At 60.6% G+C, this 44,105-nt stretch carries 50 protein-coding genes and 3 pseudogenes (1 of these 53 only partly in view); 44 read left to right on the top strand and 9 right to left on the bottom strand.

All coding sequences use genetic code 11. The annotated features are described in order from the left end of the window. The first annotated feature begins 18 nt into the window (after window positions 1–18). From J7024_RS15490 to J7024_RS15465, 6 genes and pseudogenes are all read left to right on the top strand, one after another. A complete protein-coding gene (locus J7024_RS15490) occupies window positions 19–762 on the top strand; it encodes an SDR family oxidoreductase (RefSeq protein ID WP_012218029.1) in 744 nt (247 codons plus the stop codon). A 60-nt stretch (window positions 763–822) separates the two neighbouring features. Beyond that, window positions 823–1,047 (top strand): metal-sensing transcriptional repressor, encoded by a 225-nt coding sequence (locus J7024_RS15485; protein ID WP_012218028.1) that lies wholly within the window; start codon window positions 823–825, stop codon window positions 1,045–1,047. A gap of 59 nt (window positions 1,048–1,106) precedes the next feature. After that, window positions 1,107–2,216 carry an S-(hydroxymethyl)glutathione dehydrogenase/class III alcohol dehydrogenase gene (locus J7024_RS15480; protein WP_003291553.1) on the top strand — a complete coding sequence of 370 codons (1,110 nt, stop codon included), beginning with the start codon at window positions 1,107–1,109 and terminating at the stop codon, window positions 2,214–2,216. A gap of 43 nt (window positions 2,217–2,259) precedes the next feature. Beyond that, window positions 2,260–2,658 (top strand): VOC family protein, encoded by a 399-nt coding sequence (locus tag J7024_RS15475; RefSeq protein ID WP_012218027.1) that lies wholly within the window; start codon window positions 2,260–2,262, stop codon window positions 2,656–2,658. Between the two features lie 185 nt (window positions 2,659–2,843). Continuing rightward, a complete protein-coding gene (locus J7024_RS15470; protein WP_012218026.1) occupies window positions 2,844–4,178 on the top strand; it encodes a DUF3422 family protein in 1,335 nt (444 codons plus the stop codon). 58 nt (window positions 4,179–4,236) lie between these two features. Further along, window positions 4,237–4,743, top strand: a pseudogene (locus J7024_RS15465) (excinuclease ABC subunit A); the annotation flags it as partial. Window positions 4,744–4,799: 56 nt separating this feature from the next. Here J7024_RS15465 and J7024_RS15460 read toward each other — a convergent pair. Beyond that, window positions 4,800–5,522 (bottom strand): IS6 family transposase, encoded by a 723-nt coding sequence (locus J7024_RS15460; RefSeq protein WP_012464922.1) that lies wholly within the window; start codon window positions 5,520–5,522, stop codon window positions 4,800–4,802. A gap of 151 nt (window positions 5,523–5,673) precedes the next feature. Here J7024_RS15460 and J7024_RS15455 point away from each other — a divergent pair, with 151 nt between their 5' ends. Both J7024_RS15455 and J7024_RS15450 read left to right on the top strand, forming a co-directional pair. Continuing rightward, window positions 5,674–6,456 carry a COG4705 family protein gene (locus tag J7024_RS15455; protein WP_060093214.1) on the top strand — a complete coding sequence of 261 codons (783 nt, stop codon included), beginning with the start codon at window positions 5,674–5,676 and terminating at the stop codon, window positions 6,454–6,456. Between the two features lie 34 nt (window positions 6,457–6,490). Then, entirely contained in the window at window positions 6,491–6,943 is a 453-nt protein-coding gene (locus J7024_RS15450) for a hypothetical protein (RefSeq protein ID WP_060093212.1), read from the top strand. 132 nt (window positions 6,944–7,075) lie between these two features. Here the strand turns inward: J7024_RS15450 and J7024_RS15445 are convergent, their stop codons facing one another. From J7024_RS15445 to J7024_RS15435, 3 genes and pseudogenes are all read right to left on the bottom strand, one after another. Beyond that, on the bottom strand, window positions 7,076–7,231 hold the full coding sequence (locus J7024_RS15445; protein ID WP_175901213.1) for a hypothetical protein: 156 nt from the start codon (window positions 7,229–7,231) through the stop codon (window positions 7,076–7,078). Window positions 7,232–7,256: 25 nt separating this feature from the next. Next, a pseudogene (locus tag J7024_RS15440) lies at window positions 7,257–8,087 on the bottom strand (MFS transporter); the annotation flags it as partial. Next, window positions 8,088–9,173 carry an IS630-like element ISBmu8 family transposase gene (locus J7024_RS15435; protein ID WP_007180368.1) on the bottom strand — a complete coding sequence of 362 codons (1,086 nt, stop codon included), beginning with the start codon at window positions 9,171–9,173 and terminating at the stop codon, window positions 8,088–8,090. A gap of 77 nt (window positions 9,174–9,250) precedes the next feature. Between J7024_RS15435 and J7024_RS15430 the strand changes: the two genes are divergently transcribed. The 16 genes and pseudogenes from J7024_RS15430 (at window position 9,251) to J7024_RS15355 (ending at window position 20,073) form a co-directional block, all read left to right on the top strand. Next, window positions 9,251–9,874, top strand: coding sequence for a LytR/AlgR family response regulator transcription factor (locus tag J7024_RS15430; RefSeq protein WP_327796264.1), 624 nt, complete (start codon window positions 9,251–9,253; stop codon window positions 9,872–9,874). 59 nt (window positions 9,875–9,933) lie between these two features. Then, window positions 9,934–10,308, top strand: coding sequence for a carboxymuconolactone decarboxylase family protein (locus J7024_RS15425; RefSeq protein WP_025496446.1), 375 nt, complete (start codon window positions 9,934–9,936; stop codon window positions 10,306–10,308). A gap of 53 nt (window positions 10,309–10,361) precedes the next feature. After that, window positions 10,362–10,619 (top strand): annotated as a pseudogene (locus J7024_RS15420) (IS256 family transposase); the annotation flags it as partial. A gap of 542 nt (window positions 10,620–11,161) precedes the next feature. After that, complete coding sequence (locus tag J7024_RS15415; protein ID WP_268838348.1) at window positions 11,162–12,292, top strand: IS701 family transposase; 1,131 nt, start codon at window positions 11,162–11,164, stop codon at window positions 12,290–12,292. 33 nt (window positions 12,293–12,325) lie between these two features. Further along, window positions 12,326–12,871, top strand: coding sequence for a hypothetical protein (locus J7024_RS15410; protein ID WP_025496508.1), 546 nt, complete (start codon window positions 12,326–12,328; stop codon window positions 12,869–12,871). 170 nt (window positions 12,872–13,041) lie between these two features. Next, window positions 13,042–13,293, top strand: a complete 252-nt coding sequence (locus J7024_RS15405) for a hypothetical protein (RefSeq protein WP_025496507.1) — start codon at window positions 13,042–13,044, stop codon at window positions 13,291–13,293. Between the two features lie 35 nt (window positions 13,294–13,328). Continuing rightward, window positions 13,329–13,547, top strand: coding sequence for a hypothetical protein (locus J7024_RS15400; protein ID WP_025496506.1), 219 nt, complete (start codon window positions 13,329–13,331; stop codon window positions 13,545–13,547). A 282-nt stretch (window positions 13,548–13,829) separates the two neighbouring features. Next, the gene (locus J7024_RS15395; protein WP_025496505.1) at window positions 13,830–14,060 is read left to right on the top strand and encodes an antitoxin; all 231 of its coding nucleotides are present in this window, start codon (window positions 13,830–13,832) and stop codon (window positions 14,058–14,060) included. 11 nt (window positions 14,061–14,071) lie between these two features. Further along, a complete protein-coding gene (vapC, locus tag J7024_RS15390) occupies window positions 14,072–14,461 on the top strand; it encodes a type II toxin-antitoxin system tRNA(fMet)-specific endonuclease VapC (protein ID WP_234745255.1) in 390 nt (129 codons plus the stop codon). 308 nt (window positions 14,462–14,769) lie between these two features. Then, window positions 14,770–15,111 (top strand): hypothetical protein, encoded by a 342-nt coding sequence (locus J7024_RS15385; RefSeq protein WP_025496503.1) that lies wholly within the window; start codon window positions 14,770–14,772, stop codon window positions 15,109–15,111. Window positions 15,112–15,137: 26 nt separating this feature from the next. Then, window positions 15,138–15,398 (top strand): hypothetical protein, encoded by a 261-nt coding sequence (locus tag J7024_RS15380; protein ID WP_025496502.1) that lies wholly within the window; start codon window positions 15,138–15,140, stop codon window positions 15,396–15,398. Between the two features lie 506 nt (window positions 15,399–15,904). Next, complete coding sequence (locus J7024_RS15375) at window positions 15,905–16,279, top strand: hypothetical protein (RefSeq protein ID WP_025496501.1); 375 nt, start codon at window positions 15,905–15,907, stop codon at window positions 16,277–16,279. Window positions 16,280–16,340: 61 nt separating this feature from the next. Next, on the top strand, window positions 16,341–17,030 hold the full coding sequence (locus J7024_RS15370) for a hypothetical protein (RefSeq protein ID WP_025496500.1): 690 nt from the start codon (window positions 16,341–16,343) through the stop codon (window positions 17,028–17,030). 172 nt (window positions 17,031–17,202) lie between these two features. Next, window positions 17,203–17,811 carry a hypothetical protein gene (locus J7024_RS15365; protein WP_025496499.1) on the top strand — a complete coding sequence of 203 codons (609 nt, stop codon included), beginning with the start codon at window positions 17,203–17,205 and terminating at the stop codon, window positions 17,809–17,811. Between the two features lie 400 nt (window positions 17,812–18,211). After that, the gene (locus J7024_RS15360; protein WP_025496497.1) at window positions 18,212–19,390 is read left to right on the top strand and encodes an SGNH/GDSL hydrolase family protein; all 1,179 of its coding nucleotides are present in this window, start codon (window positions 18,212–18,214) and stop codon (window positions 19,388–19,390) included. A gap of 113 nt (window positions 19,391–19,503) precedes the next feature. Then, window positions 19,504–20,073 carry a hypothetical protein gene (locus J7024_RS15355; protein WP_025496496.1) on the top strand — a complete coding sequence of 190 codons (570 nt, stop codon included), beginning with the start codon at window positions 19,504–19,506 and terminating at the stop codon, window positions 20,071–20,073. Window positions 20,074–20,112: 39 nt separating this feature from the next. On the opposite strand, the gene J7024_RS15350 is transcribed toward J7024_RS15355, so the two are convergent. Continuing rightward, window positions 20,113–21,336: a DUF1173 domain-containing protein gene (locus J7024_RS15350; RefSeq protein ID WP_234745254.1), complete on the bottom strand. Its 1,224-nt coding sequence runs from the start codon at window positions 21,334–21,336 to the stop codon at window positions 20,113–20,115. 63 nt (window positions 21,337–21,399) lie between these two features. Then, the gene (locus tag J7024_RS15345) at window positions 21,400–22,632 is read right to left on the bottom strand and encodes a zeta toxin family protein (RefSeq protein ID WP_234745253.1); all 1,233 of its coding nucleotides are present in this window, start codon (window positions 22,630–22,632) and stop codon (window positions 21,400–21,402) included. Between the two features lie 318 nt (window positions 22,633–22,950). Here J7024_RS15345 and J7024_RS15340 point away from each other — a divergent pair, with 318 nt between their 5' ends. The 20 genes from J7024_RS15340 to J7024_RS15245 all read left to right on the top strand — a co-directional run bounded on the left by J7024_RS15340 (window position 22,951) and on the right by J7024_RS15245 (window position 41,549). After that, complete coding sequence (locus tag J7024_RS15340) at window positions 22,951–23,235, top strand: DUF5658 family protein (protein WP_234745252.1); 285 nt, start codon at window positions 22,951–22,953, stop codon at window positions 23,233–23,235. Window positions 23,236–23,448: 213 nt separating this feature from the next. After that, window positions 23,449–24,279: a DsbC family protein gene (locus tag J7024_RS15335; RefSeq protein ID WP_025496790.1), complete on the top strand. Its 831-nt coding sequence runs from the start codon at window positions 23,449–23,451 to the stop codon at window positions 24,277–24,279. After that, window positions 24,276–24,554 (top strand): hypothetical protein, encoded by a 279-nt coding sequence (locus tag J7024_RS15330; RefSeq protein ID WP_025496791.1) that lies wholly within the window; start codon window positions 24,276–24,278, stop codon window positions 24,552–24,554. The genes J7024_RS15335 and J7024_RS15330 overlap by 4 nt, the downstream gene beginning before the upstream one ends. A gap of 14 nt (window positions 24,555–24,568) precedes the next feature. Further along, entirely contained in the window at window positions 24,569–25,087 is a 519-nt protein-coding gene (locus J7024_RS15325) for a lytic transglycosylase domain-containing protein (protein WP_049813620.1), read from the top strand. Then, the gene (locus J7024_RS15320) at window positions 25,084–25,752 is read left to right on the top strand and encodes a conjugal transfer protein (RefSeq protein ID WP_234745251.1); all 669 of its coding nucleotides are present in this window, start codon (window positions 25,084–25,086) and stop codon (window positions 25,750–25,752) included. The genes J7024_RS15325 and J7024_RS15320 overlap by 4 nt, the downstream gene beginning before the upstream one ends. Further along, on the top strand, window positions 25,749–26,777 hold the full coding sequence (locus tag J7024_RS15315; RefSeq protein WP_234745250.1) for a TraU family protein: 1,029 nt from the start codon (window positions 25,749–25,751) through the stop codon (window positions 26,775–26,777). The genes J7024_RS15320 and J7024_RS15315 overlap by 4 nt, the downstream gene beginning before the upstream one ends. An 11-nt stretch (window positions 26,778–26,788) precedes the next feature. Beyond that, the gene (locus J7024_RS15310; RefSeq protein ID WP_234745249.1) at window positions 26,789–27,289 is read left to right on the top strand and encodes a TrbC family F-type conjugative pilus assembly protein; all 501 of its coding nucleotides are present in this window, start codon (window positions 26,789–26,791) and stop codon (window positions 27,287–27,289) included. Between the two features lie 35 nt (window positions 27,290–27,324). Further along, window positions 27,325–27,801, top strand: a complete 477-nt coding sequence (locus J7024_RS15305; protein ID WP_234745248.1) for a hypothetical protein — start codon at window positions 27,325–27,327, stop codon at window positions 27,799–27,801. Further along, entirely contained in the window at window positions 27,791–28,168 is a 378-nt protein-coding gene (locus tag J7024_RS15300) for a hypothetical protein (RefSeq protein WP_234745247.1), read from the top strand. The genes J7024_RS15305 and J7024_RS15300 overlap by 11 nt, the downstream gene beginning before the upstream one ends. Window positions 28,169–28,191: 23 nt before the next feature. Then, window positions 28,192–28,791 carry a TraE/TraK family type IV conjugative transfer system protein gene (locus J7024_RS15295; protein ID WP_234745246.1) on the top strand — a complete coding sequence of 200 codons (600 nt, stop codon included), beginning with the start codon at window positions 28,192–28,194 and terminating at the stop codon, window positions 28,789–28,791. Next, complete coding sequence (locus J7024_RS15290; RefSeq protein WP_234745245.1) at window positions 28,791–29,765, top strand: TraK domain-containing protein; 975 nt, start codon at window positions 28,791–28,793, stop codon at window positions 29,763–29,765. Before J7024_RS15295 ends, J7024_RS15290 begins: the two co-directional genes overlap by 1 nt. Before the next feature lie 2 nt (window positions 29,766–29,767). Beyond that, entirely contained in the window at window positions 29,768–31,114 is a 1,347-nt protein-coding gene (locus J7024_RS15285; protein WP_234745244.1) for a TraB/VirB10 family protein, read from the top strand. Continuing rightward, window positions 31,114–31,833, top strand: a complete 720-nt coding sequence (locus J7024_RS15280; protein WP_234745243.1) for a TraV family lipoprotein — start codon at window positions 31,114–31,116, stop codon at window positions 31,831–31,833. The genes J7024_RS15285 and J7024_RS15280 overlap by 1 nt, the downstream gene beginning before the upstream one ends. Before the next feature lie 15 nt (window positions 31,834–31,848). Then, on the top strand, window positions 31,849–32,241 hold the full coding sequence (locus J7024_RS15275; RefSeq protein ID WP_234745242.1) for a hypothetical protein: 393 nt from the start codon (window positions 31,849–31,851) through the stop codon (window positions 32,239–32,241). Window positions 32,242–32,324: 83 nt separating this feature from the next. Then, window positions 32,325–34,904 carry a TraC family protein gene (locus J7024_RS15270; RefSeq protein WP_234745241.1) on the top strand — a complete coding sequence of 860 codons (2,580 nt, stop codon included), beginning with the start codon at window positions 32,325–32,327 and terminating at the stop codon, window positions 34,902–34,904. Next, window positions 34,901–35,326: a hypothetical protein gene (locus J7024_RS15265; RefSeq protein WP_234745240.1), complete on the top strand. Its 426-nt coding sequence runs from the start codon at window positions 34,901–34,903 to the stop codon at window positions 35,324–35,326. The genes J7024_RS15270 and J7024_RS15265 overlap by 4 nt, the downstream gene beginning before the upstream one ends. Next, on the top strand, window positions 35,323–35,847 hold the full coding sequence (locus J7024_RS15260; RefSeq protein WP_234745239.1) for a S26 family signal peptidase: 525 nt from the start codon (window positions 35,323–35,325) through the stop codon (window positions 35,845–35,847). Before J7024_RS15265 ends, J7024_RS15260 begins: the two co-directional genes overlap by 4 nt. An 8-nt stretch (window positions 35,848–35,855) precedes the next feature. Next, window positions 35,856–36,839, top strand: a complete 984-nt coding sequence (gene traF / locus J7024_RS15255; protein WP_025496360.1) for a conjugal transfer protein TraF — start codon at window positions 35,856–35,858, stop codon at window positions 36,837–36,839. A 10-nt stretch (window positions 36,840–36,849) separates the two neighbouring features. Further along, window positions 36,850–38,331 carry a conjugal transfer protein TraH gene (locus J7024_RS15250; protein WP_025496361.1) on the top strand — a complete coding sequence of 494 codons (1,482 nt, stop codon included), beginning with the start codon at window positions 36,850–36,852 and terminating at the stop codon, window positions 38,329–38,331. A 17-nt stretch (window positions 38,332–38,348) separates the two neighbouring features. Beyond that, on the top strand, window positions 38,349–41,549 hold the full coding sequence (locus J7024_RS15245) for a conjugal transfer protein TraG N-terminal domain-containing protein (RefSeq protein ID WP_025496362.1): 3,201 nt from the start codon (window positions 38,349–38,351) through the stop codon (window positions 41,547–41,549). Between the two features lie 372 nt (window positions 41,550–41,921). Here the strand turns inward: J7024_RS15245 and J7024_RS15240 are convergent, their stop codons facing one another. The 3 genes from J7024_RS15240 to J7024_RS15230 form a co-directional block, all read right to left on the bottom strand. Beyond that, window positions 41,922–42,443 carry a hypothetical protein gene (locus J7024_RS15240; protein WP_025496364.1) on the bottom strand — a complete coding sequence of 174 codons (522 nt, stop codon included), beginning with the start codon at window positions 42,441–42,443 and terminating at the stop codon, window positions 41,922–41,924. 328 nt (window positions 42,444–42,771) lie between these two features. After that, entirely contained in the window at window positions 42,772–43,401 is a 630-nt protein-coding gene (locus tag J7024_RS15235) for a hypothetical protein (protein WP_025496365.1), read from the bottom strand. After that, window positions 43,398–44,105 carry the final stretch of a GspE/PulE family protein gene (locus J7024_RS15230; protein ID WP_049813600.1) on the bottom strand. Its footprint extends 804 nt past the window's final position, so 708 of the gene's 1,512 nt are visible here — the last part of the coding sequence; its start codon lies beyond the right edge, outside the window; the stop codon is at window positions 43,398–43,400. The genes J7024_RS15235 and J7024_RS15230 overlap by 4 nt, the downstream gene beginning before the upstream one ends.

The raw sequence follows: 44,105 nt of genomic DNA, 5'->3' as shown, positions 1-44,105 counted from the left end.
CCCGATGAGGTTCTCAGCATGAGCAATAATATTTCTGGAAAAGTTGTCGTTATCACCGGTGCCAGCAGCGGCCTGGGTGAGGCTACTGCACGCCACCTTGCTGCGCTTGGCGCTCGCGTAGTGCTGGCTGCACGTCGCAAAGATAAACTCGACGCATTGGTGGCTGAGCTGACCAATGCAGGTGGTCAGGCAATCGCGTATCAGACCGATGTCACCTCTCAGGAAGAGGTCAAAACACTCATTCAAGGTGCCGTGGACACCTACGGTCGCATTGATGTACTGATCAACAATGCCGGACTGATGGCGATTGCACCGCTCAGCGATACTCGCACTGACGAGTGGGATCGCATGATCGATATCAACATCAAGGGTCTGCTGTACGGAGTCGCGGCTGCATTGCCAGTCTTCCAGAAACAAAACAGTGGTCACTTCATCAACATCGCATCGGTTGCAGGCCTGAAGGTGTTCAGCCCAGGTGGCACCGTGTACAGCGGCACCAAGTTTGCTGTGCGGGCTATCTCCGAAGGACTGCGTCACGAAGTCGGTGGCAGCATCCGCACCACGACTATCGAACCGGGCGCCGTGGATTCCGAACTGAAATTCGGCAGCACCCACCAACAGAGCCGCGATTTCGTGGTGGACTTCTACAAGCATGCAATTCCCGCCGAATCCGTCGCGCGAGCTATCGCCTTCGCAATTGAGCAGCCTGCTGACGTGGATATTAACGAGATCGTTCTGCGCCCAACCGTGCAGGAATTCTAATGAGTTGAGGGCCTGTCTCTTCGGCGTCAGGCCCCGCTTATCTGGAGTGAAAAGCGGTGAGTGCCACATGGCCCGGAAGAAAAGAAGCAAGCGCTCGATGCAGGTGCTGAATGCCCTGCAATTCTTCAGCAGCTTGCGGCTGTTCGTGGAGCTGTCAACGGATTGATGGCAACGGTTCTGGAGAGCTATCTAAGGGAAGAGTTTCCCAGTAGCGAAATCAGGAGCGATTCGCAGAACAAGTCCATTGACGAGACCATCTCCATCGTCCGCTCCTACCTGCGGTAGAGGCGCCAGGGTACCCTCGGTGAGGGAAAATTTAGTTAGCTAGTAAAGGAAGCGACATCATGAAATCACGTGCAGCAGTTGCCTTCGGGCCAGGAAAGCCACTGGAAATCGTCGAGATCGACGTCGAGCCGCCGCGCAAGGGCGAGGTGCTTGTCAGGATCACGAATACCGGCGTTTGCCATACCGACGCCTTCACCCTGTCGGGCGAGGACCCGGAAGGCGTGTTCCCGGCGGTGCTGGGCCATGAGGGCGCCGGCATCGTGGTCGAGGTCGGCGAGGGCGTGACCTCGGTCAAGCCGGGTGACCACGTGATCCCGCTGTACACCGCCGAGTGCGGTGAGTGCCTGTTCTGCAAGAGCGGCAAGACCAACCTGTGCGTGGCGGTGCGCGCCACCCAGGGCAAGGGCGTGATGCCCGATGGCACCACCCGCTTCAGCTACAACGGCCAGCCGATCTACCACTACATGGGCTGCTCGACCTTCAGCGAATACACGGTGGTGGCCGAAGTCTCGCTGGCCAAGATCAACCCGGACGCCAATCCCGAGCATGTCTGCCTGCTGGGTTGCGGTGTGACCACCGGCATCGGCGCTGTTCACAACACGGCCAAGGTTCAGCCGGGTGACTCTGTGGCCATCTTCGGCCTCGGCGGCATCGGGCTCGCTGCGATTCAGGGGGCACGCCAGGCCAAGGCAGGTCGCATCATCGCCATCGACACCAATCCTGCGAAGTTCGAGCTGGCTCGTACCTTCGGCGCGACCGAATGCCTCAACCCGAAGGACTTCGACAAGCCGATTCACGAGGTTCTCATCGAGATGACCGGTTGGGGTGTCGATCACACCTTCGAGTGCATCGGCAACGTCAACGTGATGCGCTCGGCACTGGAGGCAGCACATCGTGGCTGGGGCCAGTCGATCGTCATCGGCGTGGCTGGTGCAGGCAAGGAAATTTCGACGCGCCCGTTCCAGTTGATCACCGGTCGCACCTGGAAGGGCTCGGCTTTCGGCGGGGTCAAGGGCCGCACTCAACTTCCCGGCATGGTGGAGGACGCAATGAAAGGCGAGATCGATCTCGCCCCGTTCGTCACCCACACCATGGGCCTCGACGACATCAACAAGGCCTTCGACCTGATGCATGAAGGCAAGTCGATTCGCACGGTGATCCACTACTGACCGCCCACTACCCATTCAACACCAACCACCAAGGAAATTAATCATGTCCACTCCTGTCATTTCTGGCGATGGCATCTTTTCGCACATCTTTATCGGCGCTGCCGACCTTCAGAAGTCGGTCGCGTTCTACGACGCCGCTCTGGGTGCTCTTGGCATCAAGAACCTCGGTCCTTTCAACAACGGATGGGTACTTTTCGGTCGCGAAAAGCCGGCTTTCATCATCGCCCGCCCGGGCAATGGTGAAGCGCCTTCCAGCAACGGCGTGACGATCGGCTTTGCGGCCGCCACTCCCGCTGAAGTGGATGCCTTCCACGCCGCCGGCCTTGCCGCAGGCGGCATTGACGAGGGCCAGCCTGGCGCACGTGGTCACCTGCCGGGTGCCTATGCGGCCTACCTGCGTGATCCGGCAGGCAACAAGGTCTGCTCGTACACCTTCGTCTGAAAGCAAGGAAGCTGAGAGCGTTCTGACAGGGTCAGCACAAGCCTCTATTATACGGTGAGCCTGTTAGACGGACTGTGTAACGCGGTGCCTGCTCATGAAGGTCGGCCCGTAGCCATGTGTGAAACGCATGGCTGCGGGCATTTGTTTTGAAGCGTGCTTTTCAACCAATGAGAAATGAGGTCGTTATGAAAGAGCCGGCCAATATCAATACGACGACCGTACAACCCACCCCGACCGCCACCGTGTACGGCATGCCGGCTTATGCCGATCGTGCTGCAGCCGTGGGTGAAGTGCATGCGCGCCCGCATCTGTTGCTTGAGGCCCCCCGCGGTATATTGCAGCTCGCTTTCATGACCGAAGGCGACCAGGCCATGGATCAGATGGCGATGAGCGAGTTATCTCATCGCTTCGGCGTTGCCGAGCCCGACCACGCTACGCCGCTACACGGCGTGACATGGGATGAGGGAGACCTTCACTGTGAAAAGCACACCGAGTTCTCTACGTATCTCTGGTGCGCTTCGCTGGATTCCAAGACGGGAGAGCCTTGCGGAGAAAATCCCTTCAAACATGGATTTGTTCCTCCGGGCCCGGTCGTATCCGGCATCCGCTTGAGACTTCTTCCGTGGACACCAGAAACGGAGAAGGAGGCTGATCGCTTCGATCCTGCCAGCCTGTGCTACTCGCTGGTAGAGAACGGCTCTGCCGCCATCTTGACCGACTTCCGACAGGATGAGGATGGCCTGACGCAGATCCTCATCCTTGCTCGTGATTTGACCCCGGCGCGGGCAGGTGCGCTGGCTCAACGTCTATTGGAAATCGAGACGTACCGTACCTTGGCGTTGCTGTCTCTGCCGTTGACGCGATCGATGACGTCGGAGCTGCGACACATGGAGTCGCGCCTTGCTGCGATCACTGACGAGATGTGTACGAATTTGGTAGAACGCCGCGATAGCGACGTGCTGCTTTCCGAATTGACCGGTCTGGCCGCCGAACTGGAAGCTGGCGTCGCGGCAAATCTCTATCGCTTCGGCGCCAGCCGTGCCTACTACGAGATCGTCGAGGAAAGGCTGGCTGCGCTTTCAGAAGTGGCCGTATCCGGATACAGCACCTGGGCGGACTTCCTGCAGCGTCGCATCGCTCCAGCCATGCGGACGTGCCAATCCGTAAAGGAGCGCCAGGCCAAGCTCTCCGACAAACTGACCCGAGCCATCGCGTTGCTGCGTTCGTGGATCGACGTCGAACTTGAACGCCAGAACCGCGATCTGCTGGCTTCGATGAACAACCGGGCCAAGTTGCAATTGCGCCTTCAGCAAACCGTCGAAGGCCTGTCGGTCGCGGCAATTTCTTATTACGTCGTGAGTCTTCTCGGCTACCTGCTCAAGGGCATTCCGCTCGTTCACGACAGCGTGGCGCAGGTGATGGCGGTTCTGGTACCTGCAGTGATGCTGACGATCTGGTGGATCGTCCGCAGGATAAGACACGCCCACAGCGACACGGCGGCGGAAGAGAAATCTTCCTGACGAGCTACCGTCCTGGCGCGCGACAGCTGCGCCGTCCGTTTGAACAGAGGAGAACAACATGCCAAGCAATTCCTTCGGTGAATCCTCTTGTACCGCTGCGGCCAGCGGCCTCGTGCAGGTGCGTGGCGCGCGTGAGAACAACCTCAAAGAGGTGGACGTCTCTATCCCGCGGAATGCGCTGGTGGTGTTCTCGGGTGTCTCCGGCTCAGGGAAGTCCTCGCTGGCCTTCGGCACCATCTATGCCGAGGCGCAGCGACGCTACTTTGAGTCGGTGGCTCCCTATGCACGGCGCCTGATCGACCAGGCGGGCGTGCCGGACGTAGATGCGATCGACGGCCTGCCACCAGCGGTGGCGCTGCAGCCGCAGCGGGGGTCCAGCAATGCGCGTTCCTCCGTGGGCAGTGTGACCACCCTGTCCAGCCTGGTGCGGATGATGTATTCGCGCGCCGGCGCCTATCCCGCCAACCAGCCGATGCTGTACGCCGAGGATTTTTCGCCCAACACGCCGCAGGGAGCGTGCCCGACCTGCCACGGCCTGGGCCATGTGTACGAGGTGACTGAGGCCGGTTGTGTCGCGATAAGGGAGTCAGGACGAGCGGGTTCAGATATAAGGAGGACTACTTATGCTGCCAACGAGTAGAATTGTTCGGCTGCAGTCGAAGCGACGCCGTCGTCACGCATCTGCCCCTTGCGGATCATGTGCATGATCTCGATGCCGGCGAGGATGATGCGTGCACAGCGGAAATTCCTGAACCCCATCATCGGCCTGATGATACGTTTGATGGCACGGTGATCCTGCTCGACTATGTTGTTCAGGTATTTGTTCTGCCGGACCTTGATCGGCACCGATCGTTCGGCGTTAAGCGCTTCGAGCGCGGCCAGATTCGAGCCGCTCCTGTCCACGGTAATTGTCTCGGGTTCGCCGTTCTGTTCAATCGCCTTCTCGAAGTAGCGGCGAGCAGCGGCCTTATCGCGATGGGCACGCAGCAGGAAATCCACCGTGTTACCCTGCTTGTCGACGGCACGGTACAAGTATTTCCACTGGCCTTTGACCTTGACGTAGGTCTCATCGACGCGCCAGCTCCTGCCGACAGGCCGTTTGCGTTTGCGGAATGCTTTTTCAAACACAGGCAGCAGCTTGATGACCCACCGGTGCACACTCGAATGGTCCACCTCGATACCCCGCTCGGCCATCATTTCCTCGAGGTTACGCAGGCTCAGTGAGTACGCCACGTACCACCGGACGCACAGCAGGATCACATCCATCGGGTAGTGCAGCCGCTTCAGTACCTTGCCAATGCCAGCTGGCAGCGTCTTGCGCGGCGTCTTCGTCTTTGCCATCATGCATGTCATGCGTTGCGGTCGACGGATTTTACTTGACCGCGTTAATGCGACAAAACCCCCGGTTGGCTCATTTCTCGCTGCTCCACACTAAGGTTCCCCTAAGTCTGCCCAGCTAGACTGCGTGGCACTCAACTCCCGAGGAATCGCCACCATGTCGCCCGCTACCGACACGCCCACCTCACGCTGGCTCAACAAGGTTCCTGAGATCACGCTTGCGTTCTGGATTATCAAAATCATGTCCACCACGGTCGGTGAAACTGCCTCCGACTACCTGGCAGTCAACGCGGGCTGGGGCCAAAGTTTAACTCGCGGCTTGATGATGTCCTTGCTTGCAATAGCGCTTGTCCTGCAGATGCGCACGCGACGCTGCACCCCATGGATCTACTGGCTCACTGTCGTCCTGGTAAGCATCGTCGGGACCCAGATCACCGATTTGCTGACTGACGGCCTCGGCGTCAGTCTGTATGTCAGCACAAGCGTGTTCGCCGTCGCTCTCGCCGCGATCTTCACGATTTGGTATCGGATCGAAGGGACGTTGTCGATCGACGCAATCGACACGCCGCAGCGAGAGTTGTTCTATTGGTCCGCGATCCTGTGCACGTTCGCACTGGGTACCGCTGCGGGCGATCTCGCGACCGAAGCCTTGGGGCTCGGCTTCTCGCTGGGTACCGTTGTATTCGGCGTGCTGCTCGCACTGGTGTATGTCGCATGGAGCAGCGGCGTCAACGCGGTGCTCACCTTCTGGATTGCGTACATCCTCACGCGACCGTTCGGTGCATCGCTCGGCGATCTGCTCACTCAATCGCACAATTACGGCGGGTTCGGTCTGGGTGCCGCATCGACGAGCCTACTGTTCCTGTCCGTGATCATCGTGCTCGTCGCTTTCGCACAGTTCGGCGCCAGCAGTCGCGCGCGTGCCGAAACGGTCGCGTGACTTCATTAACAAACCTCGATGCGAGGCCTTTTTCATGAATGATCGAATCGCACCGTCACGTCTGCTCATCGCGCTTTCCGCGTGCACGATGCTCGCTTTCGCCACTGGCTGCTCAAAGCAAACAGACAGTCCTGTTGTGACGGCAACGGCATCCAGCGCGACCGATGCGCAGCACAGCGCATCATCGACCGTATCGAGACTAGGTGACCTCTCCCAGTTCCGTACAATCGCAACCGACGTATCCACTCTCGTGGCGAAAGGTGATCTCGCGGGCGGCAGGACACGCATCAAGGACCTGGAGGTTGCCTGGGACGGCGCGGAAGCCGGATTGAAACCGCGCGCAGCTGCGGATTGGCATGAACTCGACAAGGCAATCGACGGTGCCCTCGAAGCGCTGCGTGCTGATCACCCGACTCAGGGCAACTGCACGGCAGCGTTGAGTGACCTGCTGAAAACGTTCGACAAGCTAGAGGGCAGGAATTCCTGAGTTGTATTGACGCACATCAATGCAGTGCTTCGGTAGTGCGGAGGGCGGTTTCCGCCCTTGCCCGCGTATCGAGCCGTTCGAACACAGCGACATGCTATTGTCCGCACGCACGTCATCCTCGATCACGGGTACTCAGGATGCGGCACCGGCAGTCGAATCCTGCAACGGGATCAGAAAGATCAGGTCGTCGGCGATCCGCGTAGCTGCGCCGATCTGCCACGGTGGCGTCGCGGGCGTGGCGTTGATCATAAGAAAAAGTGCTTGGTTGAATGCTTCGAGCGTATTCATAACGTCGTGAACGATCGAGAAGATGTTACGCTCGCGACGTCGCGGACCGTGGTGTGTACCAGCACAGACACAGCGGCACGATGACGAGCGCCGCGCCAGTGAAGAAAGTGATCGATGCGCCGAATCGTTCCCACACCGCACCCGCAATGACGCTCGCGAGCAGCATGCTGACACCGCCGACCAGATTGAACACGCCGAACGCGGTTCCGCGTAACGTCATAGGTGACGTTTCGGACACCATCGCGGCGAGAACGCCTTGCGTGAAACCCATATGCAGCCCCCACACGGCCACGCCAACGAACATCGATGTGATCGACTTGCCAATGCCGAGCACGAGATCGGCCGCGATCAGCAGCACCATGCCGATCGAAAGCAAGATGCGACGGTCCAGCCGATCGGAGAGGATGCCGACTGGCCATGCCGACAACGAATAGGCGAGACTCATGACGACCATCACACCAGGAATCCACGCGATATCCAATCCGGTTTGCTGTGCGCGCAGCACGAGAAACGCCTCACTGAAGCGCGCGAGTGTGAAGGTGGCGCCGATCAACACGACGAACCAGTAGCGCGCGGAGAATTCCCGGAGCGTACGCCAGTGCATCGGAGAACGGAAACTCCGCGTCGACTGTGCACGGCCGGATTCGTGGACACCGAACACGATCAGGCCGATTGCAATGAAAGCGGGTACCACGGCGAACCACAACACCACGCGTATATGGTCGGCAAACCAAAGCATCAGCACAATCGCGATCGCGGGCCCGAGAAGCGCACCGATCGTATCCATCGACTGGCGTAATCCGAAGCATGCTCCTCGAATGTCCGGCGGCGCTACATCGGCCACTAGTGGTCTGCGTCAAACAGATTGCATCTTATTCAGTTTGGCCCTGGCACGCGTGACTTTCGCGAGGATGTCGGAGGCTTTTGCTGTCCAGATGAATGGTTTCGGATGACGATTGTGCTTCTGCACGTACTGTTCGATTGTGCTGACCAATTCGGGTACCGAGCGGAACGCCGCACGTCGCAACTGGTTCACTGATAAGTCACGAAAGAAGCGTTCGACCATGTTGAGCCAAGAGGCACTGGTGGGCGTGAAATGCATGTGGAATCGCGGGTGCTTGGCAAGCCATGCCTGTACCTCGGGGTGCTTATGGGTTGCATAGTTGTCAGCGATCAAATGCAGCTCCTTGTCCTTGGGCGTGTTGCGATCGATCTTGCGCAAGAAGCTCAACCACTCCTGGTGACGATGTTTAGTCTGGCACTGGCCAATGACACTGCCATCGAGCGTGTTCATCGCGGCAAACAGCGTCGTCACACCATGGCGCTTGTAATCGTGCGTCATCGTTTGAGCGCGACCTCGCTTGAGCGGCAAGCCCGGCTGGGTCCGATCAAGTGCCTGGATCTGGGACTTCTCATCGCAGCACAGGACCAAGGCGTGCTCCGGGGGATCGAGATACAGCCCGACGATGTCCTCGAGTTTCTCGGCAAAGTGCTTGTCGTTCGATACCTTGAAGCTCTCTAACCGATGCGGCTTGAGGCCATGCGCCTGCCAGATGCGCCGCACGCTCGCCTCACTTATGCCGGCCACCGCTGCCATGCTGCGTGTGCTCCAATGCGTCGCGTTATCCGGACGTTGCTGCGTCGTCAGTGCCACAACGGTCTTGACCTTGCGCGCGGAGATCTTCGGCTTGCGCCCGGGTCGCGTCTCATCCCGCTCGATCCCCGTCACACCGTCAGCTATAAAGCGAGCGCGCCAGCGTGCGACCGTGCCTCGCCAGATAGCCAGGTCCGCACTGATCTCTTTATCTGTCTTTCCCTGCGCTGCGAGCAAAATCATCTTGGCGCGCTCAGCCAGTCGAACCGGAATCGTCCGGCCAGTAGCCCACGTCTTTAACTGTTTGCGCTGTGCTTCACTTAGCTCAACTTTCGCCGCGATTCGCATGAGTTCTCCCTCCGTATCAAGGAGACTCGTAAACCGCGATTAAGTTGCATTATTTGTGACGCACTACACTAGGTGTAATGCAGGACAAGCTATTCGGCATAGACGTGGTGCAGTTGCACCCTGAGAAGAGCCGCGACAAGCTCCGCTTTCTCCTGCAGTCGAGAGATGCTGGGGGTTGTCCGGCGAAGTCGCCGCCACCGCTCGCGATGATGATCAACATTCCTGACAGAATATTGATGATCAAGGTTTCCCGGATGGCAGGTTTACAAGGGATGTGCGGTACATGTATGATTTTTTATGACGTGACCGATATCACAACCGAACCTCCTAGGCAAAGTCCAAGCGGCAACGCCCCGTCGCCGAGACGCCTATTCAAACTTCCCGTCTATCGAAAGAATCGGATGATTCTGATCGACCTCAAGGATATCGTGCGTTTCCAAGGCGACGGCCACTACACGACAATTGTCACAAAAGACGATCGCTACCTCTCTAATTTTTCGCTGTCAGATCTTGAACTACGACTGGACGACAGCATCTACTTGCGAGTACACCGTAGCCACATCGTTAGCCTTAGTTATGCAGTAGAGCTTATTAAATTTGATGAAAGCGTCAATCTTGTCATGGCTGATGCAGAGCGCACCGTAGTTCCGGTAAGTCGATCGAAAGCAGTGAAATTGAAGGAACTGCTGGGTGTGATCTAACTGATAGGTGCGGGATATCTGGAGAGATTCATCCACCATGCAACCGTGAGGAAGACAACATGCAACTGACCGACATGGATCCGGCCTTGGGGCTGATGGCCGAGTTCGGCAAGCTGACAAAGAACACCGCCCACCACATCAACCAGATGCGGCAGGAAGCCATCTTCAGCGACGGCGCGTTACCGGCCCCTCTGAAGGCGCTGGCCGCGATGCTGTGGGCGATCTCGGCCCGCTGCGAGCCGTGTTTCAAGTTCTACGTGCAGCAGGCGGTGAAGTTGGGTGCGACCGAGCAGGAGTTGGGCGAAGTGCTTGCGGTCGCCTCGACGATGGGCGGCTGCGTCGGCGAGATGTGGGCGCTCAAGGCGTTCAAAGCCTACAAGGACCTCAGCAATGGCGAGGCCGCGCCGGTGTTGGAGCCGAGCTGCTGCCAGTAGCCGGTGGTCCTGCTCACGAAACGGAAAAATCGTAGGCGTGTGACGTAAGGTCGCATTGGCAGCACCTGCGCACGACCAACGCGATCGAATCGACGTTCGCGACGGTGCACCACCGTACGACACGCACGCGTAACTGCGTGTCGCGACCAACCTTCCCCGGCTTGGCATTCAAGCTGATCGAGGAAGCTGAAAAAACTTGGCGCCATATCAACGGCCCGGAAAAAATCAAGCTGTTGCTTGAGGGCATTGCCTTCAAAGACGGCGAACCGGTGCAAGACGATCGGCCGGTTCAGCAGAAACTCGCCGCCTGAAATCGACCGTCACGATGCTGCCCATACACCATGCATGGACGCCCCCGGCTTGCCAAGCTCTCATTTGTAACGGAGCGAAGGTATTGATTGCAGCCATGCATCCGGACTTCGCTGTCCGGCGCACGGCCGGCGGTCCCTGATGGAATGCGCTGGCCGGGCTCTCATCACTCTTGCGTACTCTTACACACATTGGTGTACCCAGAGTTTCCCGGCCACGGTCTGACCTGTCTCGCCATCACGTCATGATCGCCTGAGCAATCGGCTGTAGTCTCCTGCTGGTAGCTACGCGACAAGCATGCGGGTGACGGTTACGCGGTCGCTGCAGGCGCGTGGTAATCAGGTTGAAACTCGCAGCAGTGGACCAATTGCGCCCAGACGATCCGCGCGTTCTTGTTCGCGTCCATTCCATTACTCTGACGTTAGCTCCGCACGTGTGGCATGGGCGATCAGGAGGGATCGCCGGCAACCGGTGCGCCCCTAGTACTACAGCCGTAGATTTTTTACTATACTAACAATATTTAGTACTACTACGTGAGAAAGCGATGCATTCGACGGCAAGAGCGTGGGAGCGTGAACTGGAGGCGCTACACCAGCGGCTCGGAGAACTGTTCAGGCGCCCCGAGCCCCGACATCGGTCTCTCGCTTACCTGAAGGGCCTGCTGGGCACAGTCGAGCGCAAGAACGGCTGGCAACTCGCCGAATGGATCGGCGAAGCAACGCCTGATGGCGTGCAGCACCTGCTCGAGCGGGCGCAATGGGATGCGGATGGCGCGCGCGATGTGCTCCGGGAGTACGTCGTTGAACAACTGGGCGAGCGTGACGCGGTGCTGATTGTGGACGAGACCGGCTTCGTCAAGAAGGGGCAGCACTCGGCCGGTGTGCAACGCCAGTACAGTGGCACGGCAGGCCGTATCGAGAACAGCCAGATCGGCGTGTTCCTCTGCTATGCCGGTCGCGGCGGCAGCGCGTTTATCGACCGCGAACTGTATGTGCCCAAGGCGTGGACCGATGACCGTGTGCGCTGCGAGGCAGCGGGCATTCCCGAGGCGGTGGAGTTTGCAACGAAGCCGCAGCTCGCGCGCAGCATGCTTGAGCGGGCGCTGGACGCAGGTGTGCCGTGCGGTTGGGTCACGGGTGATGAAGTCTACGGCGGCGACCGTCACCTGCGGCTGTGGCTCGAGTCGCGCGGCCAGTCTTTCGTACTGGCCGTCGCGAAGAACGAACCCCTGTGGTGGCAGGGTCCCGACTACGTACGGGCCGACCGGATCGCCGAAGCCTTGCCGGCACGGGCATGGCGACGCCTGTCAGCAGGTGCCGGAGCCAAAGGCGAGCGCCTGTATGACTGGGCGCTCACCCCGCTGTGGCGTCTGCAGATCACCACAGAAGAGCGCCGCTTCGGGCATTACCTGCTGGTGCGGCGCAGCCTGGACGAGCAACGCGAGCATGCGTATTACGTCGTATACGCCCCGCGCAGCAAAGCCACACGGCAAACCCTGGTCAACGTCGCGGGCCGCAGGTGGGAAATCGAAACCGGCTTTAAACCAACGCGCGCAGCGGATGCTGGCGAACGTCGGCGCCGATCCGGTCGGGGACACGTGGGTCTCATTCACCACCGTGACCGTCCCTCTTTCGAGCAAGGTCTGCCGCGAACTGAACGAGCAGGCAAACGATGACCCTGACACCCTCCACTCCGACGAATAAGGACAATGGACGCCGTGACACGTCTGAAACTGATCTACTCCGCTCCCACGTCCGAGCCTGCCGATGACCGGCGAACTCGTCGCCAACGTCTGCGCGAGCTCGGCCGCATCGAGGCAACCCTGCAGATCGCACGCCATAGCTATGCAAGCCCCCCCGTGCATTACGGGATCGTCGCTGCGGGCGTCGCGGCAATTGGGCTCGTCGCGCTCTATTCCCTGCTGCCGCATACCGGCGCGGCCTACTTCCGTCATGTCACCTTCCCGTGGCTCGACCTCGGCATAATCGTTGCGGCCTACCAGATCGCGTCCCGGAGAACCCGCTTCAAATCGTGGACCGCGAAGATCTTCGCCCTGCTGGCCAACTATGATCCCGCTGACCGGGTGGCGTATCGCGAACTGCAGGGCACGGTCAGTCGCGATGATCTCTACGTCGACAACCTGGTCGAATGGCTCTCCCGCGAGCGCGCAGCGGTGGCGAAGGGCCGCGCGGCCGCCGAGTGGTGCGAGACGACGCCTGACCCACGGGCAACGTTTCTCAAGCGTCACATTTGATCCACCGGGCCGACGGGTTCTGTGTTCGAGCCGGACCACAAAGGGGGCGAACCAATGACGTTGCGGCAGATGTAGGCAAATGCAAGGGCGTGGCGGGACTTCCCCAGCTAGAACAGAACAACGGGTGAGAAATCGGCGCTGAAATATCGCCATCCAACGAGGACAAAAAATTGAAATCACGCAACGCTATCGACATCGCCGCATCGCGCTATGGCCGCCGCTGGGTCATTGGTGTATTTCTCGTCTGGCTAATCGTTTTCGAGCTGATTGTCGGGCGACTTTATGGCTGGTCGACGCCGGCCACGGGCCACGACACGGCTAGGTCAGCGCTGGTTCTGATCCTCGGCTGCGTCATTGCCTTCATCGCCGGCAAACGCGCTGAGGCGCGCTACAAGCGCGGCCATAGTACGCAATTCGGTTGAACGTTGCGATGTCTTCTGCAGGGGGCGAGTGCACAATGCACGACGAACAGACAGCGAGCGGGCGACCGGATCTCGCTATCGACCTCGAGGACGACTGCGTCGACGTCGACGAGCCGGAGCCGCTCGAGGACTGGCTCACCGGCGCGTCGCGGGAGGCGCTCATCGAACGTATCAGGGAGTGGGCCCGGCGAGACCAGCAGCTCGCCGAAGGGCTCGAACGCGCGTGCGAATTTCTGGTCCCCCGGTTAGGCTAGGCCATCACCGCGGCGTCAACGAATGGTTCTCGGCGGCCGGGATGCGTCAGACGCCCGCAGCGTCTGTGCCGGGAGACTGAGTGGGGCATCGTGCTATGCGAGGGCCACCGTCCTTCATGACCGCACCCCGGAACGCCCCCATAACCACGCCGCAGGTCACGTTCACGATATGCGTCAAACCCGCGGGCGCACCGGGCCCGCCGGGGCGTGGATGTATCCATTGACATATCTACAAATGTATCTATAATTGTAGATATGTCATGTCCTGAATGGAAGTAAGCCATGTCTCGGGTTGCAAAGTTGTTTTCGAGCGGCGGTAGCCAGGCGGTCCGTCTGCCTGCCGAGTTTCGCTTTATCGGGAAAGAGGTGTACATCAGCCGTGACGGTGACAGGATCGTTCTGTCGCCGAAACCGGATTCGTGGGCCGAATATCTTGCCTCCGGCCCACGGGCGACCGCAGACTTTATGGAGGGGGTGAGCGACCTACCCATTCAGGATAGGGAGCCGTTCTGATGCCCTTGTACATGCTCGACACCGACACCTGCGCTTTTGTCATGCGTGGGCCAAGCGAGAACCTCCGCGCAAAATTGCTCGCGACATCAATCGATGAGCAGGCTATCTCAGTCGTGACGCTCGCAGAGTTGCTTTTCGGCATCAAACTGTCATCTCAGGGCAAGCGCAACCGGGAGGCGCTCGATGCGTTTGTTAAGCATCTGACCGTAATGGAGTGGCCGGAAGAGGCTGCCGAGCACTACGCCGAGATTCGCGCGCATCTGCACAAGAGCGGTCAAATGATCGGCGCAAACGATCTTCTGATCGCGTCACACGCCCGCTGTGTCGGTGCGGTGGTGGTCACAAACAATGAGCGTGAGTTCCGGCGCGTGCCGGAGCTTAAGGTCGAAAACTGGCTGTAGCAAGCGGAAACCACCGCGCCTCAGAGGACAGGTGCTGTGGGCTCCGACGACAGGCAACCGCCTGTACCCGATTTTCGATTATTCATAGCCGTTTGCACAACGCTGGTCGTGCTGCAACCCGGAGTGTGGATCGATCATCGTTCGCATGCCGATCGCATCGCGCTGTCAGGTTGTTGGGTGGGTTCGGCCACGTAGGAAACGCCCAAGATACCGTCTGGTGTTGACCCGTACGGTTCAACGTCCGATCCGGGCCTGTTCCGCTGAAGCCCAAAATAGACGGAAGTTCGCCGTAAACCTGTTCGAAGACCATGTCGCCACAACACGCCCTGTCGATCATCCAAACCCTCGCCAACGGCATTGATCCATCCACGGGCGAGGTCATGGCCGATCAGAACCCCTTCAACCAGCCGGACGTCATTCGTGCCCTGTTCGTTGCAGTGCAGGCATTGGGCGCCGCTCCCGGCGCGGCCGACAAGCGGGCAAAGTCGAAGCCCCGACCGTTGAATGCCGGGCACTCCTGGTCCCCGGAAGAGGACAAGCAACTGCTTGACGGGCATGACGCTGGACTTACCCCCAAGGAGCTCGCAGCACGGCACGGGCGTAGCAAAGGTGCGATCGACTCTCGCCTGGTAAAGTTGGGGCGCGGCTGACGAGGGGAGTTTGCACGGAGAACAACATGTCGCTCTCAATCGAACCGGGTTGCCTCTTGTACATAGCGATCGCCATCGGCGCGATCGGCTTTATCACGATGGCCGCCGAGTCCATCAATTGGGGGGCCGTTGCTGTGGCGGCCGCCCTCAGCCTCGCCGGCAACATCCAGTGGGCGAGGACCGATCCCGCGTCGTTCTCGTCGTGGGGATGGATTCTCACGACCGCAATCGGCGCCATCTTCGGTGCGCGCATTCATTTTGCTTGCCAGGCGCCCGATCTTGAGTAAGACCGCAGGGCCAACGAGCACGCGCAAATGAATCCATATTTGAGTGGGCATCATTGAGCGGAATCGCGTCCCCGCTCGCTATGGACTGGACTGAATCTGTGGCGGTCGAGCCGCGAGCTCCAGAATTACCCACGCGGCAGAATCGACGATGTTGCCCGCGGTGCTGAGACACCCGCGCTCGGGGCATTGCTGGTCGGGAAATTCGGCGAGGAGATGACCAAGGCCGTGCACCTGATCAGCGGTGACACCAGGAATCCCCAGCGCACGCTCGATTATCTTGTGCGGCGCCTCGATTCCCAGTACCGAAGCACCGGCAGTACCGCTTTGAGGCCCGCCCGGCAGAGCTAGCCATCGACGGAAGGGTAATCTGAGGGCTCCGCGGAACGGCCGCTGCCCTCCTACGGGCGGTGCCAATTCCCTATCCCGGCGTTGTACAATAATAATCACTTCCTTTAAGGATTATTATTGCGGTGTGCAGACAGCAAATCTGTGCCGCCAATCGCCCTGTGAATGACTCCACGCTCTCAAACGCAGCGCCGCTCGCCTGGTTGGCCGTTCTGGCAATCGCCGGCGTGTTCTCATTTCATTACAACGCCACGCACGTAGCGAGCGTCGAACATGCCGGGCACGTTCGATCAACACACCTGAGCGGCGATAACGATGACGTGTCCTACGGCTTCACGCCGAGCGGGCAGATCGGACTTGTTGTAACCCCATCTTCGCTGCAAACAGCAGCTGTGACCGAAGTGGGGACCTTCGTTGTTGCCGGCAGATTCAATGCGGCCGCCGGTGCCGACCTCGAACTCCGAACGATGGCCAATGGGACGAAGCAGATCTGCCAGAGCAAAACGCCCACGCGTTGTTGGCCAGTCCTCCAATAAGCAAACCGACCTGGCCTCCGCGGCATTCACCCGTCCATCCATCTTCAAGTCAAGGCGCTCGATGGTCTTCGTTCCCGCTTTCCTGTTCGCTGCCTACGCCCATCTGATTCTAGCCGTCCGAGGCCTCGCGCTCAGGGGGCGGCCCGGATTGATCGCCCAGGCACACTTCATTTGCTGCCTGATCGGCTACTTCGGCCTGCTGCTTGGCTTTGAACTCATTCCCGGTCCCCACAAGGGAATTTCGGGCGACGCGTATAACTGGTCGGTGGTCGCCTTCTTTGCGTTTGGCGCACTCACCGTCCTCCTTTTCTCCGTACGCCTGCGCAGCGTTGCGCGCGCGGAAAACTTTACGGACCCGCTTTCGCTGCGCTTTGGAATGATGCTACTGGCCGTACTTTCCGGGCTATACCTCTGCGGCACGACGATCGATCACTGGCTGTTCTTCAGTGACCCCGCCAGATCAGGCGTCGCGGAGCCCGCAGCCGTCGGTGGACGCGTGAAATGCGGAACCGACGTGCTCGTCCGGCTTGCTGACAAGCGGGTGATCTTTCGATGCCCCAGTCTGCTCGTCTTCGGCCGTAACTACTCTCAGCCGTTTGTGCCGTGGCCATCGTATACGCAGGGAGAGATGGCCGGCGACGTGCTTCTGCGTGCGATCGCCAACGCGCCGACCACGCGCGGCAAGACCTCACACGAGCCCGTTCTGAACGCACAGGCGAGCGCAGGTCCATCAATCGGTCCACATCCCTAGTCATCTATTGACCGTCAACATATCTGATAATAATATGGAAGTACCTTGAGGCCGGTCGTCAGCGCGACGGACAAGTCCCAGACAGTCGCGGGACTTTCAAGCTGTGTCGGCGCTTCAAATTGCGGCCCCGGGACGGCAAACCGAAACACCCTTGCTATCTAACAAGATCGATATGACCAGCTATCTACGCAACCTCACACAAACTGTCTCCTCGATGTCGGTCCTGCAGGCGATTCTCTTCTGGCTTTTCATCGGCGTCTCGTTCGTCGCAATCCGGAGGATCTATGCGCGATTCCGGCACCACCAGAAGACGCCCTCGGCGCCGGCCCGATACCAAAACATCGCCTTCGTGCTTGCAATGGCTTCGATGGTCGCGCTATGTCTGTGCTTTCCGTTCCCGATCGTCCAGCCCGACGACAAGTTCGACTGGATCGCCGCGTGCGCCGTGCTGTACGGCACCTGCTGGGTTTCGATGGGCGCGGTCATGAGCCGTGACGAGGAGTGCAGCATGCTGGCGCTGATTGACACGCAGCGCGGCGCGACGCCGAATCGCATTGAAGTGGCCGCGGTCAAGGCCCTCGTCGATGCCTCGCGTTTCTGCCGAAACGGCCTGCTCTTCGTAGCGCTGGGGAGCGTCGTCCAGATGGGGCACCTCGTCTATCGCGCCCATCCCAATTACTTCTTCAGTGTTGACTCGACGCCGAGCCGAGTGAGCACTGCACCGGCGGCGGGAGATCCGTTCGTCAGCCCGCCCAAATCGACCGGAGCCCGGCAATCCTGATCGAAGTGGTCGGCATGCACGGCATGTCCGGCCGCGACGGACCCGAACGATAGAAGCCTGACGATGGGGCAATGGACGAAGGTCAGCGAATACTGCCTATCGCACCCAAGCGGCTGGACCATTGCCAAATGCTACGTGCTCGGGTCGGCCAAGTACGTGCTTTGGCAAGGCGAGACGCGCAGGGGTCAATTCGACGACGTGCGCGACGCCATGCGGGAACACACAAGACTTGTCCCGCCGACCGTCGAGCATCCGGATGACGATGGCGATCCAACGGAACCTCAGCTGACATCTGTGTAGTACCGCTTGCGGCCGACACGCCGCAAGGCCAACGCAGATCGCGTTCTCTCCGAAGCGACCTGCATAACCGACGAATCGAAGAAAACGGGGAACACCAACAATGAACGCCGCAAAACTCGCTTCAATCAAGAATGCCCCCCTCGCCCTCAAACGCACCGTCCTATACGCGGCGGCAGCGCTTACCGCCGTCGCCCTCGCCGCCTGCGGCGGTGGCGGTGGCGGTGGTGGTAACTCGACCGCCGGCGCAGCGCAGCAATCCACTGCCTTGCAGGTTGTCGCCTTCGGCGACGAACTCTCGGACGTTGGCACCTACGCGCCGGTGATCGCGCCTGGGTTCGGCGGCGGCCGCTATACGACGAATCCGGGCGAAGTCTGGGCGCAGAAAATCGCTGAATATTTCGGCGGGTCGCTGACCGCCGCCTATCTCGGTGGCTTCGGCCAGCCGCTGACCGCTTCCACCGGTCTCGGTTACGCGCAGGGCGGCGCACGCGTTCAGGACCCGGACGGCGAAGGGCATGCGCCGGCCGCGGCGGTCAACGCGGCGTACGCGCAGGCCACTACCGTGCCGGTCACCGAACAGGTCCAGAACTATCTCAGCGCGCATGGGTCGTTCACTGCGAATCAGGTCGTGCTCGTCGACGGCGGCACCGACGACATTCTCGAGCTCGAGGCATCCATCCAGAATGCAGTGGCAGGCGACGTTGCCGGTGGGATGGACGAGGCGACGGCGGTCCAGAAGGAAGCCGTCGCCGCGCTAACGCCGGTCGCGCAGTCCCTCGCCTCGACAGTCCAGCAGATTGTCACCTCGGGCGCAGGCCACGTTGTCCTCGTGAATGTCGCGGACCTCGGCCAAACCCCGCTGGCCGTGCAGAACGGAACGAGCGCGCAGCAGCTGCTCACGGCGCTGGCGTCGGTGTTCAACCAGGTCCTCAGTCAGACGATCCAGAGCTACGGCTTGGCGGCTGGAAAGGTCATTCCGGTGGATCTGTTCTCGTGGCAGGATGGCATCATCGGGACCTATCAGGCCAACGGCTTTTCAGTATCGAACACCGGCACCGCCTGCAACATCAGCTCGATGGTCGCAAACGCGACGAAGGCCGGCGAGAGCGATCCGCAAGCCTTCGGCTCTGCACTCTTCTGCTCGCCTCAGTTGTACGCTGCGACCGGCGCTGACCAGACGTTCATGTTCGCGGACCTTACCAATCCGTCGACGCATCTCCATGCGCTGTTTGCGCAGTACGTCGAGCAGCAGCTCGCAAGTGCCGGCGTGAAGCCGTAAACTGCCCCGCAGCCGCTGGCTCGCGACGTCCACGAAGCGCGAGCCAGATCGGGAAATTTCTCGCTGCGAGCTCGAACAGCTGAAGAATCGGCGAGCTGATAACGGAGAATAGAATGGATGTTGCAAAGAACACAGGCCAAGCGAAGAGGTCGCGCAACATGCGCGGGTGGTTGATCACTGCCGCGATAGTAATCGGCGGTGCCGGCTTCCACGCCCTCTGGCAACAAATTGAAGAGGCCCAACGAGCCGTCGACGCCGCGAACGATGATGTCAAGAGGAACATCGGCATCTACCTGCCTCAAGCTTTCTCGGCATGGTCGGACACCGTGCGAAGCTACCAGCTGCTGACGCCCGACATCGTATATTCGGGTAAGTCTTCGGCAATCCTGGGAATCGTGGGGGGGCCAGAGGATACCGCGCGCAGGCGCGATCAAATGGTCTGGCACGTTCTCGCAAAGTCAAAGACGGGCACTTACTTCGCACTAAAGTTTTACCTGTGCGACGACTGCGACGTGGACGCCAGGCATCTCAAAGCCAACCGGATTTATACCTCCACGCAAAGCGTCGATTTTCAGCTGCTGACAAACGACCAAGCGAGGGACTGGCTGTTCCGTGCCGGCTTGCGAAAGGAGTACAAGGACGAATTTGGTGTTGAGCCCCCGCCGGCCGTGGTACAGGGTTAGCAACCACGTCTCATTTTCGCATGCGAAACAAGCCTGCGGTCAGTCGGAGATCGCGCCCGCGGGGCGAGCCTGCGGTGCAGGGAGAGGCGGCATCGCGTCGCCGGACTGCCACTGGAGGTGATTGGTACGCCCGTTCTCGAGCAGGTCACCGAGCGCGGCCATGTAGCTCTCGGACGCATTGCCGGGAACCATGTAGATCGCGGTGTCTTTTTCTGGCGTGTCCGTCAGGATGACCGATGCAAGCGGGCGGGATGACGGCAGGTTGTACCGCAGCCCTTTGACGAAGCGTCTGCCGGTCGTAACGAGGCTGTCGAGCAGCTTTCGCTCGTCCACGTTTGCGAATGGTAACCAGTGTTCGTTAGTCAGCATCAGCGCCATTTCCTCAATGTCAGCGATCCCAGCGTTACCGACGCTGAACGTCGCGATCATGATCAGATGAACCTCCGGAAACGCGTTCCATAGACTGACCTCGTCCTTGTACACTTTCTCCAGACGCTTGTTCAAATCGCTGCTGAGCATGAACGGGAAGTCTGGCACCTGCTTGAGCATGATCTTGCGGCCGTAGCGTGCCGCCGTCACCTCCTTAATCTCCCCGACAGCGATGAACAGCTTTTGCCCCGGACGGACGGCATTGTCCGCCGCCGCGATCAAAGCGCTGCGCCGCTGCGCGATCGCCTCCTTCCTGTCCACATAAAACGGCTCAGGCACGTAAAGCGTGCTTGGAAGATGCAGACCTTTAGTGTATTTGCCCTGCGCCGCGCGAGTCAGAAACTTGTGGACCGTCGCCCAGCTGCGCTTGCCCTGCATGCCCGGATGCCAGTGCGTGAGATGCGCCTGATCCCAAAGGTAATGCAGCAGCGAGCGGATCGTCAGCTTCGTTGTCTCGCCCTTGATGCTGTCGTGCTCGGTGTCGCTCGGTGTCGGCGGCGCCCGCCCGGGCACTTTGTTGAGCGCGAAATCCAGGCGCAGACTCGTGGTGCCGTCCTCGATGTCCTCCTTGATCGCACGCCCCATGACCTCGCCCAATCCGCTGAGCTCCGCCGGTGGCTCGTAGGACCCGCAGTCGGCAGAATGCTCAGGCCCGGACTCGGGCATCCGCTTGATGAGAAAGTGCCCGTTGACCTTGGCCACGTACATCGGAACACCGGGCCGGACGCAAAGGCAAAGTGGCCTGACCTTGGTATGGTGGATGCGGCCCAAGGCCGCTTGCAGCGCAGGACTGTCGTCCTCGAAGCGATTTCCGTCGATTTCGTACTGCTGCATCCCCTCTCCCCGTAGTGCTTAGTTGACGTCCTGCCGACGTGGCGCAGGTTGGGCCCCAAGTCGTCAGGCTTCGTTCAGGCCTCGTGCCAGCCCCCCCGGCGATGGAATAATCTCTCGCCCCTGCTCCACGGACTGCTTCTGCGTGCTCTCGTGGTTCATCTGCACTTTCTGGCCCAGGTGGACACGGCCGCTGAGATCGGACCGCTGGAACTGCACCGCGTTTGACCGGCCCGTCTGGACGAGCACGTGGTCATCCGTGATCTTGATTACCTGCCCTCGAATCACCGTGCTGGGGTCGAGCTCACTTGCTGGCGTGACCCGCATCGCCGCATTCGCGACCGACTTCTCGCCGGAAGCCCGGTCGGCAGCGCCCGTTAGAACAGTTTGCCGGCTATCTCCTGACGGGACTCCTCGTTCCCGTGCATCTCCTTGATCCCTTTCATGGCGCCCCGAATCCATTGCGAGGCGATATCGGGGTGCGAGTCCGGCTGCTTGTCGATAGGCGCCTTCGTCGATTCGTCCGATTTCCCATTGCTGTTCGATTCGGCTTTGGAGTCGTTGCTGGATGTGTTCATGATTGCCCTCCGATTTCAATACATTGACATTCTCGAAGCCGCGCAAATTGACAGGATTCGAGCGATCCCGGACGTCGATGATGTCCAGGAGCAGGTTGTTTCCAAACTGACTGTGCAGCTGCTCGAGTGAGCCCGGCAGTCCGCCGACGATTCGGGCGATGGTGGCAATGCTGGAACCCCGCCCTTCCTCGTAGTAGCGCTGCAGCGTGTTGTCCAGCGCATCCTCGACGCGCGGATGTACCACGATGATATGCGCTCGGTAGCCGGCATCAAGTACCCGCTGGATCTTGTCGCGACTCGTCTCGAAGTTAGCCATCTGCCCCTCAAACACCATGACCGCGTCGCGGGGCAGTTGGCCTTCCTTGAGCATCATGGACGTCTTTCCTGCGCCCGGTGATCCTGTCAGGAGATACACGGTGTCGCGGCCCGACTCCCGTGGCGCCCGAAGGTTTTCCGTGAACAGCGCAGATGACAGTACCGCGGCCGCATTGTGCACCGGCGTGTTGTACCGGTTGCGCGATTCCCGCGAGGCGCTGTAATCCGCAAACGTTTCCTTGAAGAGATCGGCCGCGACATACCGCCCTTCGAAGGAGCGCGCATCGCTGCGGTAGACCGCGATGTGGTTCTCCGCCGACGATCTGGCCGATTCGATCGCCCGCTCCTGCACCATGCGTCTGTCCGGCTCGTCGAAATTGACGTACCGGATCTTTTCTAGCTCCATGCATACCCCCAACGAGTAACGGGGTTAAACATCTAGAGTGATTATTCTTTACGTCCCGTACGCGCACTGTTACCGCGTGGCGCGCGCAAAATTATAGTCCATATGCGCTGATCCTCACCCCAAGTCGCCCACAAATTCAGTCCTATCTGAAGGCATACCGGCAGGGTGCGACGCACAACGAAGGGTAATTCACCCCCCCACAAAATTAAATTATAATCACCCCATCGCATGATTCTGTTTACCAGAACGGCGCAAGACTACGGGGACGTAATGAGGACCGACCATCCTTTCAACGCCATAATCCGGAACCGCACACCGATGCTTCTCGCGGTCGTTGCGGGGCTCCAGATCCTCGATTGGCATAGCACGCTCACAGCGCCGCCCTATCGGCATGAAACAAACCGCATCCTCAACGGACTTGCCGGGTGGATTGGCTTCGCCTGCGCGGTATCGCTCGTCAAAGCGGTATTCCTTGTCATCCTAGCCGCGGGCCTTCTTCACTGGCGCAGGCACAAGCACACATACGAACTGGAATACGGCCTCTGTCTCGGCGTCCTGGTCGTCGTCTACACCTGCATCGTGATCAACAACTACGCTGGATGACCTCGGGTGCAGGCGCCCCACGCGAGACCGCTTCGAACTTGTGAATGCGCGGCCCGGCACCTGCGGGCCGTAGGTCGTGCCCCGCCCCGGCTACGTCCCCCCCGCAAAACGACGGGCATGCGCGGGCCGGAAACCGATTTTTGCCGCAATACGAACGAGAGGCGCCGACGCGAACTCCGCAGTCTCGGCCCTCAAACTGGAGATAGACCACTCATGCTAAGCATCACGAAAATCACCGCCGCATTGCTCATCGCGGGGTACGCGGCCGTCGCCCACGCCGGCTTTCCCGAAGAGCTGGTCAAACGCTTTCCCGCCGCCCAGGGTGCGAAGATCCAGCAAGCCTTTCCCGGCTTCTGGTCGGTGGTGAAAGGCGGCGATGTCTTCTTCGTGCGCGACGACATGTCGATCATCATCACCGGCAACGTGATCGACCTGCGCACGAGACAAAACCTCACCCAGGCCCTGCAGCTCGCGAATCGCCCGAAAATCGACGTCACCCAGCTCGACCTGAAGGACGCGATCAAGTTCGGCAACGGCTCACGCAAGCTGTATGTCTTCTCCGACCCGGACTGTCCGTACTGCCGGCGCCTCGACCCGGAGCTGTCGCAGTTGAAGGACGTGACGATCTATCTCTTCCCGTTCCCCCTCGCCCAGCTTCACCCGAACGCCCCGGGTATTGCCGAGGCCGTCTGGTGCCAGAAAGACCGAGCCGCGGCGTGGAGCGAGTATCAGGAGCTCGCCCGCGAGGCTTATGCTGCGCCCGCAGCCGCCGCGCAGATCGGCCACGAGGAGGCCGAGTACAAGGCACGCGGCGACCGCCTACTGTCGTCGTGGCACAACTACCTGCACGCCCATCATCAGCCGGATCAACCGACATGCGACAACCCGATCGCCCGCAACCTCGCGTTCGGCGAGAAGTGGGCGATCAACGGTACACCAGCGCTAATTTTCGAGGACGGCACGCTGATGCCCGGTCTTGCACCGACGGAGCGCATTGCCGCCCAGCTCGACCAGTCCCACGCAAACCTGACGGCATCCAAATGAAAACCATCACGCAACGCATCCTGAGCGCTGTCGCTTCCCGCGGCCGGTACTGCGTGCTGCACGCCACTGTTCTGACGCTGATCGCCACAGCGATCTTCATGATGGCCACCTCCGGCGACTTGGGCCCGATGGCTCCGTTGATCATCGCGGGCTCGTTCTATCTGATCTTCGCCGCAGTGGCTATCGAAGCGTTCCTCGGTCTGTTCGCGTTGCTCAGGTGGCTCGCCCGTAAGGGCCTGCCGGTTGAGCTGCGCAGCGACGGTCCGATCTATTGACACTGGCAGCGTTCATGCTGAAGAAAGCCACTGTACTCCTGGCACTCCTCATCGCATGCCGCTTCGCGCATGCCGATCTTGGGGCGTGCTTCGAGCACGCTGCCCAGCGCCGGCATCTCAACGTAAATCTGCTGCTGGCGATCGGACGCGTCGAATCGCGCTACCGGCCCTGGGAGGTAAATTCGACGTCCGGCGCGATCGGCGTAATGCAGATCCTGCCTTCTCATCTGAAATGGCTGGCCCGTTACGGGATCACGCGCGAGGACCTCCTCGACGGCTGCACCAACATCAACGTCGGCGCGTTTCTGCTCGCAGACTTCATCCGTATGTACGGAAGCACGTGGCGAGCGGTAGGCGCCTACGGCGCCGGCATTGCACCGGGCAAGGAGCAGGCGCGCATCGCATACGCCGCGCTCGTCCAGCGGGAATACGAGCGGCTGACAAACCCCGCGACCGCGCAGGCGGTCCTCCCCGTCAGGCGCGCTCCCGTTTCCGCCCGCCCTCCCCGACCCACAATGGTGGTTGACCAATGAACAGACGCATCCTGACCTGCCTCGCCGTGGCAATCGCGGGCATTCTGCATCCAGCCTATGGCGAGGACCTTGGCGTGAAGGCGCAAACCTATGCACTTGACCCGGACGCGAGCGACCAGATCAAGGACGTCCTGCGCCACAAGCAACAGACGGGCGAACTCGACCGCTTCTGGAAAAGCTATCGTGATCGCGTGCTCGCCTCGATCAAGAATCCGCCGTCGTTGGGCGTTCCGAGTGACTACACCACTCACACGGAACTCCACGACCTGAGGTTCGTAATTCCGTCCGATTACAAGGACCAGGACGGAAACGTTATCGTCCGGCGCGGCACCGTCGTCCAGCCGCTGAAGGTAATGCCCCTGACCTACGGCCTGCTGTTCATCGACGGCACCGATCCTCGCCAGGTCGAGTACGCCGTTCGCCGTAGCAAAGCCGCGCCACTGAAGATCGTTCTGACGGCAGGGTCGCCCTACCTCATGCGGATCAAATACAAGGACATGCCGTGGCATGGGGGAACTGGCGTGCCGTTTTATTTCGACCAGCGAAAAATGATCATCAACACGCTCTCGAAGCTCTACGGTATCAAGATCAACAGCGTGCCGGCGGCCCTGTTTCAGCAGGGCGACAAGTTAGCGATCGAGTTCGGTATGGGAGACGCAAATTGAAATACCTGACTCGCTTATGGCTCGCCGTCGTACTCGCGTTCACTTTGTCCGGTAGCGCGCAGGCCCAGCAAATCTGCAACGGCAGCTTCCCGAACCTCATCACCGATGTCTGTTACGACTGCATCTTCCCGATCTCGATCATGGGTGGGTTTGTCAACCTCGGCGTATCCGGCCAGGACTATGACACCGGCGTGAGTGCGTTGCCGGTGTGTGTCTGCACGAACAACCTCGCGGTTGGCACCCCGGTCTCGTTCTGGGAGCCTCGCTACATGGTTGACACCACGACGAAGCCGGGTTGCATGCCGCTGCTCGGCGGCATCGACATCAACACCCCCTATAACGCGGACGAATACGGCGGGGAAAACCATACGACGCAACACCTCAATGGCAAGAAAAAATCCGCCTTCATGCAGGTGAACGAATACATCAACCCGGTCATGTCGGCTATCGGCGTCGTCGTCAATAACCCGTGCCTCGACAACCGTTCATTCGATGTTCCGTTCCTCAGCTGGGCCGACCCCACGTGGAATGACGATGCACTCTCACTGATGCTCACGCCCTACGCCTATCCGTTCGCCGGGGTGCCGAGCATCGCCGCCGAGATGCCCGACGCGATCTCCGCGACCGTCGGCTTCCCGATGGAGATGCTGTTCTGGACAGCAGGAGCATGGGGCCCGATGTATCCGCTCGATGGCAATGTTGCCGATGCCAATACGCAGGAGCAGGTCTCCCACCTAATGATCGCGCGGATCTTCGCGAAGCTTCACGCAGCAGGCGCGCAGCAAACCACGGCCGGCCAGGACGCGCTCGATTCGTGCGGTGCGCTTGGTGTGCCGCAGCTGATCATGGATACGCGTCAGTACAAGACCAACCGAACCTTCCCGTTTCCCGACAACATGTGCACTCCGATCGGGCGCCCCCTCGCCTTCCAGGAGATCGGTGCGTCGAGGCCGCAGGACAAGGATTACGGGTATTTCATCTTCCAGCGCAAGGATTGCTGCGCTACCACCAGTCTCGCCAACTAAGGGGACGCCCCATGAGAAAACTTCTGGCAATGATCGCGCTCGGCTGGGCGGCCACAGTGCACGCCGATCAGGGTTCCCTGGTGGAGAGCATGACCGCTCCGTGGAACACCCTCATTTTCGTCTCGACCCGCATGCCACAGGCGTCGGTCATCGAGCTCGCCCGCGAGGCCAGTCAGGCCCACGCGATTATCGTGCTGACGGGCTTTACCGGCGAGGACGGCACGCTCACCGCAACGCAACGCTACGCGGCGCAGATCAACGCTGCGTGCTGTGGGAAGAAGCCTGCGCGCTGGATCATCGACCCGGTACTCACCCGCCGCTTCCATGTCGCCGCCGCGCCGACGTTCGTGATCGCCCACGGTGACAGCGACAACCCTGCCGAGTATTCGAAAGTCGCGGGCGAAATCAGTCTCGCGCAGGCCTTGAAGTTCTTCGCGCAGACCTCGCAGCTGCCCGCAGCTCGCGATTACGCGGGCCGCGCCTACTACGCTGCGTACGGCACTAAATATTAATTGTGATCACTATCTATAGTGATTAAAATAAAGATATGACCAAAGCCAAATTCTATCTCGCGGGGTTGACGGTGGCATGTGCGCCGGCTTTCGCCGCGACCGCATCGGATGGAGTGACGTACGAAGCTCGAGCGCCGTACGTTTCTGGCGCGGCTGTAGTTGCGCCGGCGAACGGGGGAACCTACGTGTACTCTTCCGCTCCGTTCAATGACGGGCGCGGCACGACGCGCTTCATGCTCGGACTGCCTCCACGCCAGGACTACGACCTGTTCAGCGCGCAGGAGGAGGCCGCGCTATGGCAGATGCGCGAGGCGCAACGCAAGGCAATCACCGAGGCCAACGTGCGGGCCCGGGCGCGTCACGTTCACCGGGTGGGCTCTCCCAAGCTGAACTGGCCGAAGGTTTTGCTTGTCGGCGACAAGACTTGCGTTCCGCAAACCGGGTTTGCGAACGCGTCTGACTGGCAGCAGCACGTCGTGTGCTGGAGTGCGGGAGATCGCCGTGTCGAATAGCTTCAGCATTCCGAAGTACGGCGGTGCGGATAGCGCCTTCCTCGGTGTCGAGTTCAAGGACACCTACATCCTCATCGTGAGTGTGTTTGCCGCGCTCATCCTGGGGAAGTTCTACGGCACCGGCGCATATATCGGCATTCCGTTCTTCGGATACCACGCGAACAAGAAGTACATCGAATGGCGTTCGTCAAGACTGCCGGGGTTCGTGCTGGTGTGGCTGTTCCGGTTTGGATTGCGCGGCTATTCGAAGGCTTTCAGGTCGCAGCGCACTGTGTTCGTGGGTGACGCGACCGTGATCAACCCCGCGTCCCATGAGCTGCTGAAGCAGATGCGGCCCGAACCCAAAGTCGCAACTCACTCAAAGTAACCGCGCCCTAGCGAAACCACACTATGGATCTTCCAAACCGTCACAAGTCCGTCGCGGAGTTGCGCCGCGACAAGGACCGCCTTATCTGGGCCGTGCTCGCCCTCGCCATCGGAATCGCCGTCCTGGCGGTGAAGGTGGCCTTTATGTCTGAAATCATCGTCAACCGTGTACCAGGCACACCTGACGGCGCGAAGATCGAGCGCAACGGCATGGATGTTGGTGCGCAACAGGCGATCGTGTATGCGGTCACTAACGCCCTCGCATCAGTCAATCCGAGTAACGGCGACAGCATCAAGAGGTTCGTCCAGCCTTTCCTGTCGCCCGCAGCCTACACCAAGGTGAGTCTGGCAATCGACAACAAGGTCGCCCAGCTTAGCGCCGAGCACGAGCTCGGCAGCTACTACTTCGTCGTCCGTCGCTTCGAGGCTGACGACAAGCTGGGGCGTGTATTCGCGCTGGGCGATCTGCACACGGTCAACGCAGCTCGAGACACCGCCGAGCCGTGGGTGTTCGAATACCCGGTTCACTTTTCGAACTACCAGATGATTCTGGACGACGTCGTCTCCTACAAGGGGGACAAGGCTCATAACTCCGACTGGATCAAGGCTCAACAGAAGAAATGATGCAGACCAAGACCCGCAACCTGCCCACGCTGCTGGTCAGCCTGGGCCTTCTTCTTCCGGCAGTGCACGCCGACGCCACGCCGGCCTCCGTAGACTTTGGTCAACCGGGCGCGGGTACGAGTGCGGCCGCTTCCGCACCCTCGATCGCGCCGGTGACGCACAAGCGGCACGCAGCTCGCACGAGGGTGAAAGCGAGCCGTGACCCGCTCAAGGTTGACCCGTCCATTTCCGTAAAGGACACCCCGCGCAAGGAAATTGACTTGCCGGGCGTGCTCCATGTACAGGGACAGAGCCTGGACGTCCTCGACCCGACGAAGGCAAGGAAGATCTCATGGACGAACGGGGGCTCGCAGACGATCTATCTGAGCGTCAACGAGCCCAACCGCATCCAGCTGCCGTTCAAGAATCCGTACGTCGTCCGTATGAGCGATGTCACGGTGGACCATCGTCCAGACAGCAACAACATGTACGTCTACTGGAACGTGACGCGTCCGGAGGACGCGCATCCCCGGCAGATCTACATCGAGCCGCCCGGCGGTGGGAGTTCGCTTGGCCTTGAGCTTGTCCCGAAGGCGATTCCTGGACAGACCGTGATCGTCACCGACGACACAGGCATCACCGCAGGTCATCGGCGCACGGCAGGCGACAGCGGCGATTACATCACGCACATCCAGGACCTGATGAGCGCCGTCGCGCTCGGGCGGTCACCAGACGGATTCTCGCAGGTCGACGTCCACCTCCCTCCTATCGCCATGGACGGGCTATCGGTCACCGCTGATACGCGCTACAGCAGTCACGAGGGCGATCTCTGGGTGTACTCCGTGCGAAACCCGGGGCCCAGCCGCGCTCTCCTTCACGAGCAGGAGTTCGATGGTCCGAACGTTCTGGCCGTGTCGATCTTCCCGAAGCCCCTGCTTTTGCCGGGCCAGCAAACCAAGGTCTTTGTCTTGGCCCGCAAGCGTGAGGAAGAATAAGTATGGCAATCGAATGGGAATGGCTTGAGACCAAAAAGCAGGAATGGAGGGACATGGACCCGAAGTTCCGTTACCTGCTGATTGCAGTAACGGTCGGCGGGATCGCGCTAATCGCCTGGCAGCGGATCACGCATCCAGCCGCGCCGACCTCCTCGGCCGCCGCGCTGCCCGCCCAACCCGTGGCCGCAGCCGCGCCGGCGGCGGCAGCGGCCGCGTCCGCACCGGGTTTCACCAGTGTGGTCAACAGCGTTTTGCCGACATCGCCGCGCAATCAGGGGCTCGAGGATCTCACCGCGGAGATTGACGGGCTGAAGAAAGAGATCCACGACATGAAGGCTAACGGAGGGGTGGCCGGTTCCGGTATGGGCACCGGTGCCGGCATGACCGGCCCATTTCGCGCGAGCCCGGCGACCGGCGCATCGGCCGCCGGGGCGGCAGCGCCGGGTACCAACCCCCTCGGCAAGGATCTGCCTGAGGCCGTCAGCTTCGATCAACCCGGGGCGAAGGGCGCCAATGCGGCGAATTCGACGCCGGTGGCGGCCGCGCCCGACGCAGGCGCATCGGCTGTCCAGCCTCCACCCGAGCCCCCTGCGCGCCCGGCGATGGTTGCCGACCCGGCACCTGCGCAGCCGTCGGCTGCCGCCGATCAGCGGCCCGACCTCGTGCTCCCGATGTATACGGGTATCGAGGCCGTGATGCTGTCGGGCGTTAACGCGCGTCCGAGTGGTTCGAACGGCGGAGGGGCCGCGGGTAGCGTTACCTCGGCGCTGGATGTCGGGGCACCGTTCGTGTCTCGGGTCAAGGGGCTCGCCATCATGCCGAACTCCTGGAAGGCGGGCGATCTGGAGAACTGCTTCGTCGGCGGCTCGGCGACTGCCGTGCTGTCGGCTGAGCGTGCCTATGCAATCGCCGACCACATCAGTTGCATCTTCAAGAACGGCGATGTTTATGAGGCGCCGATGAAGGCGTACGCCCTCGACGTCGACGGAACCCTCGGCCTCGCCGGCAAGGTGGTGAACAAGCAAGGCGCGATGCTGATGCAAGCCGCCCTTACCGGCATGGCCGCCGGACTTGGCGCCGCGCTCGCGCCGAGTTCCGTGCCCAGCTACAACACGAACGTGGGCAGCGGTTCGGAGCAAAGCTACACCTATCCGAGCCCCAGCTATCTCGCAGGCACGGCGGTTGGCCAAGGCGTCAACCATGCCGCCACGGAACTCTCGCAGTTCTATCTCAACTTCGCCAAGGAGACCTTCCCGGTGGTCGAGGTCACGGCAGGAACGCGCGTGACCTGGATTCTCAAGGAGGACATCGTGCTGAAGAAGCGCCAGACCAACAAGGAAGCAGGCTAATGACCATCCGCAATCGGACCCTCACCACGTTTGCCGCGCCGCTTGTCGCGGCAGCGATGCTTTCGGGCTGCTCATCGATCATGAACCCGATCGGCTCGAACACCTACGACTGCAATCGCAAGCAGGACCCGACGAGCATCTACTGCCATAGCTTCAAGGCGGTCGAGGCCTCGACGAATGGCGAGCTGCCGGACAGCCGTTTCGACACCGAACTGAAGTTCAGCCAGTACGACAGGGCGACCGACATCGCACCGGTCGGCAAATCCGATCCCACGGCCTCGCCGATCAGGTCCGGCGGAGGCGAACCGGTGGTGATGGGGACGGGGACGCCGGTGCTGGGCGACACGCCCGACGCCGCGACCGCACTCCCCGTCGCGACCGATGGCATGCCGGACGGCACCCCGGTCCGTACCGGGCCGGTCGTCCTGCGCACGTGGATCAAGCACTACGTCGACGGTAACGACATGCTGACGAGTGACACGACGGTCTACAAGGAAATCGTGCCGTCGCACTGGACCGGATTCGACGGTGGCAATCCGGCAGGCGCGATGCAGGGAATGTACCCACACAAGGCTGGTGACTCGAAGGCGCCTGAGGCGGTGAAGCCGCCTCAGGCGGCCCCGGTCACCGCGCAGACCGATTTCATTCAGCCAGGCCCGCAAGCGTCTGCTGGTGAAAGTAGCCCAGGCAATTCCATGCCGAATTCCATGCCACAGTAACCGTAAAGGAAAGCTATGAAACAAAACGCTGTAATGGGCCACGCCAACGCACCGGTCCGTTCGTTCCGCCCCGTGGCGGTAATGATCTTCACGATGGGGGCGATGCTCGTATGTGCCGGCGCGCTCAACGGGGGCACGGCTCTCGCCGCGAGTGCCTGGGACACCTTCGTCTCGACTGTCCAGACTATGCTCGGCAGCACGCTCGTCATGGCGCTGGTCCTGCTGTCCCTGATCGTCACGATCTGGCAGCTCGCGCACGGTCAGGGATATCGCAACCTCACGGTGGTGCTCGGCATCCTCGCGACCGCGCTGATCGGCCCGTCGCTCGTCCAGACCGTAGCAACCGCCACGGGCACGCCGGCTCACACGGCGGGCGCCGCTCAGCTGGACGTGGACCTCGCGCACTGATCCGACGCGAGGTCCTACAACGACACATCGCGGCGCGGCCTCTATGGCGCGCCGCGTTCTGCTGACGCCGAGAGAGAATCACCGTGACTGCCCTGATAAATATGAGCCGCACAAAGCGTGCGAGCGAAATGTTGCACCTCGAAACCTATACTTCTGATTCACACCTGCTGATCAGCAAGGCCCCGGGCAACGAGAGGCCGTATATCGGGGCGGTCTATCGGATGAGCCCCCTCGCCGGTGGGGGCGGCGAGTTCAGCACTGTCGTCCAGAACGTATTCAAGGCCGTGCCGGATGATTCCGTTATCACGGTCAGCCTGCTGGTCCAGCCGGACCATGACGCGCCGGCCGTGTTTGCCAAGGGGAAAACCAATGGCGGCCGCGTGATCCTCGACCTCGTCGAGCGGCAGCGGAAGCTCTATGAAAAGGCGTTGCGCGCCGGCACGCTCCCCGACATGGGCATGGTGAACAAGCGGACCGTCTTCATTTCGCTGGCCGTGCCGGCCCGCAAGATCGATCCGGAGACGATCGAACAGGAGGAGAACCTGCAGGGCGAGTTTCTGACGAATGTCAGGGACTGTGGTTTCGCCGATGCGGAGCGCCTGTCGGCTGGGCAGCTCGTCGGCGTCTACCGGCAGTACGCCGACATTTTCCATCCGCACGGTGAAGTCCAGCTCGATCAGATGATCGACCTGAAGTACCAGGTGTACGGTACGGACCAGAAGTTCGACTTCTCCAACTCGCGCATCGGCGTGATCAACGACGACACCTATTGCGCCGTCGTGACGACCAAAAGCTACCCGGAAAAGCCGTTCCACGGGATCATGAACCTCGTGAGCGGTGCCCCGTTCAACAAGGGACCGACGAAGGAAGGCGGCGGCAAACGGATTGAGACCGCCTTTATCCTGTCAACGACCGTGCGGGTTGCCAGCCAGCGAAAGGAGTGGACCCGCATCGAAAGCGCGATCCGATCCCGAACCACGGCGCAGAATTTCCCCGTCAAACTCGGGGTCGAGGACACCCAGGCAAAGCTGGCCGATCTGCTCGAGCTAAAGCGCCAGGTCGCAGAGGATGGCCAGAAGTTCGTCTACGCGTCGACCAACGTGTTCCTCTTCGGTCGCAAACGTGAGGAGGTGGTCCGCGCCGCGGCTACGGTCAAGGGGACCATGAACAAGCTTGGCTTCGACGCGCGGGACGTGCTCGGCACCGGACTCGTCCGGTTCGCCCAGACGCTGCCCCTGAATTTTTCTTCGGCGATCGCTGACAAGATCGACGGGGAAGCGATTATGGCGAGCTCCGAGGTTGGGTGCCTGCTCCCTGTTTACGGCGACTTTCTCGGCAACGTGAACGGAGCCTTCCCGGTGACCGGCGCAACCTATCTGACTCGCCGCGGACAGATGCACTGCTTCGATCCATTCGTCAGCGACTCCAACTATTGCGGGGTCCTGGCAGCGGAATCCGGGGCCGGCAAGTCATTCAATCTGCAGTACATGATCGAATGCGACCTCGCGCAGGGCGCGTACGTGATGCTCTTCGACAACGGCAAGAGCTCCAAGAAATTCTGCCGCTCGGTCGGCGGTGAGTTCAACGAGTTCGGTAGCAGCGGCTTCCGTCCATCGCTCACTCCGTTCACTGGACTGTCCGATGACGAGTTCGACGAGCAGCAACAGACCATTACGGCGCTGCACGTCATGATGGCCTACGATCACGAAACGCCCGATCCTGGAGCGAACATCGCGGTCAACGAAGCCGTCAAGGCAGCATGGGGTCAAAAGGGTGACAAGGCCGAAACAGCCACTGTTATCGAGTGCCTTCAGCAAATCGTTGAGCAGGGGCAGGACAACCCGATCAAAAACCAGGTGATCACGGCCGCAGCAAACCTTATCCCGCGACTGAAGGCCTTCGTCGAATCGCCGACACGCGGCCCCTACTTCCGCGGCCCGAGCACGCTGAACCCTCGCGCGCAGTTCACCGTATTCGAACTCGCGAGTCTCGGAGACGACGATCACCTGAAGCGGGTCGTGCTGTTCTGCTGTCTCAACGTTCTGATGACGCGTGTGCGCACGATCGAGGGCCGTAAGCGGATCTACGTCGATGAGGCACAGGATCTGTTCAGCGTCGAGTCGGCGGCTGCGGCAATGGAAGGCCTCTACCTCAAGGGGCGCAAAGAGAAGCTGGCCGTCTGGATCATTGTTCAGTCACTTCTGAAAATCGCCTCCTTCCCCGCCGGCGCAGTGATTCTGCGTCAGTCGGCATGGAAGGTCATCATGGCTCAGAAGTCTGAAGAAATCGACGCGGTAATCGACAAGAAGGTCATGACTGCGTTCGCCGACGATGCCTACTTCAACAAGTTGCTGCGAAGCGTCGAGTCCCGAAAGGGCTTCTGGAGTGAATTGCTGATCATGAGCGAGAAGACCTACGAGGTCGTCCGGCTCTACGTCGACAAGTTCACGGCGACGCTCTTCAGCTCGGAAGGTGACGATCGCGACGTCGTCATGCGATTGATGGATGAGGGCATGGACGTGCTCGACGCGGTTCGCAAGGTGATGGGTGACAAGAAAGCGCGGCGGGCTGAATGGTTCAAGAAGATCCTCGCTATGTGCCGGGATCACGACGGTCTGACGGCCGACGAGGTCTTTGAAGAAATGAGGGAGCTGGAGCAATGAAGGGACTTTTGACCGCGGGCAACGTGCCCTATTCGATAGTTGCCATGATGGGGCTTGCGCTCTATCTCATGGGCCACCAGACGGCAAGGCCGGCGCCCCGCGTGGCGGTCGCCGAAAAGAGCGCTGTCATCCTGGAAGCCGCGCTGAACAGTCCGACGGCGTCGCAGCAGCAGATGAAGACTCTGGTCGCAGATCCGATCCGCAACGTCCTGCGTCGCTACGAGCAGGCCGGATACGTCGTGATCAACACGAGCCGTAACGACCAGGGTGACATGACCGTCGACGCTCTGCCGGGCGACACGATCGACATCACGAACGAACTGCGGACCGCCGTCCACCTTCCCCAGCAAAAGCCTGTAGCGACCGCTGCCGCAGTCGTCGCTCCGGCCAGTGCTGGCAACGGCTCGGGGGCGCATCAATGACTCTACCCGCCGAAGACGCGCGTGTCCCGCCAAAGGATCAGCGCGGCAAGTTCGCCGTGCTTTTTTTCGCTACCCTGCTTCTCGCCTGGGCCTTCTGGAGCAAACCGATCGTGACTCTCGGCTTCGACCCGCAGAGCGAGCGCTGCTTGCCGAACCTGCATCTTGCCCTCCTCGTGCATCGCTCGCCGACCGCCGTCCACGATGGCGATCTCCTGTTCTGGCGCCCGAGCGGAGCACTCGCCGGCTTCAAGGAGCATTTCATCCTGAAGGAGGTGGCCGGCGTGCCCGGTGACCGGGTGACGATTCGCGACGGCCTCGTGCGAATCAACGGCAAGGTGGTGGTACAGGGCTTCCCGCTCGCAGCAGATTACCACCGGGCGGTGAAGGATTTCGAACGTGACGAGGTAATCCCGCCTGGCGAGTTCTTCATGGTGGGCGTGCACCCGCTGTCAAACGATTCGCGCTACTGGGGCTACCTCGACGCTGCCCGCGTAGCCGGCTTCGCATACCGTCTCTTCTGATCGTCAGCATGCGCCGCCGATATTTCACCGTTCGTCGTCGCATCGCCGCCGCGTGCCTGTTCGCAGCGACGTGTGCTCACGCGCAGCAGGCCTCCCTGCAGGGAGACGCCTACGGCGATGCGTTCCTGAACTATGAGCCCTACGTCACGCCTGCGGCCGCCGCGTCGATGCCGGCAGCAGCAGCCGCGCCGAAACCCGCTGCACCGATAGCCGCCTCGTCGCCGTCCGATGGGAAGCAGCAGGTCGACGTCGCATTTCTCCGCAAGATCTACCCAGAACTCGAGGAGCGCGCGATCAACAACCCGACAGACGACAATGTGTCCGACTACATGTACGTAAAGCGGATCATCTTCGACAAGGCGCAACGCTTTTCGGAGGCCGTGGTTCGGGTTCTGCACGAAGATCCGATACTCGACGAAAACAATCGGGTACCGTACGCCTCAATCGGTGCGCAGTCGGTCAGAAACGCGAACTATCAGGCGCAGCAGAAGGCTGTCGAGGAGTTGTCCAAGATCGGCGGACTGATCGTCTTTGTCGACGGCTCCTGCCGGTTCTGCACGATGGAGCTGCCGGTGCTGGACATGCTCAAGCGCGGCTATAACGTCGAGTATCTGGTCATCTCGCTTGATGGCACCAGGCCAAAAGGCTTCAAAGGCAGCGTCATGCCCGACAACGGCCTATTCCATAAGCTCGGGCTGAAACTCACGCCGTCCATCGTCTTCGTTCCGCATCCACGCGCGTACACCGGTCCAATGGACCCCAACCATTACCTTATTGTCTCGCAGGGGTACTACGCGGAGGACGAACTGATCAAGCAGATCGCCTTTGCGGGCCACGACACCCAGCTGCTGAGCGCGGACGTCATGCGCGACCTCAACGTCTGGGACCGGGGCGTGGCGAGCACCCAGGACCTGAACAATCTCCGTCTTGACCCGAACAAACCAGGGTCCTTCAAGAAAATCCTGCAACCGTATCTGCTCAAGCAGTATTAAGGAGTCGCCCATGCGTGTAAAACAAATTCTGGTGGCTGTGGTGCTCGCGCTTGCGCCAGTGTTCGCTTTTGCGGGGATTTTCGCGGACCTCGGTTCAATGGTGATGAGCAACACGACGGCACCCGGCGTCATGACTACCAAGGATCGGGTCGGAGTGTTCATGGGGGGCTTCACGATGCGCGCCCCGATTCAGGCCGTCAATCTGATCACCTTCGATCCACCCCGGATCGACGCCGGTTGCGGGGGTATCGACCTCTACGGCGGCTCATTCAGCTTCATCAATGGCCAGCAGCTGATCCAGATCTTCCGCCAGGTGGCCGCCGACGCGGCCGGCCTCGCCTTCAAGGCCGCGATCAAGGCAATCTCACCGTCACTCGATGCGTTGATCACCGAGTTTCAGACGCTCCTGCAGAATCTCAACAACCTCGCAAAAAATTCTTGCCAGCTTGCGCACCTGATCGTCGATCCGGCCACATCCGCGCTGTCCAACGCCGTGAACGGTGACGGGAATATTGGCAGCACCGATTCGGGACTCTTCAGTGACGACTTCGCGAGCCTGACGAACTATCTTTCCGATGCGAATTCGTTCCTGAAGCAACAGTCGGCAAACAATCCGAAGAGCGGCAACAATCTGGTCAAGACGGTGGTTTCGTCGGGCGCATCGTCCATCATGGGGCTCGCCGGTCTGCCGAACGTCGACGGCAGCAGCGACGACGCGACGAACCCGAACAGCCTCAACAACGAGATCCTGTACGCCCTCCTCGGCTATCACATTGACGCTGTACCGTGTAACGACCTGAATCAGAGCGGGCAGGGCGTGAGCTCGTCCACGCCCTCGGGCAACAGTCTTGGACAGGTGACCTGTTCCGGGCCTGCGCTTCTGACGCTCGACGATATCGTGAAGGGTGGCGGCACCGGCTCGCTGCGTCCCGATACGCCCTTGTCGCTGTACAAGTGCGTGAACCCGAGCGGGAGTGTTTTCGGCGGCGTCGACAACCAGATCTGCACGCAGATGCAGGTATTTTCGTTCAATTACCAGGGCATCGAAGGCTGGGTGAACACGATGCTCTTCGGGCAACCCGATCCGGCCGACGGCGTCGCCTCCTCGTCGATCGTTGGACAAACCAACAGCGGACAGTCGACGAACTTCACGACCGCGCAGATCCAGTTCATGCAGCAAGCCGGTGTTCCGCTTGCAGCCCTGCTTGCCAAGACGTCGAATCCGAATACGCGGATCGCGATCGCGCAGCGTCTCGCTCCGCACATCGTCGACTGTGTGGCAGCCCGCATTGGTGAGGTGTTGTACAAGGGGGCGAACCTGATTCAGACCTCAACGGGATTTGATCTCAATCAGGATGAAAAGGACCGCATCAAGCAACTGCGGACCGATTACATGGCGAAGGAGAGGGCCTGCAACAATAGCGACGTATTGCTGAAGATCGTGACCGAAATCAATGAAGACACGCGCTTCATGGCGACGAACAGCCGGTAATCGATTCGAGGCGAACTGTGGCGATACCTACCCTCACTATTTACTCCGTCAGCGCCGACCTCACGACCCTCTATTCGGTCCTGAACGGCGTCGCGATGATTTGCCAGCAGGACCTCTGGATCTGGGGCTTTGCCTTGGGCGTGGCGATGTGGCGCCTGCTCGCCAGCTCGACGGTCGCGGTCCTTCGCAGTCCATCAGGTCAAGGGGGCGCAGTGCTTGGACAGGGGGCGTTCAACACGCTCATGCCGTTCGTGCTGGCCATGACGCTCACCAACCCGATGCTCAAGGGAACAGTACAGATTGAGTCGACCATCAATGGCGCGGTCACGGAAGTCGCCAACGTACCACTGGCGATCTCCTTCATCCCGGCGGCCGGGAGCTTGCTCTCGATGAACCTCAATCAGGAGGTATCGACGGCCTTCGGCAACGTCTCAAGCGAATACCCGGCCATCTCTGCGACCGCGAATGGCTTCTTGAACCCGCTCAAGATTTTGCTGAGCTCGCGCACCGCGATGGTTCGCCTCGGCGGCATCGATTCGGAGGTGAAAACCGTTCTTGCGTCCTGCCTTGGGCCCGACTCGGGGGTAAACTACGCGAACATCGAAAACCTTGTACTCAATGCCGGTAACACCGGCGCGACGAGCAGCCAGTCGATCGCGATCAATGGGCTGAATCCCACGGCTCTGGGCGCGTTGCTGTACCAGGCCTCGCTGAACACGAACGGCATGGTCAATGATCCGGGACTGAGCTCGACGCAGATGCTTTCGTGCTCCGACGCCGCAAATCAGGTCGCAAACGACATCACCAACGCGTTGAATTCCGTCGAGTTTACGCGCGTGATCCAGGGGGCGGTCAACGGCATGGACCAGCCGATACCCGGCGCGGACTACAGCTTCGACACAGTCGCGGCCCAGTATTCGGCGCTCACCACTGTCAATACGCTCGGTAGCATTTTCGCGGGTGGTCAGGGGCAGGCGAATGCGGAGTTCATGAACCTGCTGTTCTCTGAAATGGTGGCAAACGATCTTAACTGCCTGCGAGCCAGCAGCGATACACTGGTGGAGTGTCAGGCGACTGCGTTGCAGGCGTCTGAGGTCGAGCGGAACAACCTGCAGCAGGCCGCAAGCGAGGTGCCGATGCTTCGCTATGCGGGGAGCTTCGGTAACTACCTCATCGCCCTCATCATCGGCCTTGGCCCCGTGATCGTCATGTTCATGATGTTTGCGGGCGTTGAGGCTGGTAAATGCGTGAAAACGGTTGCGCACCTGATTGTCTGGCCCCTGCTCGTGGTGAATGTCGGCGCCGAGCTGGTGAATGGCATGATTGCCATCGACGTGGCGAACTATCTCCAGTCACTGCGTCAGGGCGGCTGGATCTCGCAGGCCTCGGCCCTATCGGCGTACAAGGAGCTGAGCCTGCAAATCGGTGTGGGCTCGCACATCATGGCCAGCCTGCCCGTGCTGATGAGCCTGATCTTTGGCCTCGGCGAGTCGTCTGCTTTGACCAGCGTCGCGACTAACATTGCACCGAAGGCTAAAGAAACCGGCGATAGCCTCGCGCCCTCGCCGGAAGTGCAGCGACCACTATTCGACAACAGTTCCGTGGGGACGATCAGCCAGTTCGGACACGGCGCCGGCAACCTTAAGTTCACAGGTGCCCTGGATGCTGCCTCCACGAGCACGTCGTTCGGCAATATGGTACGGGATGCCAGCCGGACGCTCACGCAAGCCGATCAGCGGAGCCAGACGATCACGTCTGGCGAGACGAATCTGGCAGACTGGCGCGAGGCTATGAGCACCGGCAATTACAGCCGGCTCGGCATCGACCAGACGATCGGCGAATCGGTCGCCAAGGAATTCCGGAAAAGCCAGGCATCGGGCACCGACCAGCATACGAACACATCGGTGACCGGCATTCACACCAACGCCAACGAGACGAGCGCCGGATTCGCGGCTGGCATAGGTGCTGGAACAAGCGATGGTGAGGGAGGCGGCCCCGGTATCGGGTTTCACTTGGGAGCGAACGGGCAAACCACGACGAGCGCGCAGGACGCGCTACAAAATACCGATAACCGCGGTCGGTCGCAAAACTACAACGACTCTGTCGCGCTCGCCGAAGCGCTGTCCAAGACGATTTCGAAGTTTCAGAATACCAGTGCCGGCAGACAGGCGAACAGCGAGCTCTCCCGCAGCCTGTCCACGCAGGAAAGCTATCAACAAACGCTGTCCGAGGTCCGGTCGACCAGCGATGCGGCAGCTCAGGGCGTGCGTGAGAGCTCGAGCTTTATCGACGCGAGCGCCACTATCGGAGCGAATGAGATCGTCTGGCAACAGCAACGCAATCCGGAATATGCGGCATTCCAGCTGACTTCTGGCCGTATGTTCGATGAGAACCCGGCCACCCGGAAATACATCGCCACGGCGGCGGCTGACGCTGCGTCGGGTGCGACCGGCCGGGTCGTGGGTGACGCCGATGGTCAGGCGGCCGTGAACCGCCATCGCGCAGCCGTCATGCTTGCTCAGGACACGCAGGCTCGCCCGGAAGATCGCCTGGCAGCTGCGCGCTACCTGGCCGACGAAGGAAAGGCGATGCAGCACATGCGCTTCGAACCGACCGATACCGCACCGATGCCGATGAGCATCGGCGCACCCGTTGACAATACCGGGGTGAACACCCGCGGTCTAATCAGGCAGAGCAACGCGCGAACGCCGGCGCCGGCGGTCCCAGTCATGCGCAGCGCAGCGGCCGCGCCGAGTGGAGTACCTGCACCCGCCGCCGGCCATCCAGGTACCGCTCACTCGCGACCCGCCGGTGCCGCGCCCGCTGCGCGTCCCGCTCATGCGGGACCGGTACCGCAGTTGCCCGCTGGCATTGCGCCGCAGCCGCCCTCCGCGCCTGCGCCAAAGTTCGATCTCGACCCGGCACTCGAGCGTGAGGTCACCTCGCGCATGGCCGCGACGCAGCAGCATGTAGCCAAGGAAGTGCAGGGTGCCGAGGCGGTGGCACACGATGCAGGACTGGATGCTAGCGGGCATGGAACGGTCATTCGTACCGGAGCAAACGTCGCGGACAACGCCTTGGACAGCGCCCGGCCAGCCGGCAGTTCATCCCGCACGCGGCTCGGAGACACTGACGCGCCGCAAAACAAACCGGCACCGAACAAGCCAGAGACGCTGCCTGCACAAAAATCCCATTTTGTCCGACGCGGCCCCGGTTAATCGGGCGAATTAAGGCTTAATCGGGGGGCTTAACAGCCCTCCCTTTTTATGCTAGCCTAATTCCAGATAATCAGAAAAACGGGGTGAATTATGTCCAGCTTTAATGAAGCGGTGCGTAAGTTCTTCTCGAAGGCCGGTCGCTTTTTCCGTGCCAACGGCAAAGCCACGGGCGGATATGCGCAGTCTCGCCGGTATGTTGGCCAGCCGCGTCGAAGCCATGTGGGCGCACCGGGCCCGAAGAACAACTATGGTGTGGTGCGGCGCTCGGGCTTCTGATGTAATCATCGGTAATCGAAACAGCGTCGGCGCTGGTCGGGGCTAGGAAAGCGAGGGTTAATTTCGCATGCGAAATTAGCCCTCGTTCTTGGGAAGCTACCAGTCGAACGTGCCGGTGGCCGACTTCACGGGCCCCGTCACGTCCGTCGCCTTGCGTAATGCGTTGCGGACGGTTGACGGCTTCAGGTGGTAGATGTCAGCGATGGCCTCGACGGTCATGCCTGACTCAAAGAGTCGCACCCACGCCTGAAGTCTCTGCTCCTGCAGGTCCTGAACCGAAAGGCCCATTGCCTTGCGGAAGCCAGCCTCAATAGCTTTCTGGCCTCGCTTCTTGGCTTCCGTATAGGAAAACTTCCTCTTCCGGTAAAGGCTGTTGAGGACCGATTCGGGCTTGACCTTGTACAGGGAAGCGACCAGATCGACACTCATCCCGGCCTCGAGCATTCGAATCCAGGTGTCGTACCGCGCCTCCACGACGTCTTGGGCTGAGATGCCGAGCGACTTGCGGTAGTTAAACACCTGCATGTGCTTGACGCCGATCGCTTCCGCAATCTGGGTGTCGGCGACTCCCCTGCTGAGGCCCTTAGTAATAAGTTTTTTCTGTTCGTCCGTCAGCATAGTCTGAACGTTGTGCATCGCCCGCGGGCGACGGAACGCATATATTACAAAATAACAACGCGCATCATGAGCGCCTGGAAGCCATGCAAGCCACCGGATGGACTGTACAACGCTGACAAAAATTCGGTGCGACCTTTCGAACCCATCCGTTTTGCAAAGGGTTGCACGCGCACGCGCGGAAGAGACGCGAGGCGCCAGCAGGCGCAGAATCATAACCGTTCAATTGTGTAAATGGCGTCAATAACTGTTAATAATTGTAATGCGTGGCAAAAGCACACTTCGCGCAAGAAAGGCGCTTGTCCGTGTCGCCACCTCGTCAGCGGCGCCATCAGCGGGCCATCGAGATGATTCCGTTCACCAGCTGGCTGAAGAGCTCAGAGTCGCCGTTGGTAAATTCGGGCGTCACAACGTAAGTGCCGGCGACCGAGACGGCCGGCGTGTTCGTAACCTCCAGATCCTTCTGGAGGTTGAGCAGCGAGTTCAGGGCCACCTTCAGCTCGCCGGCGTGTTGCTCAACCAGCAGCGGGACCGAGACCGGGACGTGCGCGGCGCGGCCAATGCGGTCGATCCCAGCCCAGTTCAAGGTTGAGATCCCGAGGTCCTGAGCGCCGATAAACGACGCCTCCATAAAATTGTGTGTATAAGCCGGGTAATATTTTTGGACCGCGAGAAAGCTCAGTGCGTATGAAATGCCATCGCCTTTATTTACCAGCGGCGTAAATACGAAGGCTTTCCGCCTCGGCATGGTCGCCTCCAGATTTTTGAAAAACTGGAAGTAACTGCGCGAGAACTGGCAACTCGGCGAAAAGAAAACGCGGACTGTTTCTTCGTCGCCGGGCACTGGCTTGACCTGCAGATAGGGTTTGAGCTGCTCCATGCCCGGGGGCACTTGAGCGCCAGCACTGTAGGAAAACATCGCGGCGGCCGCCGCAACGATCAACGGAGCTATCCGCTTCATGCTGCCTCCTGTTCGACGGCCTTCGAGATGGCTTCGAGCCGCGCCGTTGCTATATGTTGTTCGAGTGTGGATTTACTGCCGCGATCAAGGGCCTCGTGATAGGCGTCGATCGCCGCTCCTACCTGAACGAAGTCAAGGCCGTAGTCCCGAGCCAGTTGAACACGAAGACTCGGATGCGTGCGGGCATCGGTATTACCTTCGAGGCGCTCTATACAATGCGACAGAGTTGAGGCATGCGCCTGAACGGCACGCATTCCTCCGACCGCGAGGGGTTCGAAATGATCTTGCAGGCAGGCCGCCTCGTAGATCTTTGAGGTATCCATGCGCTCCGCACGCATGATCTTCTTGATTTCGGGCGTGGTGACGATCGCCTCCACGATCGCCACCTTCCCCGCCGCCCTTTCCGGTGTGACTTCCGAAATTTCTTCACCGTGTGGAATGCCGTTGGCATCCAGCCACTCGAGTTCGTCACGCGTAAGTCGCCGCGTCACAACCGGCCCTTCGTAGCGGTTCACAAGTCGCTGCGCGACAACCATCTTCAGGGTCTGCGCAAGTCGGTACGCATCCCGCGCCTTGTCCATTGTGAGGTCTAGCGCACGCGAATAGGTTTCCGAGCTGTCGTTCGTATGGAGCGTCGCCAGCACAAGGTGACCAGTTTGGGCCGCCTGGAGCGCGATCTCCATCGTTTCGGCATCGCGGATCTC

Origin of the sequence: Burkholderia sp. WTPI3 (assembly GCF_021483755.1) — a bacterium.
In the GTDB taxonomy this organism is placed as follows: domain Bacteria; phylum Pseudomonadota; class Gammaproteobacteria; order Burkholderiales; family Burkholderiaceae; genus Burkholderia.
The sequence above is the reverse complement of the archived record's forward strand: the minus strand, read 5'-3'. Positions and strand labels throughout refer to the sequence as shown.

Coding starts and splice junctions, on each gene's coding strand:
- J7024_RS15365 (WP_025496499.1), top strand. CDS start 17,203: ATGACCAGCTATCTACGCAACCTCACACAAACTGTCTCCTCGATGTCG.
- J7024_RS15490 (WP_012218029.1), top strand. CDS start 19: ATGAGCAATAATATTTCTGGAAAAGTTGTCGTTATCACCGGTGCCAGC.
- J7024_RS15235 (WP_025496365.1), bottom strand. CDS start 43,401: ATGAAGCGGATAGCTCCGTTGATCGTTGCGGCGGCCGCCGCGATGTTT.
- J7024_RS15260 (WP_234745239.1), top strand. CDS start 35,323: ATGACTCTACCCGCCGAAGACGCGCGTGTCCCGCCAAAGGATCAGCGC.
- J7024_RS15295 (WP_234745246.1), top strand. CDS start 28,192: ATGGATCTTCCAAACCGTCACAAGTCCGTCGCGGAGTTGCGCCGCGAC.
- J7024_RS15310 (WP_234745249.1), top strand. CDS start 26,789: ATGAGAAAACTTCTGGCAATGATCGCGCTCGGCTGGGCGGCCACAGTG.
- J7024_RS15415 (WP_268838348.1), top strand. CDS start 11,162: ATGCATTCGACGGCAAGAGCGTGGGAGCGTGAACTGGAGGCGCTACAC.
- J7024_RS15430 (WP_327796264.1), top strand. CDS start 9,251: ATGCAGGACAAGCTATTCGGCATAGACGTGGTGCAGTTGCACCCTGAG.
- traF (WP_025496360.1), top strand. CDS start 35,856: ATGCGCCGCCGATATTTCACCGTTCGTCGTCGCATCGCCGCCGCGTGC.
- J7024_RS15250 (WP_025496361.1), top strand. CDS start 36,850: ATGCGTGTAAAACAAATTCTGGTGGCTGTGGTGCTCGCGCTTGCGCCA.
- J7024_RS15330 (WP_025496791.1), top strand. CDS start 24,276: ATGAAAACCATCACGCAACGCATCCTGAGCGCTGTCGCTTCCCGCGGC.
- J7024_RS15450 (WP_060093212.1), top strand. CDS start 6,491: ATGAATGATCGAATCGCACCGTCACGTCTGCTCATCGCGCTTTCCGCG.
- J7024_RS15400 (WP_025496506.1), top strand. CDS start 13,329: ATGCACGACGAACAGACAGCGAGCGGGCGACCGGATCTCGCTATCGAC.
- J7024_RS15240 (WP_025496364.1), bottom strand. CDS start 42,443: ATGCTGACGGACGAACAGAAAAAACTTATTACTAAGGGCCTCAGCAGG.
- J7024_RS15395 (WP_025496505.1), top strand. CDS start 13,830: ATGTCTCGGGTTGCAAAGTTGTTTTCGAGCGGCGGTAGCCAGGCGGTC.
- J7024_RS15425 (WP_025496446.1), top strand. CDS start 9,934: ATGCAACTGACCGACATGGATCCGGCCTTGGGGCTGATGGCCGAGTTC.
- J7024_RS15385 (WP_025496503.1), top strand. CDS start 14,770: ATGTCGCCACAACACGCCCTGTCGATCATCCAAACCCTCGCCAACGGC.
- J7024_RS15320 (WP_234745251.1), top strand. CDS start 25,084: ATGAACAGACGCATCCTGACCTGCCTCGCCGTGGCAATCGCGGGCATT.
- J7024_RS15480 (WP_003291553.1), top strand. CDS start 1,107: ATGAAATCACGTGCAGCAGTTGCCTTCGGGCCAGGAAAGCCACTGGAA.
- J7024_RS15455 (WP_060093214.1), top strand. CDS start 5,674: ATGTCGCCCGCTACCGACACGCCCACCTCACGCTGGCTCAACAAGGTT.
- J7024_RS15340 (WP_234745252.1), top strand. CDS start 22,951: ATGCTTCTCGCGGTCGTTGCGGGGCTCCAGATCCTCGATTGGCATAGC.
- J7024_RS15445 (WP_175901213.1), bottom strand. CDS start 7,231: ATGAATACGCTCGAAGCATTCAACCAAGCACTTTTTCTTATGATCAAC.
- J7024_RS15435 (WP_007180368.1), bottom strand. CDS start 9,173: ATGCGAATCGCGGCGAAAGTTGAGCTAAGTGAAGCACAGCGCAAACAG.
- vapC (WP_234745255.1), top strand. CDS start 14,072: ATGCTCGACACCGACACCTGCGCTTTTGTCATGCGTGGGCCAAGCGAG.
- J7024_RS15350 (WP_234745254.1), bottom strand. CDS start 21,336: ATGCAGCAGTACGAAATCGACGGAAATCGCTTCGAGGACGACAGTCCT.
- J7024_RS15460 (WP_012464922.1), bottom strand. CDS start 5,522: ATGATGGCAAAGACGAAGACGCCGCGCAAGACGCTGCCAGCTGGCATT.
- J7024_RS15275 (WP_234745242.1), top strand. CDS start 31,849: ATGAAACAAAACGCTGTAATGGGCCACGCCAACGCACCGGTCCGTTCG.
- J7024_RS15355 (WP_025496496.1), top strand. CDS start 19,504: ATGGATGTTGCAAAGAACACAGGCCAAGCGAAGAGGTCGCGCAACATG.
- J7024_RS15290 (WP_234745245.1), top strand. CDS start 28,791: ATGCAGACCAAGACCCGCAACCTGCCCACGCTGCTGGTCAGCCTGGGC.
- J7024_RS15475 (WP_012218027.1), top strand. CDS start 2,260: ATGTCCACTCCTGTCATTTCTGGCGATGGCATCTTTTCGCACATCTTT.
- J7024_RS15370 (WP_025496500.1), top strand. CDS start 16,341: ATGGTCTTCGTTCCCGCTTTCCTGTTCGCTGCCTACGCCCATCTGATT.
- J7024_RS15265 (WP_234745240.1), top strand. CDS start 34,901: ATGAAGGGACTTTTGACCGCGGGCAACGTGCCCTATTCGATAGTTGCC.
- J7024_RS15380 (WP_025496502.1), top strand. CDS start 15,138: ATGTCGCTCTCAATCGAACCGGGTTGCCTCTTGTACATAGCGATCGCC.
- J7024_RS15335 (WP_025496790.1), top strand. CDS start 23,449: ATGCTAAGCATCACGAAAATCACCGCCGCATTGCTCATCGCGGGGTAC.
- J7024_RS15410 (WP_025496508.1), top strand. CDS start 12,326: ATGGACGCCGTGACACGTCTGAAACTGATCTACTCCGCTCCCACGTCC.
- J7024_RS15470 (WP_012218026.1), top strand. CDS start 2,844: ATGAAAGAGCCGGCCAATATCAATACGACGACCGTACAACCCACCCCG.
- J7024_RS15345 (WP_234745253.1), bottom strand. CDS start 22,632: ATGGAGCTAGAAAAGATCCGGTACGTCAATTTCGACGAGCCGGACAGA.
- J7024_RS15280 (WP_234745243.1), top strand. CDS start 31,114: ATGACCATCCGCAATCGGACCCTCACCACGTTTGCCGCGCCGCTTGTC.
- J7024_RS15360 (WP_025496497.1), top strand. CDS start 18,212: ATGAACGCCGCAAAACTCGCTTCAATCAAGAATGCCCCCCTCGCCCTC.
- J7024_RS15305 (WP_234745248.1), top strand. CDS start 27,325: ATGACCAAAGCCAAATTCTATCTCGCGGGGTTGACGGTGGCATGTGCG.
- J7024_RS15285 (WP_234745244.1), top strand. CDS start 29,768: ATGGCAATCGAATGGGAATGGCTTGAGACCAAAAAGCAGGAATGGAGG.
- J7024_RS15325 (WP_049813620.1), top strand. CDS start 24,569: ATGCTGAAGAAAGCCACTGTACTCCTGGCACTCCTCATCGCATGCCGC.